We start from the raw sequence: 49,280 nt of genomic DNA on the forward strand, positions 1-49,280 counted from the left end.
CGGATGCGGCGCCGAGGCCGGCGAGCCGTGCAACCCGGACTGCCTGCCCGACCCCACGACCGACTGACACCCCCGCCGGCGGGGCGCGACGAGCGCCCCGCCCTGTGATGAAGGAGAAGCACGTGATCCGCGCCGGACGCCTGCCGTACGTCCAGACCATGTCCGACCTGGCTGACGCCCTCGGCAAGAAGCTCACCACGCTTCGAAACCAGAAGCCCTACGCGGCAGAAGGCCACCCGGCGCCCATCAGCTCGCCCGACGCCCGCAACCAGCTCTGGGACTCGGAGCAGACCAAGGCCTTCTACGCCGGCGAACCCATCCCCGAGCTGCCCCAGGTCGACGACGACGAGGACCTCCTCGACCGCCACGAGGCCGCCCAGGCGCTCGGCATCGAACCCGTCACCTGGAACACCTACAAGAAGGATCCGGCTCTGGTCGCCGGCATGGTCCTCGTGCCTGCTGGCCCCAAGGGCACCGAGCACTGGCCCCGCCGCCTGGTCACCGCGTACAAGGACAACCGACCCGGCCGCGGCGCCGGCGGCGGCCGCCGCGAGGGCAGCGGCGACATGATCCCCCGCGACCAGATCCTGCCCCGGATCGCCGAGCTCCTGGACGCCGACCCCGCCGTCACCGTCGAGACCGTCTCCGACACCCTCGGCATCACCAAGTTCCCCACCGCGCAGACCGGCCTGGCCACCCTCCGCGGCCGGCGCATCGCCGACCTCGTCGAGCAGCAGCCCGGCCTCGACCTGAAGGACGCCGCTCTCCAGCTGGGCTACCCCGCCATCACCCACCGCGCCGCCGTCACGCACGCTGAGCGCGAGCTCCACGCCCGCGGCGCCCAGCCCTACCTGCAGCACACCGCCGACGCCCTGGCCGCGGCCGGCATCGCCCAGCAGGCCCAGGTCGAGATCCGCCAGCTCGACGGCGACGCCCTGGCTACCGCCGTGATCCTCAACCCTGACCAGCCTGCCGCAGCCGTAGTGTGGGACTCCCGCTTCGGCTGGCGCACCGCCACCAGCCGCCGGCACCCCATCGGCAAGGACACCGACACCCCGCCCGAGGGCGAGGGAATCCGCTACCTGGGCAGCGGACTCCAGCCCGACCCTGACGAGCTCCTCGCCGCCCTGCGCGACGGCCGCATGGGCACCAAGCGGCCTCACCCCAAGCCCTGACGCACCAGCAGCCGAGATGTGGGCACCGACGCCCGCCCGCGCGCAGTCCGGACCGAACCCTCCACCACACCCGCGGGGGCGGGGGAGACGCAGTGTGCACCCAGCAGCCCGATTGCGACACGTACGGCCAGGGGCTGGCCCGTATCGGCCACCACCAGAGAGTGGCAGCCAGTGCGCGGTTCACCGTGTTCCGGGCTCTGGCCGGGCCTTGCCAGAGCCGGCGGACAAGATCGTGTCGAAGCTGGATGCCAAGGTCACCGAGTCGGTTCGCGGCTGGGGTACACCCACCCCGCCGACCAGGCCGTCGAGGAGACCGTGCGACTCATCGTCGACGCGGTCTCCGCTGACGAGGGTTGGCGGATCAGCATCCACCTCGCCGACCAGGACGACATGCTCCTCGTCGTCGTCCTCGGCCACGCGGCTGCCAGCGCCGACGATGCGGTCCTCGCCGGCCTCTCTGCCGTCCCCGGCACCGTCAGCTGCGGCACCGACACCTCCGACGGAGGCCGGCGGGTGTGGGTGGTGCTGTCCACCGAACCCCCGCGGACCAGGCAAGGCTGAACGGGAGTCACGCGTCACCTCCGTCCGCGCGGGGTCGTTATCAGCAGGCTGCAGCACACCCCAGGAGGTCCCATGCTCAGGAACCCGACTACGACACATTCGCCGAGATCTACAGCCGGGGCGGGAGGCAGGCGCTCGAGGGAGCGCTGGCCCACTACGCGCCGCGTGCCTCCTGGGCCAGCCTGCACGACGCGGAGAACCTGGCTGTTCAGGTCGTCGAAGGCGCGGCAGCCCGGACCGTGGCCCATGTCGACCAGCTCGAAGCCCAGGCTGCGGCACTGGCGGCGGAGATCGAACGAAAGCGAGCCCGCATCCAGGTGTACGAGCGGGAGATCGAGTCCATCAACAGCGCAGCTTTGAGCCGCTTCCTCGACGACGTGGACCCGGAAGCTGTGCCGAGGAGCTAGCCTCGGAGGCGTACCCGATCCGGATGGGGGCCGTGATGGCGCACCTGACCTTCGACGAGGCTGAACAGCGGGATCTGCGTGACGCCGCGCGCGCCGAGTTCCCCGGGAACCCGGCGCTCGCCTACGTGCTCGAGAACCTTGCCGCCGAGGGCATCGACCTCGACCGATGCCGTGACTGGGACGACATCCGGGCCGAGAAGGGCCTGCCCGAGCACGACGGCGGGGCGCAGGGTGTCGCCTAAGCACTCCCGTGGTGGCCGCCGGCCCCGGATCGTGTTCATCGAACCGGCCGAGACGCAGGTTCGCGTCCTCACCACCGAGCAGACCGCCCGCCTGGACTCGGCCCTCAACGTGATCGCGGCCGACCCCACTGACGTGAAGCCGCACGCCACCGCGTCCGCACTCCGCGACTACCAGCACGACGGCATCCGCGTCATCTTCTACGCGACCGCGCTCGGCAGCATCCTCATCGTCACCTACGTCGAAGCCGACTGACCCGCCCCGTGCTCGGCCTTGCCGGAACGTGTGCGTCAACCTGTCCGTCACCACCGGCGTGGGCGTGTAGCCCGTGCGGGCGGCGGCGAACCGATACGCCTGCCTGCAGCCGTCGCCAGACCGCTACGGTCGGGTCTGGGAGGTCGGGCCGACTGGTCAGTTGATCCGCCTCCCGTGTGCCCCCGCACCCAGTGATCCCCGGTGCGGGGGCACAGTACGTTCCCGGGCTGGCTACGGGGCGGGGGTGTAGTGGACGACGGTGGTCTCGCACGCCTCGGCGTACACCTTCAAGGCGTCGGCCTCGCCCTGGTCGACGGTGAGGCCCCAGCGGAGCTTGGTGGCGACCCACTCGGAGATGTAACGGCAGTGGACGTCAGGCAGGGGCGGCATCCAGTCCTGCGGGTCCCTGTCGCTCTTCGACCGGTTCGACCGTCCCGTCACGGCCACCAGGCTCGCGGCCGCGCCCTGGTCGTTCGCATAGGCCTCACGCCGAGCCGCAGTCCAGGCGCTCGCGCCGGAGTCCCACGCCTCCGCCAGGGGCACCATGTGGTCGATGTCCAACTTCCCCGGGTCGGTCACCTCCTGGCCGTCGTAATACGAGAGCCATGTGCCCCCGGCGAGCTTGCAGCGGGCGGACACCGTCGGCGATTCGACAGCTTCGGCAAGGAGCACCTCGTTGCGTGTGTGGCAACCGTCGCCAGGGTCCAGCCCCTTGTTCCAGTGCTTGAACTGCGACTCCCGCTCGTAGCCGGTGCGGTCCTCAAGCGCGATCGGGAGCAGTTCGACCGCGTCGGCCACGTTCAAGACCCCGGCGGCGGCTGGAGCGGCTGGTGCCGCGACGGCTGCTGAGGGCAGGGCGAGCGGGGTCAGGAGAAGAGAGAGCGCGGCAGCGCCGCGCAGCATGTTCTTGATCACGAAGGCTGGACTATCGGCAACTCTCGTCCGCCGGCCAGCGGTTTCGCCCTCGGCTCAGCCGCGCGGGTGAAGAGGTTCACCGGAGAAACGCTCCGCTCCCGCTCACGCCGTCAAGGCTCGCCGCCTTCCTCCGGCTCGTCGAAGTAGACGGTGCCGTGCTCATCCATGCGCGGGTGGAGGGCGTAGGGGGCGTGGGTGTTGATGTCGGAGGGGCGTGGGCCTTCCGGTCCGTCGGGGCCCCAGCGCAGGAGGCGGCGGGCGCGGCCGATCCGGTAGACGGTGCCGTGAGCCTCTACCTCGTTGAGCCGGCCGGCTCGGAGCCGGTCCGCGGCATCGGCGAACACCGCCAGTTCCGCGGCCGCCGGGCTGGTGTTCTCGGCCACGACGGTGTGCGCGTCGATCTCTGGCTCGGCGTCGTAGGGGATCAGACCGCGCGTGCGCGGTTCCATCCAGGTCAGGGCGAAGGCGAGGGTCCGCCGCGCGTCGTGGGCGGTGGCCTGCAGACCGCTGCCCGGTGTCCAGGACTCGGTGCCGGACCGCTCGACGATCAGGAACGCCGGCGGCATGAGGACGACGTCCGGGTGACTCTCCACCGCCCGCGCCGAGTCGTGAAGGACGGGCTCGGGGAACCGGATGCCCGAGTAGGCGAGGGAACGCAAGGACAGGCGCTCCGCCGCCTGGAGCGGGGAGAGGGGCGCGTCCGGGTCCAGGACGAGGCCGTCGTCGACCCGCGGACTGTCGGCGCCGGCGCCGGGGCTCCAGTCGGGGGCGAGGGGTTCGAAGTCGGTGGGCCGGGGCGTTTCGATACCGCCATGCTCGTCGATGGCCGCGTACTCCTCGGCCCGCACCACGCGGTAGCGGGTGCCAAGCACAGTGAGCTCGTCGACGCACTCCTTCTCCAGCCGAGCAACCGCCTCCAGGAGCACACTCCGCTCCGCCGGGGCCATTGCCTCATCCTTCGCCCGGAACCACAGCAGCGAGTTCAGCGCGTCACGCGCCCGCTGCGGACAGCCATGGGCGATTTCAAGGACCACCCGCCACTGCCGCCCGCCGCTCGCGCCTTGCGCGGCCACCCCGAACAGCGGGCCGCGTACGACCAGACCGCTGCTGCGCACCGCCGCGTCGCGGGCGTCGGCCTCCATCGCGGCCTCTACCGGCTCCACCGGAACCCTCACCACCACCGGCCACCCGTCCGCTCCCGCACCTGCTTCGCTCATGCCGCCATCCTGGCGGCCTGAGCGCAGCCACATCACGGTTTCGCCGGATCGTCCACCGTCCCAGGTGGCGGGCCTGGGCTTCAGATAAAGGGCGTGCAAGCATCGTGCTGACTCGTCAAAGACAGGCATCGGACCGACATCTGGGTGTCCATCGGGACCTGGCGGACAGCGCGCTGTGCCGCTCCCGGTGGGTCTCCGGCATCCCGTTGAGCAGGGAAACAGGACGGTGCCCCGGTCTCCGTGTTGGATGTGAGGGGACCGGGGGGCTGGGGTCAGCGGCAGTGGTGGCGGTGGCCCAAGGACTCGGTGTCGACGGTGCGGCCGCGGTCGTCGCGCAGGGTGCCCAGCTCACTCCACCAGTGGAGCGAGGAGTACAGGCAGCCCCACCCCGTCGCGATCCACATATGCCAGAGGCTTGTTCATGCACGGCTCTAGGGAAGCCTCCCAGTGCGGTGGCAGGGTGAACGGCATGCGCCCCGCCCTCACCCCCGCGGGCGCGCTGCCGGCCCTGCCCGGCGGGCCACGCCGGTTCCGTCCCGAGCCGACGACAGGCAGGGCAGCCGCCCGCCTCCCGGCTCCCCACGGGAGGCCACAGGCGCGCCCTACGATGACTCCACTCCTATGTCAGTGCCCCATGTCAGACTCAGCGGTCTGCATGTGTCGGACTGACCACAACGCGGCGATGTGTTGAGCCTCGGCCGCGATCTTCGCCGCCTCCCTGGCCGCTGCGGCCTGGTCCCGCCCACCGTTCGCCTGGAACTTGGCGCCGATGATGCTGCCGAGAAGGCCACCGAGGATGGCGATGGCGGCGACCAGGGCGGCGAAGATCTCAGGGTTGTCCTCGAAGTACTTCACCGGCACATCATGCCGAACCGGTAGACGAGTTACGACGCAGGAGACGGCGCCGCACTGGCCCCGCAGGGGCGACATCGTCCCTGGATCGCAGCATGGCACGGGTCTCATCCACCAGTTCGTTTTCAGCAACCAAGCACCTTTGTACGACTCGGCTGCGAAGCACCTCAATCTCTTCGACCGCCACGTGGCCGTAAGCAACGAGGTGGTAGATCTCCGCTGGCGCCAGCACTCCCCGCAGAGCGTCGTGCAGCGCCTGCGCATACACCTCGGGGTCTTCCCCGCGCATCGCAGCCATCACCTGTGCCACCTCGGTGGCTTGCGCTGTGCCCTCCGGCACATACCGAGCCAACTTCTTCTTCGCCTGAAGCACTTGCGCATACTTCATGGTCGTCTCCTCGAACGCCAGGGATTCCATAGCCAGAACTCCTGCGGCTGCGACAACATTCTCGGTTGCTATGAGCCGGGCTTCGGCCCAAAGCATGGCAAGCTCAGCTGATTTCGCGCCGACTTGATTGGCCTGCCCTTCGTCATGAGCGAGCCACAGGCGGTTGCATGCCTGACGTAGTTCGCTGGAAACCCGGACGAGTTGCGCGATCTGGACCTGGCGGACGGTCCACAGCGCAGCCACTCGCTGCGCTTCGGCGGTGATCGTCGCAGCCTCTCGCGCCGCTGCCGCCTGAGCCCGTCCTGCGTTCGCCTGGAGCTTCGCACCGCCGAGGGCACTGACCCCGACAAGGAGTGCCACCAGCGCGGCAAAGATCTCAGGGTTCTTTTCGAAGTACTGCAACAGTCCACTCACCGGCACATCATGCCGCCCGCCTCCGACACGCCACCCCGGAAGAGAGAAACGATGACCGAGCGCGAGCGCCTCGCCGACCTCATCCGCTCCTTCGCCGTCATGTGCACCCGTGCCGAGGCCCTCGCCGAGGTCGAGCGGTTCGAGCAGCACATCGCCCACCAGCTGGCGAGAAGCAGCGCCGACACCATCCCCGCACTACCGACGCTGAAGGATTCGAGATCATTCTGTCGTGACTCAGACAGGTTGAGTCGGCGGGAGCTGCCACCGCCCTGAGTGCCCGGGCGGCAGCTCCATGTCGCGCCGGATCGCCGTGTAGTACTTCTCCCGAGCCGTTCGCTGCTTCCCCATCTGGTCCGACCACGTGTCTGCGGTGCAGCCAGGAGTGTGTAAGGAATGCTCGACCTCCATCACGGCGAGCGCCCATCCGTGTGCAGCCTCTACGACCTCCGGAGAGCCGAGCATCAGCAGCCCTTCGCCGGCCGCAGACCGTGTGTCGGCAGCGTCGACCAGGAGGGGGGTACCTCTGTGAGCGGCTGGGGGTGGGGATAGGCGTCGTGACCGAGATGCGCTGCCACGCGGCGATGGAGAGTGACGGTCTTCTTGCTCAGCTACCCCACTCGGGATCGGCCGCCAGACCCCATCCGGTGTCGATTCGCATGTCTCGCTCCCTCCTTCCAGCGGGCCCAAGATCAGGCCTCGGACCAGCGACGCTACCTCTGCGCAGTGGACGCGGGTAAGAGGTCGCGAGATCTCCGTCAGGATGAGTTCAGCCCCGGGGCCGCCGCCCGTCGCCGCTCCCGCCAAGCTTCGTAGGCCCGTTGACGGCACGACCGCCGACAGTGGTCCCGGGGCCGGCGGGTGCCGGGCGTCTGACGCCAGGGCTCCGCTGCCGTGAGGGCCCGCTGCCGACGCCAGGCCGGGGGAGAGGCGCCCCCATGCGTATCGCGGCCAGCGGCTAACGGATATCGAATCAGTGTTCCCTATGTACTGGTTGGCGGGTTAGTGTCCCCTTCAAGCAAGATCCCGTCAGGGGGGTACACCATGCATGCTGCCGAAATCGCAGGTCGGCCCGGGCGGCCGCCCGGGACCAGTGTCAACGCGGAGGGGCTGACACCCCGGCAGGTCGCGATCATCCGGTTCATCGAGCGTGAGGTGAACCGTCAGGGCTACCCGCCGTCGATGCGGGAGATCGGTGCCGCGGTCAAGCTCAGCAGTACCTCCTCCGTCGCGCACCAGCTGATGGCGCTGGAGCGCAAGGGGGTGCTCTACCGAGACCCGCACCGGCCGCGCGCCTACCGCGTACGCACCCGCTGGACCATGGACTTTCCCGACGCGCCGACTTCGGCCGGTCCTGGCGTTGCCGCTGTCCCGCTTGTCGGCCGGATTGCGGCCGGAACCCCGATCCTCGCCGAAGAGGCGGTCGAGGACGTGCTCGCGCTGCCCCGGCAGCTGGTCGGTGAGGGGCGCCTCTTCGCGTTGAAGGTGGTCGGCGACAGCATGATCGACGCAGCGATCTGTGACGGAGATTTCGTCACCGTCCGCCAGGCCGACAGCGCGGACCACGGGGACATAGTCGCCGCCATGCTCGATGGTGAGGCCACGGTGAAGCGTCTGCGCCGCGAGGATGGCCACGTCTGGCTGATGCCGCACAATCCTGCCTACGAGCCGATCCTGGGCGACGACGCGGTCATCCTCGGCAAGGTCGTCGCTGTCCTGCGCGCCCTGTAGCGGCCGGGCCGCCACCCGGGCAGGCCTCGCCTGGCAGATCTCCGGCCAGCTCGCGCGCCGGTAGACACCGGCGGGTCCGGCAACCCGGCTGCGGACTGTCTGCACGAGGTGCCGCATATGCCACGAGCTGATTCGTGCACGTCTCTGGCGTACCCGGACAGGTCGGTGGCAGGGTGACGGCACGCGGCGCCCCCGTCCCCACCCACGCCCCCGTCCCCACCCACGCCGCCGGCCCCGCCCTCGCGCGCCCGCACAGGCGGGGCCGCGCCCGCCTCCCGGCTCCCCACGGGAGGCCAGAGGCGCGCACCGGGCCCACCCCGCCCTGGCCGTCACGCCGGTGAATGGACCGGCGCCGACCTCGCGCAGCAGGCGAAGGAGATCAGCACCGGAGCCCGGTACGAGCTCCGCGTCCACGTCACCGGGTAGCCCGCGGGGGCATGCGATCACGGGAGGCATCTGCATAGCCTGGGAGCACGCCTAAGGGGGGCCGTGGAGGAGCACCGCATGCCCCGTCCTCTCTGGTCCGGAGCCATCTCCTTCGGGCTCGTCACCGTTCCGTGCAAGTTGGAGAACGCCACTCAGCGGCACGACGTGTCGCTGAGGCAGGTGCACATGAAAGACGGCGGCCGGGTCCGATACCGCAAGACCTGCGAGATCGACGGCCAGGAACTCCGCGAGGACGAGATCGGCAAGGGCTACGAGGTCAGCAAAGACAGCCTCATCCCGATCACCGAGCAGGACCTGGCCGAGATGCCGCTCCCCACGGCGAAGGCCATCGAGATCGTGGCCTTTGTCGCCCGGTCCGCGGTCGACCCGGTCCAGTACGGCGCCGGCTCGTACTTCGTCACTCCGGACGGCGCCGTGGCGTCGAAGCCGTACGTGCTACTCCGCAAGGCACTGGAGCGCAACGAGAAGGTCGCGGTGGCGAAGTTCGCACTCCGCGGCCGCGAGCGCCTCGGCCTGCTCCGTCCCCTGGAGGACGCGTTGCTCCTGTCCGGGCTGCACTGGGGCGACGAGATCCGCTCCTCCGAGGAGATCACCCCACCCGCCATCGAGCTGACCGACGAGGAGATCGAGGGCGCGCTCACACTGATGGAGACGATGACCGTCGACTCCATCACCGACCTGGACGTGACCGACCACTACACCGAGGCGCTCCACGAGGTCATCGACGCGAAGGCCGAGCACCGGGCCCCCAAGCCCACCGAGGGCGAGGAGAAGGCAGCCGCACCGGTCGTCGACCTCATGGCCGCGCTGGAGAAGTCCGTCGCGGACGCCCGTGAACGCCGCGGCGAGAGCGGTGGGGGCGAGGCGACCGTGCACGAGATGCCCGCCAAGCCGAAGAAGAAGACCGCGGCGAAGAAGACGACCCGCAGGAAGACCGCCTGACCTTCGGATCGTGTCCTGCTTACGAACCGATCCTGGGCGACGACGCGGTCATCCTCGGCAAGGTCGTCACTGTTGTCCTGCGCACTCTGTAGAGCCGCGCAGCAGAATCCCGCCGGTCAGCTCGCGCGACGGTAGGCGCCGGCGGGCCCGGCCAGACGCCGCCCGTACTTCCGGTTGATGCGGTCCAGCACCGGCTCCAGTGAGAGCCGTTGCTCGCGTGCGAGGTCGAGGGAGATCTGTGTGCCGGGACCTTCGTCGGCGGGGCGGAGGTCTTCGGCGGTCAGGGTGATCCGGCGGATCCGCGCCCGCTGGAAAGCGAGGGAGTCCAAGATCCGGAAGGTCGCGGTGCGCAGATCCTCGGTGTGGGCGGAGGGCTGTGGGAGAGCGCGGGTGCGGTCCAGGCTGGTGCCGTCGGCGAACCGCACGGACAGGGTCACCTTGCGGATGACCTGCTCGCGGCGGCGGACCCGTTCGGCGAGGGTGACGGCCAGGTCCAGCAGCCCGGCCCGGACCAGGACGGGGTCGTAGACGTCGCGGTCGAAAGCGTGGAACGTGGAGGTGGACTGGGGCATGCGGTGAGCGGTGATCGCCCGGGGGTCGATCCCGCGGGCGCGGTCGCGCAGTGTGCGGCCCGCCTTCCCGCCCAGGATCCGGCAGACCACGCCCTCTTCCATCGCCGCGAGCGCCCCGGCCGTGTGCAGGCCGTACCGCTCCAGCGCGGCCGCCTGCGCGGGCCCGATGCCGTGCAGCGCCCGGACTGGGAGCGGACTGAGGAACGCCTCGACCGCGCGGTGGTCGGGCAGGTGCAGAACGCCGTTGGGGCCGGTGTGCGCGGAGGCCGTCGCGGCCGTCGACCAGGTATCGGCCACACCGACATGTGTGTCGATGCCGTGCTTCGCTAGCGCCTGAATCCGGAACCGGACCGCCAGCCGCTCCGGGGCCGCACCGAACAGACGGCCCGCGCCCTTGAGCTGCGCGAGCGCCGCCAGCGGCGGAAGAGGCTGCACGGTGGGGGTGAAGTCGCCAAGGAGATCCAGAATCCGGCGGTGGCTGTCGGGGGTGGTGTCAGGCCGGCACCGGACGTGCCAGACGACACTGTCCTGCTCACCGCTCATGCCGCTCCCTCCCCGTGTGTGTGCTGTGTGGCGCGGGCCTGGAGCACAAGCTCCGGGCGCCCGGATACCCGGCGGGACTGGGCCCAGTAGGGGTGGTAGTACACCGCGGCGGAGAGCCGGATCAGACGGCGCCGCAGAGCGGTGACGCTCGCGGTCCCCGGGGTGTGGGGACGGGCGAGGTCCTCGTACGTCCGCGTCCACGCCGCTTGGGCGCGGACGAGGTCGTCAGGGAAGGGGATGTGGCGCATACTTTCGATTAGAGCACGTGTTCGAATACTCGTGCCATGTGTGCCACGCGGGATCCGAGACCCCGATGTGACTGAGCGTCGTAGTTGGCCAGTGAGCGCGATAGCTGGCCGGTCTGAGCACGGCATTTGCGCAGGTCAGGGGTGCAGAACCCCCGGCTGGCGCGGTGGAGTGCACGGGCTGGAGAGCATTCCTCCCGCCAGGAGGACACATCTGCGCAGGTCAGATGGCGTGGCCAACTATGACGCTCAGACTGGCCAACTACGACGCTCAGTCACACCCGAGTTCTACCCTGACCCGGCCGCCCCGCCCGACCTGAGGATTCGCCATGACCACCCCCGCGCCGGTCAACCTCCCGCCCCAGCAGTGCCCGCCCCAGTTGCTGGGGAGATGCGCTCGCTGCCAGGCTCCCTGCCACCGCTACGGATTCGGCGGGAACCCTCTGTGCCAGGCACATAAGGCGGAGGCCGTCGCAGCACAGAAGCCCCAGCGTCCGGTCGGCTGATGTCCGAGCTGCCGCCGGACCTGCCCCGCCTGCGGACCCTGGAGACGTGGCTGACGGTCTCCCTCGAGCGCGTCCGGGCCCGCATCGCCGAGGTCGAGACCCGCGAGGCCGCGCTCCGCCCTGTCCGGCAGCGGAGGGAGGGGCCCGGGTGGGTGCTGTCCTACCTTCGCGAGCAGGGCCGCCGCGTGCCGGACAGCGTCCACATCGGCGACTGCAGCATGGCCGGGAAGAACATTGGCCCCCTCACCCGCGAAGAGGCCCGCCAGATTCTGCACGCCGGCCAGGTGCAGGCCTGCGCGATATGCCGCCCGGACTCCGACCTCGGCCTCCTCGGCTGACGCACGGCCCCGGCCGGGGAGAGAACGACCGGGTTCCCCTGCGGCGTGCCCTGAGCTAGTCGAGCTGCATGCAGACCGAGGGCTGGAGATACCGCTCGGCGACCCACCCCGTGGTGCCGCCGGGGATGCCGGACCGGGACCGCCCGTCGGTCGTCACCCGGTACCAGCCCCCCGACTTCCTGTCGACGGTGACCGAGTCCGCCCTGTGCAGATGCCCGAGCGAGGCATGCCGGGTACCCGGCCCCGACCGCAGGTTCACCGAAGCGCCCACGACGTCGTATCCGCAGGAGTTGAGCTCGGTCACGGCCCGGTCCGGGGGGCCGTCGGAGCGGTCGCAAGCGCGGGAACAGAGCCAGCCATGAGAGCGGCAGCCACGGCCACGCCGGAGATCATCATTCGCATGCCCGGCCAACCTCACCCCCGGGGCAGTGTCACGGTCCGGCTGTCGTGATCACCCCGACGAGGGACACATCACGCCGGTTCCCCGCAGCCGGCCGGCGCTGGCCTCGCGCCACTGCCAGCGGGTCCCGCAGGTTACTCGCCGGGCTTCACCGGCACGATCTCGATGTCACTGACGCCGGTCTCGGCGGCGGTGCGCTTCTTGCGTGCGTTGTAGGTCTCGGCCGCGGCCGCGCTGTAGCTGACGGCGGAGACCCGCCGCTCCTCGCGTCCATCCTTCGTCCACGTCAGCCGGTAGCTCTCCACGGTGTGCCCCGTCGAGTTGGGGTGAGAGGGGCCTGGCGGCGGCATCGGCTTCAAGGAAGGGCGCCGCCAGGCTCTGCCACCCTGCCACGAGGGGCTGACATTGCCTGTGGGAGTGGCGATTCCTGACGGCGCCAGGGTCGTTGACCGGTCATGACTCTTCACTACCTGCCGGCCGCTGCCGAACAGGGGCCCGAGCCCGTCCCGGGCGAGGTGCCGTTCTTCGTCCGAGCCGAACCCGTGGGCAACGAGCTGGAGGAACGTGAGCCGTGGCGGGGGGAGGCCGAAGCGCTCTCCGAAGCGGCAGCCGTCGGCCGACGGGCTGCGGACTGGATCCGAGCCCTGCCCCTTCCGCCCGAGGCCTGGATCTGCGCTCCGCTGGCCGACGCGGTCGAGGAGGCAATGACCAGCCTTGACCCCGCCGACTGCGACGACACCGACCGGCACGGCCCCGGGGGCATCTCGGAGTCGGCACGCACCCGACTCGACGGACTCATCTACGGCATCGCCGAGATGAAGCCCCTCTCCCCTGAACAGCGGATCGCGTTGTTCGCCGTGGTCCACTGCGTCCAGGGCATCCCGAAGAGCCTCGCGAACGACCCAGGCACGGTGATCGAGGGCGGCGATCTCCTGGCTGTCTGCGCGATCATCGACAGCGCCATCGGCGCCGCCCGGCCCCGGACGGAGTGACGGTTCGGCCGCGTGGCTCAGCCACCGCGCCGCCCCGGCCGGGCTTCGGCCGCCCGGAGGTGTGACTCCATCGAGCGACGTGACCGGCCGCACCCGCACCCGTTGATCCGATCATGAACAAGATCGTCTCCGTGCTCGCCGCCACGCTCTTCGCCGCCGGTCTCGCACCCGCCGCGACCGCCGCTGCACCTGCCCAGACCCAGGACACCCGCCTCCAGCTCACCACCGAGCGCACCATCGACGGTCAGGACACCGTCGCCTTCGTCTGGCTCGACTGCCCCGCCAGCGACCGCCCCGCCCACCCCCACCGCGCCGAGGCCTGCGCCGCACTCGACACCGCCGGCGGCGACCTCGACGCGCTCCCCGGCGACCCGGCCCGCATCTGCACCACCGAGCACTCGCCCGTCACCTTCTCCGCACAGGGCACCTACCGCGGACGCACCGTCGAATGGACCCGGACCTACGGCAACGCCTGTCTGGCCAGCGCTGCAACCGGCCCGGTCTTCTCCTTCTAATGGTCATTCCGCCGCGAACACGGACATGACGCCCCTACCCTGATCTGCGAGGCGGAGGCCGAGCCGACTGGTCCTCAGCACCCCACCCCGCCTCGCACAGCGCCCCTGCCCCCATGCAGGGGCGCTGCCACGTCCACTAAGGACCCTCCGGTCACTCGTCACGGTGGACCCGCGCCGCGTCACTACCCGCCGCCGCCTCACCTGCGGAAGCGTGGCGACCATGAAGCGCCGCACCACTCTTCTCCTCCTGGCCGCCGCCCTGACCACCGGCTGCGTAGCGGTCCCCCACATCCCCGCTCCCGCTCCACCTGCCGCGCGGCCCGCACCGCTCGCCCCCGCAGATGACAGGCCTCCGGCCCTGCTTCCATCCGAGCCCGGCCCGACGGAGGCCCCTGCACGGGAAGAACTTGCCGAAGTCGGGGACACGCCGCCCACGCCGCCCACGCCCGGCCGCACCGACGCGCAACCTCCGGCCAAGGCATCGCCGCCCGCCCAATCCCCGGCCGGGCGACCTGCCGCACGCCCCCACCCGTCCCACCGCCACGCCGCCGCCGCGAAGCCCGCGCCCAGGAAAACCCCGAAGGCGAAGACGTCGGCGAAACAGCGGAAGCAGACGCGGAAGCAACCCACGGCCCCGCGTCGCCAGCAGCCGGCGACCGGACAGACCCCCGAGATGCGCCAGCTCTGCCGCCAGGCGCAGGGCATCCAGGCACCCATGGGCGCCGCCGACCTCTGCCGCAGCGTGTATGGCCGCTGATCAGCCCCGCTGAGGCCGAGCCCGCCGCGCGCATGGGGAGCCGTTCAGACGTCTGGAGCGGCCCGGCGCTGGACGTGCCCGATCTTGACCTGTCCGGTCGTGCCGTCGGCGTACTGGACCGTGCAGAGCTCCCCCGGCGGCGCCCCGCACTTGGGGCACGTGCCCACAGGCTTGCGCGGCCCTGGCGTCCGCTTCGGAGGCGGGGCCGCGTACCTGTTCTTCGAGGTGGACCGCGGAGGACGTTCGGGCCGGGCCTTCGGGTCACACCGGCGGTGCACCGGTTTGCCCCGGGCAGACCCGGCACCCCAGCTGAACAGAACCCGCTCACCCGTGATCGGCCCCCCGCACATGCCACACACCATCGGGCCCCTGCGCGGGCGGGCGGGCGCCGTCTCCTTCGGCTTCTTCGCCGACTCGGTCACCACCGTTCCGTCCGCCCGGGTCACCGTGACGTCGGAAGCCGGCGGCACGTCATAGAGGCGCAGGTTAGGCGTGGCGGTGTGGGTCTGGCCCTTCCGTCCGCCCCGGCCGATACGTCGAGTCATGCCGCAGAGCGTAGGACAGCAGCGGACGAGACCACGACGTCGACCAACGGAGCCGGACAGCGCAGACGCGCACCTGCCAGCGCACGCCGCCCCTTGCACGACCGCCAGTTGACTCGCGCGGCCTCAGCCGTCGAAGCACGGCCGTCAGACGCCGGCGTACGCGATCGCTCGACCGCGTTCATCCCCGGACCCCGACGCCGGCGCCGACCGTGTCCTGGTTCACCGGCCAGCCGCCGGAGAGACGTACGGCCCCGCCGGGTACTCCGGGTCGCCCGGATTGTGGACCGCGCGCAGAGCGTCGTACTCCGCCCGCAGCGGATCTTCCGGCAGCCCGCCCGGCACGACCCTGCCGTACGGGAGCCCCTCGTGGTCGGTGTACTCGATGGCCCGGTACTCCCGCGCGCCGGGCGATTCGGCGGACGGCATGGTGAAGCCGATCAGCCGGTGGTCGGCGAACACCCGGAACTGGCTGCCGTCCGGGTCGACCACGCCGCCGTAGTGCACGGTCACCCCGAGCGCGGGCCAGCCGATGGCCTCCGGGCCGAGCAGGGTCCCCAGATCAATGCCGAGCACCGGACCTCGGGGATGCGACGGCGGGGTCCTCCGGGTGCGGACCGTCCTCACGGTGCCGCTGGTACCGGTCCGCACCTCCACCGTCGGCCGGACAGGGACCGAGCCGACGAGAGAGGCACTCCCGGCCGGGATGTTCGGTCCGTCAGCACTCCATTCCCGCCAGGTCCATGTGTCCTCGGTGGGGACGACGTCCAGCCGGGCGAGCGCCTCGTGTCGCGCGCTCAGGCTCGGGACGATTCCGGGCGCCGTGGCCGCGAACAAGTCGTTGTGGACCGTCGGGTTGCTCTCGGCGGCCCCGGGCGACACCCACATCCCCCACGTTCCGTCAGGGTTCTGGGTCAGATAGGCAGGAACAGGATTTTTCATTCCTCAACTACGCATTCCGGGCCGTCACATCGCGTGCCAGTCCCTCACGTTGGGTGTTTGCCGATTTGGGCAGCGTATCGGTAAACGGCGGTCCAGCGCGGGGGATTGCGAGTTCCTTGCATTCATGCCAAGTGTCTGCCTAGAGTTGGCATCAACGTAAAGTCAATCGAATGGAGTGTGCATATATGGCCACCTTCGCCTATGCCGTGCAGATCAGCCACGACCAGGGCCTCTCTTGGACCACCGGCCGCGTTGCCACCGCCGGCCCGGACTGGATCCGCAAGGACGTCGAGGCCCTCGACCCCAACCACCTGGCCTCCGACGTCTTGGACAAGGAGTACCGCGAGCGCCTCTTGGGCGACGGGACCGAGCCCGTCCCCCTGCTCCAGGTCCTCGTTTGGGACCAGCCCCTCGCCCAGGGCGCCCCCACCGCCACCTCCTCCACCGGCACCGACAGTCAGTGGCAGGCCACCGGCGACCTCATCGAGGAGATCGCCAACGACATCCGCCACTTCGAGGACGAGAAGAAGACCCACGAGGCCGCCGCCGCCAGCGCCCAGACCGCCATCACCAACGCCAAGGCCCGACTTGCCAACGTCGTCACCAGCGCCGCCCGCATGAAGATGCCCCAGGCCTCCATCGCCCACCGCGCCGGCCGCAGCCGCGAATGGGTCCGCAAGACCGTCGGCTGACCCCGCCGCGGAATCAGGAAGCGCCCGCCCTCACCCGAAGGCGGGCGCTCCGGCGTTCTCTGATCAGACGCCTGCGACCCGCCCGGTCCTACAGCGCGCGTTGGGCCCGCCTCGCACGAAAGCGGCCACCCGAGAGGCGCACCGAGAAAGGCGGCGAGAAGGCCCCGGACGTGGAGATGCGTGGACCAGGATGGCCGTATGGACTCAGTTCTGGTGACCACCCTCATATCCGCCTCCGTGGCCCTCGTTGTGGCATTCGTTGCGGGACTTGCGACCTTCACCGCCGGCCGCTCCCAGGGGCGTGGCGCATGGAGAGGACCGGTGGACGCGGTGATCCGCGAACATCAGCGCGCCGCCTACGGGGCCTTTCTCTCAGCCCTGGACGACTACGAGCGCGCCGTCCACAACACCGAGGACCGGGCGGAGGAACAGCTGATCGCCGCAGGAACCCCGTTCACCAACGAGGAGCTGACGGAGCGGACGCTAGAACTGATGGCGGCCATCTCCATCGACGACATCTTGCGTACCGCAACCCTTGTCGAGCTCCAGGGGCCGGTGACGGTATCGGATGCAGCCGATGAGGCGGTGGTCGCGTTCGCTGACCACCATTACGGAGCGCGGCCCAACTGGAGGGTGCAAGAGACCGTCTCGCAAAGAGCCCAACGAGTCTTCTCGGGCGAGGCCAAGCTGAACCGGGCTCGTCGGGCGTTCACGACGGCGGCGCGCGCAGAACTCAACCACGGCAGTTCTCGCCGACAGCGAGAGCAGGCCTGACCGCAGGCGCACGATCGGGTGGCTACTGCCCCCGACGGGGCGCGGCAGGGGCCGAGCGGGCCGCAGCCGCGAATGGGTCCGCCAGACCGTCGGCTGACCCACCACAACCACCTACGGGAAGCGCCCGCCCGCAACCCGAGGGACGGGCGCTTCGCGTATGTCGGCCCGCACGAGTCGATCAGCTCAACTGGAATGCACAGGCGTTGGAGTCCTCGAAAAGCCTTACCACCAGGTCTCTCAGCCTCATCAGGGCTCCGAGCCGGACGCTGAGGTTCTCCTCCACCCACGCCACGTCCCGCCGCTGCTCATCCTCGGCGTCGGCCGCACGCCAGCTGGCATGCTGCTCTTCGAGAAGACGAACGGCCAACGCGAACTCGGAAGTAACCGACTCCTTCGTGACCTCTCCGCCACAGAGCCGCACCTGAATGCGATTGAGTTCATCTCGTGCCTGACGAACGGCGTCGACCACCGGCGCCTCCGTGCCCCACAGGGAAGCTGCCGCGGCGCACTTCTCACTGATCCGGCCCGCGAGGGACTCCAGCTGCTCGGCCTCATAGCGGATCGCATGCAAGACACCGTTCAGAGCGGAGCTCTGTGCGAAGAACAAGGCCTCCTCGCAGTCCGAGAGACGAAGCTGGGGCTGGTTGCCGAAGGCCTTGAACGAGATGACCCATGTGACATCGCGGTCCGTCAGGTCCACACCGAACGACATCGCGACTGAGGCACCCGACGACGCCCTGCGCAGACCGGCGGACACGTCCAAAGCGGGCCCGACGGTCGCCGTGAGACTGCTCTGGTGCTGAGCGAGCAGCACATCGAGTGCCTCCTCGGCGTCGGCGCCGAACTCTCCATACACGTCACTCACCCGGCCCCGCCTCCCTCTTCAGCTTCAGAATGGTGATCAACCGTCCTCTGGCCCGCTCGTACGACTTGCGCACAGCCGCCGAACTCTTCCCCAGGAATCGGGCAGCTTCCTCGTGGGTGAAACCGTCCAGCTTCCAGGCCATTGCCTCCCGCTCCGCAGGCGACAGCTGATTGAGCGCGTCGAGGATTCGTGTCTGTTCCTCGGTGAGCAGCACCAGGTCCACCGGGCACGTCCCGCCGGGACGGTCCGGCACGGAGTCGAGCGGATGGTCCCGGCGGTCGACCTGACGCAGATAGTTCCGGTAGGCGACCGTGCGGAGCCACGCCCGGGGGTGCTCCAGCTCGCGCCACTTGTCCGGCAGCAGCGTCAGGAACGCTTCATGCGCCGCATCGGCCGCCTCGTAGACGCTGGCCCCTAGGTTCATCAAGAAGACGGTCACCGCGCGCATCTCGCTGATGTACAGGGCATCGAACACATCCTGATCCGGAGCCCGCTCGATCAGGTTCTCGGGACACAGATTCGCACGCACCAACCGCACGGTGATGGGGGAGGGAACCTCGGTCACGATCACCTCTCCCCGCCGCGCTCAGCGCCGCCGACCAGGATCTCCACAGCCTGCCCCGCAGACCGCTCCGAAAGCCGGCTGCCCGGCGGCAACAACCGCACCCGCTCCGAAAGCCCCTGCTGAGCCAGCTCCGCACGACGCACCTCAGCCCGCTCCCGGACCGCCTTATAGCCCAGCCGCGCACAGAGCCCCAGGAGTGAGAACACTCCCGTCACGATCACCGCCGCCAACGTCGGATCCACGACCTACCCCTCGACCTTCGCGGCGCTGTCGCCCGCGTCTGGGTCTTAAAGCAACGAGCGGGCCCGAGTGTGACATCTAGACGGCAAGAGTTTTCCGCCGCGTGGGATCATCACGGAGCTGCGGGGGTGCTGTCCTGGCTGGCACTGGTCTCGATCTTGTCGCCGATGGTCATGAGGCTGAGGGCGGCGGCGTCCAGGGTGGTGAGGGCGGCACGGATCGCGCTGAGGCGCCGAGCGCGCTCACCCTCCCCGCCATGGATGAGATCTGCGAACGTATCGTCGAGCAGACGCTCGAGGTCACCCAGCCGGAAACCAAGGGTGTTCATCCGCTCCGGGAACAGGGCAGCGATGATGGTCTGCCGATACGTCAGAGACAGGTGCGTCACCACCGAGCCAAGTTCTGCGGTGGAGCGGCCGAGCCCGGCCTCGGTGAGGCGGCCCCGGATGCGGTCGAGGGCCTCGTCGACGCTGCTCGTGGGCACGGTCGGGGCGGTGTCAGTCACGGGTTCCCCCTAAGGCGCGAATGATGGTCCGTCAACCGTAGACGCTCGGCAGGCGGTCAGCACGCAGACGAAGCACACCAGGACACAGCCGTACCCAACCTCGTCAGGAGCCGCGGAATCGCCCTGGACCACCGCCGTCAGCCAAGCTGGCTCGTTAGACAGACCATGACCCCCAGCATTGCTTCCGTGACAAAGCTTGCTTCCCGCCAGGACCGTGCGGCGAAGGTCCAGGCATCCATCGCGCCGGCAGTGGCCTGTCCGCTGTGCCCGGAGGTGACAGCCGAGATCGGCCTTGAGATCCTCACGAAGTCCCTCGGCCCCGAAGGAGGGCACCGATGGTGGAACGCCAGCAGCGGCACCCAGGCCCGCGCTGCCGAACTGATCGACGATCCGAAGTGGCGCGAGCAGGCACTCGGCTGGGTCGACACCTACCGAGCTGACCACGGGCACGGGCCGAGCTGGCGGACGTTCTTCCGCGCGCCCTCCTTGTGGCCGGAGGACACGACCGTCGCCCTACTGAACGAAGCCATGCGCCAGCTCACCCAGAGCGGCTTCCTGGACGGCACGAAGACTCCATACGGACTTCGCCGCCGCGCGCACCCCGAGGCCTGAACGAACAGCCCTGGGCACCGCAGCCCAGGAGGTCATGCTCCGGGAAGGTCAGTCAGCAACGGGGGCCCGTGGCACGCGGACCATGCTCTCCTTGGCCGAGCCGAACTGCTCTCGGTTAGTACTGGCGACGAAGCCGAAGCGCTCGTAGAACGCGTACAACCGGTCCAGATCCCCGCCGTACTTGCCGCTCGGGCTGAGCGTCACCGGAACACCCTGCCGGTCGGCCGCACCAAGGACGTGCTCCATCACGCGCGTGCCGATCCCGTTCCCCCGCAACTCCTTCGGAAGCAGGATCCAGAAGAGCACGAGATGTGGACCGGGGTCGAGACCGAGCTGGATACGGCACGGATATCTGGTCTCGATCTCCTCCGCCAGGTCAGCGGCCCACGACGCCGGCAGCTGGTCCATGAGCGTCCCTTCGCAAGGCATCCATCCCGTACGAGCGCACACTCACGCCTCGCACGATCGTCCTGTCGGCGTGCGGCCCCAGTGGAACCGTCCACGGGGGCCGCACGGGCAGTCAGGGGCCGATGAGCTTGTGCAGCACGGGCGCGCTCGCTCCGATGCCGGCGATGCCGGCGAGCAGGGCACCGGCGAGATTTCCCGAACTGAGGAACGCGAGGACTCCCACGATCGCCCCGATGAACGCGGCCGCCACGAGGACGAGCGTGGCGTGCGCAGTCAGCAGCGGACCGTCCGGGACGGCCGCGTGGGGCTGAGCGCACAGTGCCTCGCGGCCACGGTCGGAATGACTCGGAAAATCGGCTGCGGTACCTTCACTATCGGTTGTGGTCATTCATGCTCCATGAATTCTCTGTCTGCACGGACACGAGACCGCCACGCCCATCGGGGAGCCCCTCCGCCGCACCGCGCCCGTCAAAGCTTCGGTGCAGCATCCGGGGCTCCTCGTTTTCGTACCGGAAGCTCGCTGGAGCGAGGATAGGTGGCCTGAGCGACGCTCGCGCAATTCACAACGCGACGTTATCCACAGGGGAGTTCACCCGACCTCTCCCCACCTGCACCGTTGCGACGAGGAGCCTGTGGACGACGAATCATTCGTGCGCACTCGTCGACCGACTCCTGGCCGAACCTGGTGACAAGCCTGCGGGTCGGAACCGGTGGAGATCCACTTCCTGGACGGATCTCTTCGCCGGAACCGGCGGGGTCGAGCAGGCATCGCGGAGTTGAGGCGCCGGTGGACTGGCGGCCGCTCAAGAGGCCGCCCGCGGGTTCTCGATCCCGGCTCCGGCCCATCACCCATCACCCATCAGCTAAGTGTCGTTGGTGGTGAACGCTGTGCGCGTGTTGGTCCCGGCTGTGTGAACGGGGCATCCGGCGCGCAGCACACACCCTGATTGCGTGACGCAGGTCACATAAGAATCTGGCGAGGTGTTGTCGTAACGAGCCCATGTGAGCCCCAAGGGGAGAAGGATTTTCCAGCGACACCAGGAGGCACCCATGGCCACCGACGACCAGACGCCCAGTTACTACATGGTCGAGGATGACAACTCCATCGACATGTACATGGCCGAGCGGATCAACGATTTCAACTGGGACCGCGACACCGTAGGGATCGTCATGGCCGTGTTCCCGGCCGACTGGACCGGAAGCGGAGGCGAGCTCGTAACCCTCCGCGAAGACGGGACCGTCGCCCTCGACACCGACGGCAAGTTCGAACTGCCCGAACCATTCGATCGCGGCACTCCCAGCACCATGATCACCACCGGTACCGGCATGGCGGTGCTCAAGCCCGACCACCCGGCCAATCAGACGATCGAGTCCGGCTTCCAGGCAGTCGGCATCCCGGTGCCCGACGTGGTCCGGGCCCTGAACGCCCGTGAAGCCGCCATCACCGGGGACCAGGCCGCCATTGGCTCCTACACCTCGGAAGCGTTGGGAAGGTGGAGCGGGTGGAACGAGCCCATCTCCACCGCCCTGCTCGGCAGCTGGGCGAACCCGCTCTACGACGAAGGCCGGCTATCTCCGGGTGCCCTGGACCTGTTTCTGGCCGATGCCAGCGTCATCAACAAGCAGCTCAAGCCGATCTGGCACCGCCAGACCAACCGGGAGTACGTACGACTGCTCGACGCCCCCCTCAGCCACGGAATGACCCTCTACGACGTACTCTCTGGACAGCCGGCCACCGACCTCAGCTTCGAGGGATTCGAGGACTCGCGCCTGATCCAGATCCTGGAAGCCCTGTCCATTGACGATCGGGAAGTAGTCATGTGGCGCAGCCGCCGCGGAATCACCAGCTGGGCCGAGGCCGCTGCCGCTGCCGGGCTCCCCAAGCCAGCGGTTGCCGGAAACAACGTCCGTCGCAAGGTGCAACGGCTTGCCGATCGCATGACCAACGCCGCGGCGAAGGCTCAGGCCAGCACAAGGAACGGTCGATGAGCCCGCCCGGGCCGGTCCCGCGCCCGCCCCTCTGCCGAGCTGGCACGACAACGGCGTACGACATCGCGCTTCGGGCCGGGCCCCGTCGCAAGGAGTAACGTCAAGTGCTCGGGGCACGTCATTGCCGCTGCAGCCGGATGGCAGGCCGACGCGCCCCGAGCACCCGCCCGGACGGAGCCGCTGTCAGTGCCGTCCGAGAGCATCCAGGGATGGACTACGAGCAGCCTGCCGCGGTGTACCGCCTGTACGACGCGGACGGAGCCCTGCTGTACATCGGCATGACCCGCAACGAGGCATCCCGATGGAGAGACCACCGCAAGGAGATGTTCTGGTGGCGCGAGGTCGTCAGCAAACACCTCACCTGGTACGACACTCGCTGGCAGGCATGGGAGGCCGAACGCCACGCGATCAAGACAGAGGGGCCCCGCTACAACAAGAGCTCGTGGCCGAACATGGCCCCACAGCTGCCGGCAGGTGTGCCGCCTCAGCCGCACGGAGCGCGCATCGCCTACCAGCACCGCGAAACCCGCGGCGGCTACCGCATCCAGTGGTATCAGTGGCGGCTTACCCTCCAAGACGCGCTCGAGACGCTCCGGGAGCAGCGCGGCGACACCCGGCCTGAGTGAGCTCGGAGAGCTTCTACAACTGGGCCGGCAGCAGGGTGAGGCGGACACTGCGTCCGTCGAGGTGGAAGGGTGAACGGCGCCACGATGTCCGCGCCTACGGTCTCGACAAGCCACGAGTCGTCACCAGCCCGTCCGCAACGTACGTACAGATGCCCGTCGACCCCCACGAGCAGGGCGGCCCGTTCCAGGCGCTCACGGACATGGGGAGCGAACGCGAGCTTCCCCTGATCGCAGGCGTCGCGGACACGCTTGTGCACGGTGGGCAGCGTGCCCGAAGGTGTCGAGGAACCCGGTCCAGGAATGGACCTCGCACAACAGGTCCGGCAGGTCGATCCTGCGGAGCATCGCCTCCGTGGTGGTCTTCAGCCAGATCAGCGACTCCGGTTCGCCCACCGCGCCGAGCTTGTCCACCACCAGACGGGCCCGTCCCCCGCCCTCCGGCACGACGACCTCCACCTTCGCGTCGGCGCCGGCCTCGGCAAGCCGGTCGGCCATCTGCCTCCACGCCGCGTCCAGGGCGCCGGTGAGCTGGGCCAGGTGCTCTCCCGCGTCCTCGGTCAGGGACAGGACCGCCAGCACCTCCGGGCGCATCGCCTCCCACCGCGGGCCGTCCAGCAGCCGGGCGCGGGTCGGCCCACCGGTTCGACGGGGCGGCGAACACGTCGCGCCGATTCAGGGCACGGCGCAGCTGCTCCAGCACGCACACCACGTACGCGTCCCGGTCCCCCGCCCCCCTGGGGCAGCTTCGCGCCGGAGAACACCGCCAGGCGCCACATCGCCGGTACCAGGTCGGCGTCGACCTCGCGGGGCAGCAGCGGCCGTTCCTTGACCCGGCGGCGTGAGAGCGCGGGCAGGCGGCGCACCGCCTTCAGGATGCGCCGCCCGGCCGGCGCCGCGTCCAGGGCGTCGGACTCGCCCAGCAGGGACAGGAACGGGCGCACGGTGTTGTAGCGCAGGGCCAGCTTGGCGCGCATCGCCGCCTCCGCCGACCCGTCGTCCTCCGGCACCAATGCCTCCACCGCGGCGACCGCGCCTGCCACCGCCGTACGCGGCACCGCTTCCTCCACCGCTGCCCACAGTGCGGCCACGTCCAGGTACGCGTCGTGCTCGGCGACCAGGTCCAGCTCCTGGGTCAGGATCTTCGACGCCTTCGCCAGGATGCGTGCCGCCTTCTCCAGCTGCGGCAGCATCGCCAGCCGCAGCCCGCGTGCTAGCTGACCATGATCAATCTCGGCGACACTTCCTGTAACGCAACTACTCGCACCCGAGGTCATCGGCCCACGACGCCTGCAGCTGGTCCATGAGCGTCCCTTCGCAAGGTATCCATCCAGACGAGCACACCATGAAGACGGCCGTCACGTGAACCGCGTGCCGCGATGTGCCGGGAGCGAGAGCCGGCCCCGCGCACGTGCGAAGAGACGCGAGGCCGACTGTGGACGCCCGTCCTGCCGGGGTCATGATCACCGTACGACGCTCGCGCAACGACCGCAGGTCCTGATCCGCCGTCAGTGGCTGGCTCGCCGGCCGCCCGTGGGCGGCCGGTTCACGTCGACGGCTCGGGGCTTGCCTTCTTGTCACGGTGGAGCGGGGCCGCGGCATCCGATGCCACATCACCCCACACTGCAGTATCGGCCCCTGTTGCCCAGCACCCCTGATTCCGTTGCAGATTGGGCCGATTGGAGGGGCCTGACCAGCCCAATCGATGCATAGTGAGTGGTATAGTTGTCTTGTTGGTCGGCGGTGGCAGTCGGCCAACGAACCGAATCCACATCTCACTCTCCAGGGAGAGCTATGACCACGTCCGAAACGCAGGCCGGTACCTCCACCGCAGCGAAGAAGGAGGAAAAGGAGCCCGTAAAGCCGACCGCGCACTTTGCGGGAACCCACTCGGAGATCCTGGAAGCACTGAATTTCGCTGAGTTCGGAATTGCTCCGAAGGCTCAGCCGCCCGCTCAGCGCGGTGTCCTGATCGAGACCGAGCGCAACCGGGCCACCTTCAACGCCTACGATTTCGACACCGCCGTCTTGGTTTCGGTCCCGGCCGCGACGCCCGCCGAGAAGGGCTCCTCGCTCCTCGACTTCCCGGAGCTGAAGAAGACGCTGTCCGCCATGGTCGCCGGGGAGACCAAGTCCGGCGCCGCCCAGACCCGCGTCTCGCTCGACGGAGACCTGCTGGCCACCGAGCACCTCACGGTGCCCATCACCACGCACGACATCCACGAGTACACCCAGCCGCTGGAGGCCGTGCCCTCTGTAGTCACCGTGGACACGCAGGCCTTCCTGCACCAGCTCAACCGCGTACTGCCCGTCGCGTGCAAGGACGTCACCCTGCCCGCGCTCACCGGCGTCCAGATCGTGCTGGACGGTGAGAAGCTCACCATGGCAGCAACAGACCGCTACCGCTTCGCCGTCGCGGAACTCCACGTGACCGCCACCGTGACGCCACTGCAAAAGTCGCTGACCGCGCTGATCCCTGCCGCCACCCTGGCCGCTCTGGCCAAGCGCCTGAAGGCCCACGACGGCCCGCTGGGCATCGGCATCCTGGAAGGCGACCACGCCGACGGGACGCCCGTGGCCGACTGGCCCATCGCCCGCGCCACGCTGTCGCTGGGCGCTGTCACCGTCACCATGCGCTCGCTGGACGGAAACCTCCCCACGTACCGGACTCTGTTCCCCAAGAGCTACGCCAACGCTGTCCAGCTCGACCGCGCCACGACCGTACGGGCGACGCAGAAGTGCCAGGCGACCCTGAAGGCCAAGGGGCTCAAGAACATCCCTGTGACGTTCGTCTGGGACGCCGACGGTACCCTCACGCTCGCACCCAGGATGGAAACGGCCGAAGACCAGGCCCGCACCAAAGGCATGCCCATCCCGGCAACCCTGGCCTACGGAACCGGAAGCGCTCTTCACGGCGCCACCGCGTCCTTCAACCCGGCCTTCCTCATGGATGCCCTCAACACATTCGACAGCGAGACCGTCACCCTCCACCTCAACGAGCTCTGCGAAGGCGCCGTAATCAAGCCCGTACTGCTCACCGAAGGACCCGACGCGGCCGGGACGGACGGCTACCGCCACCTCCTGATGACCGTGCGGCTGATCTGAGCTGATCCCGGTCCGCAGGCGGGCGCCGGTGTCCGGCCCCGCCCCGACCGGGGCCCGCAGCCCCGAACGAAGCGGCGCGGCCCGCCCGCTCACAGTCGGCCCTGACTGCGACCGGCCAGGAACCGCCGGCCCCCGCCCCGCCGCCCGGCACACAAGACCGCCGACGTACGCACTGCGTACCTGAAGAGCCGCTCGATCGCCGCCCTCGCCCACGACCGCGGCGTCAGCCGCCGCAGCATCCGCCGCGGCGTTGGGGCGTGTCGTTTGACCAGGAAGGCGCCCACCAATACCGTCTCTACCCATCAGGCCAGGGACGGCCTGGAGGCGAGCGGTCCGCCCGGGCGGAGGTGCAGAGCGCCTCAAGGGTGCGATGCCCGGTCCCCCAGCAACGTTATCGGTCTCCGTGCAGGTCACTTACCTCTACGGCTGCCGCCCGGGGGCAGCCGGAGCAGGAATACCGTGCCGCACACGACCGACAAGCGGATCAGGAAAGAACTCGGGCGCCTCCTCTACCTGCCCCAGACGGTTCCGTTGCATGTAGAGGGCACCCGCATCACCCTAGATTCCACGGACCGCGGGCAACTGGCCTTTCAGGCGCTGCTCTTCGAGTGCCTGATGAGCACCCGCAACAGCCCGCATTCGCTCGAACAACCCGGTAAAGCCGCGATGGCCAGCATCAACAGCTACCTCAACTCCATCTGCCTCCGGCCGGACCGCCTGGAGATCCACACCAACACGGCATGCCGCGTCGCCAGCCGTCTCCTGCCCTTCCATCATGACGACCACGGAGTGTGTGGCATCCCGGGCCTGCGGCCCACCAAGGTCAACCGTCGACGGGTACGGCTGGTCCACGAGCCCACGGGAGCCCACCTCGATCTCATCGACTCTGACCGATGGCACGACAGCCGCCTCATGCACGAGCTCATGCGACGGGAGACCAGCTGGCACCAGGACGATGGACGTTCACCCCTGTGGCAGCAGCGCACCCTCACTGAGGAGGAAGCCGCGCACCGTGAAAGCTGGGTGTACACCCCCACCACGCCCCTGCGCAGCGCCCTGCTGATGCGCTCCATGCCACTCTGGTGTCGCTTCGACCTGACACCCGTGTGGGTCGCAGGCCACGCGACGCGCCTGGACAGGCTGACCTGGGCGTCCAACTCTGAGACCGAGCACAGCCACGTCGTTGACCTGTTGACCCGATCCGAGGCACGTATCCCGGGAGCCCGGTACCACCAGCGAACACCCCACTCAGGAGTCCTCGAAGCCGGCGCCGCCCGCGCGCTGCTCATCAGTACCTGACCCGCGGCCGAAGCCGGTCAGGCTCGTGAGGTCTGACCGGCCCAACCCAGCTTGGACGCCCTGCTGAGAGTCAGGAGCGTGGCGGATGGCCGCGCTTCAGTACAGCACGGATGCCGGCGGTGATTGCGAGGAGCAGCAGGCCGGCGCCGGCGCCGCCGAGGAACTCTGGTACGGCTTCACGCACGATCGTCACGCCTGCCTCTCCTCGCGGTCCGCAAGGCAGCGCTTGGTGGCGGTGCGCGCGGCGTGCCGCCTGTCCTGCTCGGCGACCAGCCGTCTGATCTTGCGGCGGACACGTTCACCCGTCGCCTGAGGGTGGTTCGCCCCTGCCACCGCTGCGGCATCGACCCACGTGGCGACTCCCCGGTGCGTCCAGGCGAGAACGACTGCCTTGTCCTTGGAATCCAGCGCCTGGAGCAACGAGATCAGCCGCGGGTTGTCGGTCTCGAAGGTGCCGTCCATGATCGCCTCGGCGACCGAGCTCTCCGCGATGAGGTCGTGCAGGGTGACGTCATTGCCCAGGGGCGTGTCGAGCAGCAGGACGCGGGACCGGTTGGCCCGCCTGCGCCAGATGGGGGTGAGCTGACGATGGATCTCCTGCGCTTCGGCCCGGATGCTCTGGACAGCCGTGATGTCGAGGGCCCTGCCGTCCAAGGCGGGGGCGATTCAGTCGCTGAGGAGCGCGGTGGAAACGGCCTCGCGCCAGCGTCCTCCCTGTCGGAGCACCAGCAGTCGGGAAGCGGCCGAGGTGACGGCCAACGGTGGCGGGTGGTTGTCGGAGTCACGCACGGCTGTCCACAACAGGCCCGCGACGCGCTGAACTCCCTGCTCTGGTTTCGAGCGAAGGACGAGGCTAAGAGCCGGCATGAGCGGCGTGCTCTGCCGGCGGCTGTCGCCCGGCTGGAGAAGGAGTACGTCGACGAGCTCACCGTGCTCGACACTCGCTACCGCGTGGTGCGGGCCGAGGAGTACGCGGCCATCAACGCGCACGGAGCCATCGAATCGCCACGACCGACCGACCCCGAACCTCTCACCCCTGACTGGAGCCCCGGCGCCAGCGCCCGTAGCCGGCAGATCGACGACGACTCAGTCAGCCCTCCACGGAAAGCGCTCGACAAGCCAGACCCCGCGCAAGGCCCGAGAGGCTCACTGGGAGACTGCAACGAGTTAAGGTCTCTTGGGTGGGGGCGGGATATGAACCGAAGACTGTTCGGTCTGGCATGCACGCTGATCCTGGCAGCATCGGCGAGTGTGACCGGCTGCGGCCGATACTCCCCATGCCCGGGGGCGGGCCAGCGGCCGGAGGGACTCAGCACGAAGGACCTGGTCGGCGCCTATCAAAGCGCTGTCGGAAGCTTGACTCTCAGCGACGACGGGACGTTCACCACACTCGGGTGGCCCGCAAGTCTTGAAGAAGCCACCGGTGACCCGCAGAGCAGAACCGGAAGCGGAACTTGGAAGCTGATTCCCGCCGGCGGCTCCGACTGGCCTGTCTCCTTTACCTTCCACAAGATCAGCGGCTACTGGGACAGCGACGTCAACGGTGGGTACTACGGAGACGGTCTTTACGTCAGTGGCAGTCGCAAGAACCCACACCTCTACGGATACGTCGGCGACCCCGACAGCTGTGAACTCGACACCTTCACGCTCAACCGCTGAGACACGCTTCCCACGACCTCTGCCGATGCCCCTGGGCGTCGTTCGCACGTGAGTTAGTCGACGCTCCACAACAGCCAACCTGTGTCGTCCTGCGACGTGTTGCGGCAGGATGGCGGACATGGGACGAGCCTCTCGCCGACGTGCGGAACGCCGATCTGCGGCCCCTGCTGCGCGCCGGGGCGGTCCGGTCGAGCAGCAGTACCTCATCCGTTCGGCCCGCCCAGACGACGACCTCGACGTAGTGCGTGCGCTCCTCGATCCGGTGGGCTTTCTCGACCCCCGCATGCCCGGCGAGATCGTCGACCGGATGCGCACCGGCTTCCGGCTGCCCGAGCAGTTCGGCACCGCCATGCTGCTCGTCGCGCAGGAGGTGCCGGCCGGACCGGTCGTCGCTCTCGCGCATGCCACACCGCCGGTGGAGTGGCTGATGGGGCTCGAGGCGGCCGGTGCCGGGCGGCCTCTCTGCCTGAGGCTGGCGCGGACGCTGGTGGACCTGGAGGCGGTGTCCGTGAGCGACAGCGCCCGCGGCCAGGGCGTGGGGCACCTCCTCGTCGACGAACTGGTCCGTGCCTACACCCGCAAGGGCTACGAGGCGATGCTGGGCGGCATCCACACCCACAAACCGCACCTCGCGCCGTACTACGAAGCCGACGGGTTCAGCGTGCTGCCCCCAGGGGCGCCACTCGACCTGGAGATCCCTATCGGGCGGATCAGGTACCCGGCAGAGCCGTCGATGCGGCACCTGGTGCGCCCGCTCACGCCGCGGGTGTCCTACCGAAATGGCGTCCTTCACGGCTTGCTCACCGGCCGCTGACGGTCCTGGCGCCCCTGCGCTCGGGACCGCCCGGGCATCCTGGTCAGCGTCGTGCGGTGACGAGGTCTCGCCAGCGGGCAGGCACCGCCTCCGCGTCACCAGCCCATTGGACTGACGTCGGCGTGTGGAGGGGGAGGCCGGCCATGTGGTGGGCGATGTCCAGGTAGTAGGCATGGTCACCACCGGCAGTGAGTTCGGCCAGACGGTGGAGCGCCTCGTGGACTTCGGTTTCGTCGCCGCGGACAGCGTGGTGGAACGTGACGGCGAGTTCGAGTAGGAGCGCGGCTGTGGTGATACCGCTGGCGCCGATCTGCGTCCGGAGGTGGTCGGCGTGGCCGGTGAACTCGTCGCCGGCACGGCCGGCGGTGCGGGCGAGGTCGGCGATCTGCGAGGTGAACAGAGTGGCGCGCTGGTCGAGGCTGGCCAGGAGCTGCTCGGCGTACGCCGTCTCGCCTTCTGCGCGAGCGGGGTCGGTGAACGCGAGAGTGAGGGCGAGGTGGGCCTGGGCGATCGCCTGCTCGCCCTTGTTGCCGTGCTGCTCGGCCTCGGTGCGGGCTGCGGTGTACGCGATGGCAGCTGCCGTCATGTTGCCGTGGGCGAAGTGGATGTCGCCGAAGACGCGGTTGCCGCGGCCGGGCCAGCCGAGGGTGTGGGCTGTGGTGAGTGCGGTGGGGAAGTCGCCGGCAGCGCGGGCGAGGTGGGCCAGTCCGCGGGCGGCGTCGGGGGCGTAGCGTCCCCCGGCGGCGGCAACCTGCTGCATGCCGTCGCGCGAGGCGGCGGTGCTTCCGAGGTCGCGGTGCGCCTTGGCCTGGAAGTACCGGGCCATCTCGGTGAGCTCGGCGGGCAGCAGGCCGGTTGCGAGAACGGCGGTGAGGCGTTCGACGGTTCGGGAGCGGTGCTCGTGCTGGCGGCGGGCAAGCGTAGCGAGGAGCTCGGCGAGCGCGTCCGCGGCGGTGGTCGGCCCGTCGACCTCGGGGAGGGGAAGGGGTTCCCAGACATAGTCGTCGGTGTACGCCTGCGCGGCGTCGGTGATCCAGCCGAGGTCGAGGCGGTGGTCACGGGCGAGAGCGAGGCCTTGGCGCAGGCAGCCGACGAGGAGACGCCGGTCGGGGCCGGCTGTCCCTCGCCACTGTTCGCCGAGCGCGTCCAGGGCCCGGGTGGCGGCCGCGCGCCAGTCGGCGTCGGTCCACCGGTCGTCGGTGGCGTCGTCTGCGGTACGCAGCGTGGATCGGATGAGGGCGTGCAGGTTGTATGACCACAGCGCGAAGGGGTCGTGCTGGATGAAGGGGCGCTCGATGAGGCGGGCGGCGGCGGCCTGGTGGGTGAGGCCGGCCGTGCGAGTGGCGAGCTCGAGGTCGAAGGCGTCGAAGAGGCTGACCGAGCGCAGGATGTGCCGCTCGTCGGGTGTCAGGTCGGCGACCGTGCGGGTGATGAGCGCGGGGAAGTCGGCGTCGAAGTCCTCTGGGGCGGGGGTGCGCCCGGCGCGGCGCAGTTCGAGGAAGCGCAGGACGGAGAGGTCGAGGTAGAGGGGCAGGCCGTGGGAGCGGGCGGTGATGATGGCCCGCAGCTCGGGCCCGATCAGGGGCTGGCCGTCCTTGACGAGGCGGCGGGCGAGGTAGTCGTCGCAGTCGTCCGCGCTGAAGTCGCCGATGAGGACCTGCCGCCCACCGGTGGCGGTGCTGGCGGTGCGCGGGGCGGGGACGGCTTGCTCGGCAAGTCCGGGCCAGGCGGAAGGACCGGTGAAGTCGAGCTGCCCTTCGAGGGCGGGGTCGGCCCACTGAAGACGGCCGCGGCCGGTGACGATGAAGAAGGCGCCCGGCATGAGCCACACCAGCCGCTGCAGAAGGCGCTCCAGGTCGCGGTGGGTGCGGGTCCCGGTGTCCTCGAACGTATCGAGAAGGATCACCGGTACCACCTGCTTGTCGGCGGGCATCTGGGCGAGCTCCCAGGCGAGCAGGTGCGGGTAGTACGACAGGGCGTCGACGTCCGGCTCGGCCTCCAGGAGGTCGGCGAGCCGGGCGCAGCCGGCCAGGGCCCGTACGGTCTGACGCCGCTCTCGCAGGGCCTGGGTGAGCGCGCTGGTGAGCTGGCCGACGGCGCCGCCGATGCTGCCGGGCAGCATGAGCGCCTGGGCGACGTCGCCGAGCGCGGCCTGCACTTGCTGCGGCAGCGCCTTGCCGAACCGGCCGGCGAGCCCGCCGCGGGCGAGGTACTCCTCCAGGCTCTCGCCGGGGTGCTGGTGTTCCCAATAGCGGCGCAGCGCGATGTCGAAGGCGGGAAGGGGCCGGCCGTGGTGTGCGGCGAGCGCGAGGCGGATGGTGAGCAGGACGCGCTCGAAGTCGGTGCCGGCGGCGCGGGCGAGGTCGATCCGTACGGGCAGCAGTGCGGGCCGGGCTGGCCAGGCAGGCTCGCCCCACCTCGCGGGACGTCCGTCGGCACCGGCGAGCGCCGCCTCCAGGGTCCGCGACAGCGTTGACTTGCCGATCCCGCCGACTCCGTAGAAGGCGATCACGTTCGTACGGGGAGCCTCCAGGTCCTCCACGTCGAAGCCAGGCGCGGTGACGCGGGCCAGGTGTTCGGCGAGCGCGGTCTGGACGAATTGCCACTGCCCGTGCCGGTCGGTGAACGCCTCGCCGGCCTCCATCTGCCGGTCGTTGGTGCTGAACAGCGCGCGCAGATCCCGCCCCGCCATGACAAACCCCCTGGTGATCGACTTGTGCTCAACCTATGCCCGGTCGCGAGCGGGTGAAGCCGCGTCACCGACAATGGCCGGTCCAGCACTTCAGCACGACTCGAAGGTGGTACCCCGCCATGACCAGCCCCCTCACCCCAGAAGACTCCCAGCCGCTCCACCAGCCCGGCGGCGACGCCACGCAGGCCGAGAACACGGTGAGGAAAGTGATCGCCTGGTACAACGCCCGCCTCGCCGACACCCACCGCTCCGGCGCAGGGGAACCTGAGCAGGTGGCCGCGTGGCGCACCGCCCGGGACCAGGCCGCGGACGATCTTGACCGACTGGAGGACGCCGACGAGGACGAAACCGTGCAGATCGCCCTCGCCTACGCCGCGCGGCTCAAGGAACTCACGGAGTCCTGAACAGGTCGGCGAGGAGGAGCCGGTGGTCCCGCGCGTGCGGCCGAACGCTGCAGCGGGACAAGCTTGGCGGTGAAGGGTCCACAGCTGGGCTCCTGTTGCGCGTGAAGGTCCCCCGCATCTGCAGGGGACCTTCACGATAGGGAGATGACTCAGGCGGGGGACGCCGTGGCCTTCCTCGGGCGGCCCGGGCCGCGCTTGCGGGCCATCAGGCCGATCTCGGTGAACGTGGCGTCGCTGGCGATCTCCTTGAGTTCCGAGTGCTCGGCCGCGATGTGCCGGAGCACGCGGCTGATCGCGGCCTCGTAGCCGGCGCGGGTCGCTCCGGAGGCGCTGGCCCGCCATCGCAGTCCGCGCTCGTCCCACACGGTCTTGGCGAGGGTGCCCTCGAAGAAGACGTGGGAGGAGAACTCGGGGGTGCCCTTCTCCTCGTCGGCCTCGGTGGTTTGCAGGGCATCGCGCTGCCAGGGGAGCTCGGCGAGGGCGTCCACCGTCTTGCGCGGGCAGACCCCAGCCATCCGGGCCGCCGCGATCGTGTTCGCGATGACGTGGAGGCCGGCCGTCGCCGAGTGCAGGTAGCGCGTGCGGAACTCCGAGACGGTCAGGGTGTCGGCGGCAATCTCCCGCCAGCCCGGGATGCGCTCGAAGGCGTAGTCCAGCAGTTCCACGACCTCCGCGCCGACGGCGATGAGAACCAGCTCGCCGGAGATCCCAGTCTCCGTGGCGCGCTTCTTGAAGACGGCGTTCAGGTTAGATTCCCGCGCGTCCGGCGTGCGGTCGCGAACACCGACGCCGGCGATGGCCGCAGCAGCCGAGCGGACCCCCGCAGCCTTGTAGAGGCTGGCGAACTTTGTGTCGCGCCGCTTGTGGGCGGAGTCCGGGAGGTATCCGACCCGTCCCTGGCACAGACGGGAGGTTTTGATCACGTACTGGCCGAGGCGGTTCTGCGCGTTGGCCTTGTCCATCACCGCGACCAGCGACGGGTCGATGGGCTTGGTAGACGCCATCTTGATGAACAGCGTCGACAGGATGTCCGGGTCGCCCTCGAGGAGCATGGTCATCTCCGTGGCGGACCGCTCGATGTATCGGCGCACCACCAGCTCGTCGCCCTCATCGGCGTCCTTCACCAAGGCCCAGACTCGGCCCAGGGCGAACTCGCGGTGCTGACCGTCGACCGACCAGATGGGCGGCGCTCCCTCACGCACGGTCACCTTGACCAGGAACACGCCGGGCATCACCTCGTCGATCTTCTCGATCTCGACGAAGGTCGGGTCCGGGTCCATGCCGATGACGAGCGTGCCCAGGTAGGGACGGTCGGACGAACGGATGCCTTCCGCGATGGCCTTGACCTGCTGCTCGTAGATGCCTCGCTGGCCGGGGCGGCTGTCGTCGTCCAGGTCGTAGTCCTCCCGGCTGAGCAGGTTCTCGAAGTTCCACTGCTCCGCGAGCGAGCGCATGGGCTCAACCCACGTGATCTTGTCGAGCTTGCCGGCTTTCGACATGAACCCGTAGCGCTCGACCTTCACAGGCGGCTTCTCGCCCTTCAGCCTGGCGCGCAACCGCTCGCTGCTCGTCTGGGGGGTCGACTTCGTCAAGGCGATAGCCTCATTCCTGCGGACCTGCGGGTCTGCGTACCGGTCGGCCCGGCGGCATCGAGCTCTGGACAAGCACGCCGCCGGGCCGAACTGCTTTCTGACCTGACCCCCTCACGCTACGTACCGACATCATCACGCGTGGACCTTTTTCAGAAAATGGCCTGGCCTATTTCTCTTTCGGCCCCGCCACAGCACCGACCCCGACGGGTCAGCGCGCGGGCCCCGGGGCGACGAGGGTCCTGACTGGCAGCGGCAGAGTGGCGGTCGCTGGCGGCCAGGGCGCAATGCGCAGCGGCTGCATCCGCGCGGGCATGAGCGGTTGGGCCTGTTCGGCGAGGCTGGCGAGCTCCTCGCGCATCCGCGGCAGCACCCCGCGCAGGGCCCGCTGGACGGTGTGAAAGCGGGCGGCCTCCCGCTCGGTGTAGGGGCGCAGGCTCTCGGCGGTCAGCGCCCACGGCGCCGCGTGGTCGCGTCCGAGGGCCCGGAGGTCGGTGTCGAGCACGGTGACGGCGGCGATGTCCGGGTCGGCGGCCGCGGCTGCCACGATCTCGGCGGCCACCCGAAGGGAACGGGCGTGCGCGGCCTGGGTCGGCAGCGTGGTCATCACGTCGAGCTCCAGGGCGCGGGCATGGCCGATGAACGTGCTCTGCCTGCTGTCGGCCGCCCGGCTGGCGAGGGCGACAACCTCGATCCGGTAGCGGGCACGCGCGAAGCGGGCCGCGCTGAAACGGAAGTCGTCGACCGTGAGGTAGTCGGCCTCAATGGTGGCGTCGCTGCGCTGCTCGCGGACGTACGCCTCGGCCTCGGCCTGCCACTCGTCCGCGTCGGGGCGGACCAGTTCGTCGGCGATGCGGGGGCTGTCGTTGACGAGCTGGAAGTAATCCGGGTGCGCGCCGCGCAAGCTGTCCGGCTCGATGCGCACGGGACGGGGGCGCATCGCCCGGCGTACCATCCGGCCTGCCATCAGCTGCCCGGCCCCGTACTCCCCGACCAGGTAGACGACGAACGGATCCGGACGGAACACGGTACGCCGCAGGGAGGTCGGGGCGATGAGCTCGTCGAACGCCCACCGGTGCTCCTCCGCGCCAAGGCGGTGGTAGCCGGTTCCGGGCGGGCCCGGCAGCGGGTGGGCGATCCGCCGCACCGACTCGGCGGCCGCAGCGGCGCGTTCCGCGTCCCGCGACACCGCGAGCCGAGCGTCGACCGGCAACCGCTCGTCGTGGACGAGCGCCTCGGCGCGCGTCAGTTCCCGGCGGAACACCCGGCTCTGCGGCGCGTCCCACGGGCGTAACTGTTCGGTCCTCGCGACCTCGGCCGCAGCTACTGGCCGGGCCCAGCCGCCCTCGCGGGTGAGCTCGTTGTCGTACAACGGATCCATGCCCCGCCGTACGACGGCCACCCGGTCCGCCAGCTGCTCCGCCTCGATCACGGCCAGCGTCCGCAGTATCCCCACTGTGCACGCGTCCTGGGTCTCCCACGACACGTAACGGAACTCGCCGCTGAGGAAGCGGTCCAGGACGCCGAGCTGGGCCACGGCCTCGGCGGTTGCGACCGACACGACCTCGACCCGGTGGCCCGAGCTCCGGTACGCGACCGACAGGGCGCGGAACTCGGCCTCAGAGGCGAGCGCGGACTCGACGACGGCGTCGAATCCGTGCGCCCGGACATACTCCTCGACCTCGGCCTGCCAGCCGATGCTGTCCGGGCGCACCCTCACTCCGGCGGTGCGGACGTCCGTCTCCAGCAGGGCGGAGTAGTGGCGGTGGACAGCTTTGTAGAGGTCACGGCCGATCCGAACGGCGCCGCCCCGGTGGTCGAGCGCCGCCTGGACCAGATCGGCGACCCCGGTCTTCCCCGCTCCGGGCGGGCCGCTAACCACTACAACGACCGGACGCTGCTGCGTCACAGCGTTCTTCGTGGCCGCCGGGAGGATCAGCCGGTGCAGTGCGTCCTGGTGCTCTTCCTCGCTCAGCACCGCCGCCTCCGTGATCCCGCTCAACGAGCCCTCCCACTTGTTCGTTGCCAGTAGATCTCGCTGCTCTCGATCCGTCGCCCCACGACCAAGGATAGCATTCGTACGCGATTCGTACGCGATTCGTACGCGATTCGTACGCTAAATGTGCGCGCTGTGTGCGCTTCATCGGGTAGGGTCTCCCGCAGGAGGTGTTGCATGTCCGAGTTGTTCGATGCGGTTGACGCCCTGCTCGCGTCCCGCGCTGTCCTGCCGCCGCCGACGGAGCGCAAGCGGCTGCGTGCCGCGCACGGCCTGACGATCGATGAAGTGGCCACCGCACTCGAGGTGCGCCGGGCCACGGTGTCGGGCTGGGAGTCCGGCAAGACGGAGCCCCGCCCGCCCGAGCGCGACGCCTACGCCCGGCTGCTGAGCAAGCTCGCGGAGCTCTACCCTGTGGCCCCGGCCGCGCCCGCCGCCGACGCCAGGATGTCGGCCACGTTCACCGCCGCGCCCGCCCCGGCCGACTCGTCGGCTCTGCCCGCAGGCCCGGCTCCCGAGGCAGCCGCCACGACTGCGCACGAGAACACCGAGGCCCCCGCGCCCGACGCCGCCGCTACCGCACCCCGTCCGGCGCGTACCGCCAGGCCGTCGTCGACGTCGCGTCGTCCCGGTGCACAGAAGGCGGCCCCGGCCGGGACGCCGGCGGGCGGTACCGATCCGCGGTTCGAGAACGGGCCGCTGGCGGTCGTCGATGTCGAGGACGGGCGGGTGATGGCGTACTGCACCGGCGGCCTGGTTCTGGACGTGCCAGCCAAGTCCATCCCGGCCCTGGTCGACTGGACGCTGCGCGAGGCCAGGCTCGGTGCTCCGAAGCTGTCGGGACCGGGCAAGGACGCCGACCCGCTGATCGTGCTCACCGAGGCCGCGTGCGAGCGCTACGGCCTGCCCACCACGCTCACGGAGGAGGAGCGGACCGCCGGGCGGATCCCGGAGGGCCACAAGGTCATCAAGCAGCTTGCGCGCGCGGAGTGGCAGCTGACCAAGCGCGGATTCGGCCCCTGGGCGCGGATCTACCGTCCCGCGACCGGGTCGGAGCGGGCCTGCGTGCAGCTGTGCATCCCGTCGTGGAACGCGCTGGACACCCGATTCTGGGGCACCGCCGGGCAGCTTCCGCCAGCGGAGCTCGCCCGCGTCCTGGGTGTGTACGCCTCGCGGGTGATGACGCCGCGCGGCTCGACCGCAGTGACCGGTCTGGAGCTGATGACAGCCCTGCACCCGCCGACCCGGGCCTCCGCGCCGGACGCCGATGGCAAGCGGCACTCTGAGCACAACCCCGGCAGCCTGGGCAAGGACGCCATCGACCCGCTGAACTTCCCGCCCTGCGAGGTCCCCGACGGCCATCCCGCCCTCAAGGACCTCCCGCGGTTCCACGTCCGCGGCCCGGCGGAGAAGCTGTTCGAGGAGGCGTACGACTGGGCACGTCCGATGACCGATGCGGAGTGCACCCTGCGCCACCTCGTCGGCATTGACGTCAACATGGCCTTCGCCGCCGGCGCCAACGGACTGACCGTCGGCCTCGGCGAGGCGACGCACGTCAAGGCCCCTATGTTCGACCCGAAGCTGCCCGGCTCCTGGCTGGTCGACCTCTCCCACGTCGACCTGTCCCGCGTGAAGGTGGGCAAGGAGTGGGTGAACCTGGACGGTTCGCTGCTGCCCTCCCCGTTCACGCCTAAGGGCGAGCGGCCCGAGGGCCCGGCCTGGTACTCAACGCCCACCGTCGCCTACGCGGCGGAGCTCGGCTACGAGGTGCGCCCCCTCGAGGCGTGGGTTCGGTACGAGACCGGCCGCTACCTGGACGGCTGGTACACCCGGCTCCGTGACGCTTACCTCGCCACGATGGCCGACCTCGGCGTCGACGCCGACCTCGCCCCCGAAGACTTCCTCGCGGCGATGGACGGCTACAAAGACCGTGACCCGGAGCTGGCGATCGTCGTCTCCGCGGTCAAGGCCACAGTCAAGGGCGGTCTGGGCAAGCTCCGCGAGCGCCCCCGGGCCGAGGGCTGGCGGCCGGGCGAACCGTGGCGCGCCCTGTCCCGCCCGACCTGGCGGCCGGACATCCGGGCGGCGGTCATCTCCCGCACCCGCATCAACCTCCACAGGAAGATCGTCAAGCACGCCGCGTTCACCGGCCAGTACCCGATCGCGGTCCTGTCCGACTGCGTCGTCTACGCCGCAAACGGCGAGTCGCCGCTGGACTTCCTGCCCTACCGGGAGGGCAAGCCGCTACCCGGCGGGTTCAAGCTCGGCATCAACCCCGGCCTGGTCAAGCACGAGGGCACCCAGTCCGTCCTGTGGGGCGAGGAAGTCCGCGAGCGGTTCAACGCCCCGGAACTCAACCTCGCCCGCTACATCAAGGACGGCACCGTCACCGACGCCGACAACGGAGAGTAGGAGAGGGCCACGATGAGCCTGTTCGGGGACGGCCTGGAGAAGGCGGTGCAGAAGGCGTTCACCCGCCCGGCGCCCAAGAACGCGGGGCCGCAGATGCGGTACCTCGTCAAGCAGCTCGGCGGCACGAAGGCGGTCGCGCAGATGCTGCGGGTCTCCCAGCGCACCGTCGAGCGGTACGTGAAGGACCAGATCAAGAAGCCCCGCGCCGACCTGGCCGCGCGCCTGGAGCGTGAGGTGAAAGCCCGCTGGCAGCCGCAGATCCGGGCCAAGGCCAGGGCGAGGGCCGCCTCCACAGGCGGCATCGTCATCGACACCCGCGCCCGTATGGGCTACACCGCGCCGATCGGGTCCACGGACCAGGACCGCATCCGGCACCTGACCGTCGCCCTGCCCCCGACCTACGCCGCTCGCCTCTTCGAAGCCCAGGAAGCCGGCGCAAGCGACCAGCAGCTCCAGGAGATCGCCGCGGAAGCCCTGAAGGAGGTGTACTTCCAGGACGGCGGCCGCCGCGCCGGGAGTCTGGAGGAGGTCCGGTTCACGGACATCGAGCACCTCGAGTTCGACCTGTAGGACCCCGGACGCCGAGCGGGCCCGGCCCGTTTGGTGTGACTGAGCGCTTCACTTGGCGAGTGAGCGGTTGAGTTGGCGGACTGAGCGCTCAGCCCTCTACTGGTCGCGGGCCGCGAGACCACGCCGGCGATGTCGAGGCCGTGTGGCCGTCGACGGGTGCGAGGGCAACCCCACTCTCGTCGCAGGTGGCCCGCCCTAGGATTGGGGCCTACCTCCGTCATTGATCGTCATCCAGTCACACCATGCGACCAATGCAGTGAGCGTGCTCGTGCAGTACGCCGTCCTCACAGCCGACGGGTTGGCTAGGGCCCTCGGCTTCGCCGAGCCGTTCAGGTGGATCAAGCCCATCGCAGACGCCGACTGGCCGGCCTTCTTGGTGGCACACCGGCTGGAACCCTTGTGTCGACGACCTGGAAGGGCGCCCCCACTCCATAACTGGGTGAGTGACTGCCGCGCTGCGGACTGACTGCCGCCTGGCAACTACGCGCCGCAGACGGCACCTTAAGCACCTGCGAGTTGAAGCGCCTGGATGCGGATGTGATAATGTCACATTGACGATAACCTTGGTGCCAGGCCTTTGGGATTACAAGGAGCAGCAGTGCGCGCGTTCGTTTCCCACAACCACAAGGACAAGCCTGCCGTTCGCTCCTTCGCCACGAAGCTGCGGTTGGGCGGCGTGGAGATCTGGCTCGATGAGTGGGAACTGCGCCCCGGTGACTCCATTCCTGGCAAAGTCGGAGTCGCCCTGGAGACGGTCGACACCGTGCTCGTCTGCTGGTCCCAGCACGCCAGTACGTCGGAGTGGGTCAAGTCCGAGTTGGAGACTGCGATCATCCGGCGACTGAATGACGGACTCAGGATCGTCCCGGTCCGGCTGGATGACACGCCACTCCCGGCGCTCCTCCGCCCTCTGTACTGCGTCTCCGTGACCGAAGACGACAACCAAACCGCCGTCAACAAGATCTTGGGCGTCGATACCACCGGATTCCTTCAGGGCGTCCAACAGCTCCTGGGCGAGGCGACCATCGAGGCCGTGTCGTTTCACGGAGCCGGCGTATACGTGATCTGCCCCAACTGCGGCGCACCGCCAGCCAAGCTCGAACAGTGGGGTGCGACCGACTACGACCGCGGAGACCACTACGCCGGGGTGCGCTGCACCGAGTGCCGCTGGGAGGAGGGCGGCGAGGTGTAGCAGGTTCGTGCTTGCCGCGACCTAAGGCGCTTCCTTGCTCAACCCGCCAACTGAAGCGCTCAGTCACATTTGGTCCGGGCCCGCTCGGTTTCTGCGGTCAGGGTACGGAAGCGGGCTCCGACTCGTCCGGCGCCGTGATGGTCCGCAGGTACTCGTCCTTCTGCCCGGCCGTGATTTGCTCGATCTTGTACTTCTCCGGCAGCTTCTCGGCGTCCAGGCCCCAGGCGAGCGCTCGCGCCCTCATGCCGTTGTCGCCCGTCAGGACCGTGACCTGGACCGGTGCGATGGACTGCTGGAGTTCGCAGGCCCGGGCCACGATCTCGTCGTCGTTGTTCGGCAGCCGCACGTGCTGGGGCTCGTCGAGGAGCACCTCGATCCGTACCCCGCCGGCGGTCGCCTGGCCCTGGCGCTGCTCCGTGAGGGTCTGCTCCAGCAGGGCGAAGACGCCCCGGGCTCGCCGCCGGATGGTGTCGCTCGTGGCATAGGACTTCTTGTCGATCTCCTCGACGACCACGTGGGGGATGACCACGACCGTGTTCTTGCCGTAGAGCTTGGCCCAGGGGATTTTGTCGTACCGGGAGTGGTGCAGCAGGTCGTTGGTGTCCAGAACCACGGTCCGGCCCTGGTGATGGGCGTGCGCGGCCTTCATCCGGTACAGCTCGTTGCCCAGGTCCATGAAGTACGTGCGCAGCTCGTTGAGCTCGAAGTTCAGCAGCTGGGCGAGCCGGTTCGCTGTGTGGTCGCCGAAGACGACACTGGCGTAGCGCTCGCCGCGCAGCCGGGTCGCTATGGACCGGTCGGCGAAGACCTCCAGCAGTTTCTTGGTCGCCTGGAGCGTCCACTGGTCGTACTGGTTCACCACATGGCGCAGGAGCTGGATCTTCTCGGTGCGTCGTGAAGCGTCTTCTTCGCCTCCGGACGGGAAGAAGTGCGGCACGGAGTTCTGCACGTCGTTCAGGCCCTGATCTGTCACGTTCTTCAGGAGTTCGAGCGCCTCATCACAAGTCCTGCCGGGTCGCAGCAGCATCTGGGTCCTCCTGCCATCAGGGCCGTCGGCGAGCCGTCGGCCAGTTCTGCCCCGCATCGTGCCAGACCGGTCCGACAACCCAGCGAGCCGTCCGCTCGCCCACCTCACAAGGGCCTGGTCACGTAAGCGCGTTCGTGTCGGAAGCCGCTCGCGGACCGGGCACCCCAGCACCGGGGCGCCCGGCCGCGAGCGCCTGGTCGACGAAGACACGGACCAGCTCAAGAGCCTTGGCTGCCGGCACTTCCTCCCTCCACTTCTTGGTCCAGTGCCGGTCGCAGTACAGGTCGAAGACGTGCCCGCTCGAGGTGGTGTCCCAGTGCCGGACATGCGGCTGCACGGGGCAGCTGGCGTGCCGGGCCTCGGCTTCCAGGTGGAGCCCGGCTACCGCGGCGTGGAACCGCGGGGGAAGGACTCGCTCCTCGCGGCAGCGGCTGCATTCCAGCAGGTGCGCCACGACCTCCTCCCGCCGCAGCAGGAGCTCCGGGAGGCCCTTGCCCTCGAAGGTGTTGCAGCTGGCGCAGACCGGGCCGCGGACCAGGTCGTGCCCGTGGCAGTGGTCCCACACCGAGGCCCTGCTCGACTGACACAGTCGGCACAGGTAGTCGTCGGCCCGCAGCTTCCGGGCCCGCATCCGCCCGTACGGCACTCCGCGCAGGTGTCCGGTGTACGCGGTGAACTCCGCCCCCGAGCACGGCGGGCACATCGTCACGTACCCGGTCTTGGTCGGCGTCCTCCAGTCGCTCCAGCGCGGCCCCCGCGCCCGGCACCGCGAGCACACCCGCGCCCGTTCGAGGAGCTTCTCCTCGAGCGCCTCCCACCGGTCCAGAAGGTCGGCGTAGGTGCGGGGCAGCCACCAGCGGCCCTCGCTCCGGGTGAACAGCTCCAGGGGGTAGGTGCCGGCGATCGTAGAAGCGCTTCCAGAGCCGTTTCGCACGGAGACCAACTCCTCCCACGTCAGCTCGCCCGGCAGGCCGTTCTCCCCGATTCGCGCCCAGTCGCTGCGCTCGGTGTACGGCCTGTCCCGGGCCAGCTCCTTGTCCAGGGCCTCGTGGTACATCCAGCCGGCGATCTGGCCACGCCAGTTCGCATGGTTCCAGGCGTCCTCATCCTTGCCGCGGCCCTCGTCGCGCCACCGCTGCCCGGGAAGCACGACCTCGACCAAGTCGTCGTGATCGACGGTCACGGCGGACAGGTCCCGGGCGGCCTGGCGCACGTCGCGTTCGTCGTACCGCCACGGCCCCTTGTTCTTGTATGCGCGCAGGGCGACGTCGCCGACGACGACGTGTCCGTGCCAGCGCAGATGGTGCGACATCGTCTTCAGCAGGGCCTCGGGGCGCAGGGGCAGCGAGGCGTCGCGGGTCTCTTCCGTGAAGATGACGCACGCCAGTTTCGGGCTGATCATGGGCATGCGCGGGAGCGTTGCAGACCCCTCTGACAACACCCCCCACCAATTCGTACACGGCCGCGAAAGACCGATCACACACTCGGACGCGTCCTTGCGGTTGTCCCGGGCGCCGGCATCTCGGCCGAAGCCTCACCACCGGCGCCGTACCCTCCCGCTGCTCCCCGCGGCCCAGGGCTGCCGGCTTATGCCGGCGAAGCCGTCCGGAGGCATCGTCGGCGCCCCTACGATGCGGTGGTGCGGAACACGAAGGCGTTCAAGGAAGCCGTTGCCCAGACGCTCGCGGAGCTGGCCCGCCGGGGGGTGACCCTCGCGCCGGCGACCGTGGAGGACACGATCGAGAAGCAGATCACCACCGTGGCGGAGCGGCTCGGGATCCAGGTGCGCTCCGCCTGGCGGTACTTCGACGCCTCCGTCATGGCCGACCGGCTCGCGCAGAGCGTGGCGTCGTACGAGGAGAGCAGCAGCGAGAAGGACGTCGGGCAGGCCCCGATGCCGCCGCTCGACAACCCGGAGCTCGCCCTGGTCCTGTCCGGGGTGCCGGACTCCCTGGCGCAGACCGGGGGCGACCTGTACGCGGTCATCATCAACGTCGCCGTCAACGCCTGGATGGCCGGCCACATCCACGGCGAGGACGGCTGCACCGGCTGTGACGGCAGCCGCGGCCCGGCCGGACACGACTGGGAAGCGCGGATGCGCACCATCACCGAGCTGCAGCCGAACATCACCAAGTGGTTCGACCGCGACGTGTGGACCCGCGCCGTCAACGACGCGGGCTACACCGTCACCCGCCGCTGACGTCAGCGCGCACGAACCGGCAGGACACCCCCGGCGCGCAGCTGCCGCCCGTGCGGGGTGGCTCGGGCGGGGCTCAGGCCGCTGTCAACAGGCGGCCCTTGTTCCCTAGGCATGAGCGATTACGAGCAGCAGCAGCCAGCCCCGCGCCGCGGCAAGGTCCGGGAGCCCTCGCGCGGGCGGAGCGGCAGGTGTTCACCCGGCCCGCGCCAAAACCCGCAAAGGCTCAGGTGAAATTCCTCCTCACGCGGACGAAGGGCTCGACCAAGGCCCTGGCGGAGCGCCTGGGCGTCTCGCGCCGAACGGTGGAGCGCTACCGCGCCGGGACCCTGACGACCCCGCAGAAGCGCCTGCAAGCCGCCCTGGTGGAGGAGACGGAATCCGAGTGGCAACCCCAGGTCAGAGCACAGGTACGTGAGGCGGCGGTCACCTCCAGAGGGATGATGGTGGACGTGACGGCCTTCTTCGGATTCACGTGCAAGGGCAGCTCGGACGACGGTTGCGAGCGCCAGGTCACCACGGCAATCTCGCCCGCCTACGCGAAGCAGATCCTGGAGCTCCAGGAGGCCAGCGCGACGGAGGAGGACCTGCATCCGATCGTCGCGGAGGCCATCACGGAGTGGTATTTCACCGACTGGGGCACCCGTGCCCATGGTCTGCACGCAGATTTCACACAGGTCTTAAAAATAGAATTCCGATTCTGACCCGGACGAATTCACGACCCGTTAGAACATATCCGACGGGCCGCCGCACAGCGCTCTGGCGGCGGCCCGCTCCCCGAATCCGCACCACGAAGACGAGAGCCGACAATGACCACGCCCTGGCCGCCCCGGCGTACCGCCGGCAGCCCGCTCGCCCCGCGCCCCGCGAGCCGGTCGACCCGGCCCGCATCGGCCGCCGCGCCGTACGGCGCCGGGCGATGGGCATGGATGCCGCCGCCGTCGCGGCGGCCCCCGACGACGCCCGCTTCGACGCGCGCCAAGACTCCCGCCACGAGGACCTAGCCGAGGCGTCCGCGGCCGGGCGGAGCTCGCGGAGTGGGAGCGCCTCGACCAGCTGCTCGCGGCCGCGCCGGCAGGCACCGTCTACGTCCCGGACGCCGACGATGTCGTCCGGGACGAGCTCGCCGCCGAAGCCGCGGCCGCCGCCGACCGCGAGGCCGAGCTACGCGAAGCCGCCCGGGTCGGGGCCCGCGTCGACGAGCTCCAGGCGCTGCGCGCGCTGAACGCCCTGGAGCAGACCGAGCCCCGTGACGGGGACGGAGCCGGGCGCGACGAGCTGACCCGGCGAGCTGACCCGGCGAGCCGGCGGGTACGTCCAGGCCGACGTCGACACCTGGCTCGCCCACGCCCTGGCCGCGCACCGCGGGCACTACCGCGCCCCGGCAGCCCGTGAAGCCGCCGCCGGCCTTCTCGCCCCGCCGGTCCTCGCCCACGCCGCGCTGCTCGCCGAACTTGCCCGCCTGGTCCCCGGCGCCGCCGTCGACGAGCTGGCGTTCGCGGCCCGGCTCGCCACCACCGAGCCCGAAGCCGCCGGTGACCTCGCCGCGTTCCTTCCCCGCTGTCCGGTGACAGCTGACCTGGACGGTGGCGGACGAGTCGGGTCGGCCTGATGCTGTATGCGTGGTCGAAGCAAAGGGGCAAGGCGGGCAGGTCACCTTCGACGGCGAGTACGTGACGATCACCCGTAAGGGGCTCTTGGCCCGTGCGGGTGTGGGCAAGGGTGAGAAACGCATCCACATCTCGCAGATCAGCGCAGTTCAGTGGAAACAGCCTGGCTCACTGGTCAACGGGTTCATCCAGTTCACCCTCCCCGGAGGCAATGAGCGACGCTCCCGCTTCGGCAGCCAGAGCGCCGACGCGGCCAATGACGAGAACAGCGTGATGGTCACCAAGCGGCAGGCCCCGGCTTTCGAGGAACTCCGCGCAGCGATCAACGAAGCAATCGCACAGCGGCATCAGCCAGCCGCTTCCACGGCCTCATCTGTAGCGGATGAACTCTTGAAACTGCACCAGCTCCTCGGGGCCGGCGCTATCAGCATCGCCGACTACGAAGCGGCCAAGGCCAAGCTGCTCAACCCCTAAGACGCCGTCGGAGTAGAAGCACCAGGTGAGCTTCCTTGGCGGCCAGGCCCAGCAGGAGGCGCAGAAGCGAACGCTGGCCATGCCCCCACACTGCTCGCCCATCGCCACTCTGGCGTATGCCCGCGGTCCAGTCTCAGCGGCAATCGATCCATATCCGCTGTCACCGGCCACCCCGCCCCGAGGACTGCTGCCGAGTGGGCGCGCCCCGTACGGAACGTAACCGTTGCGATCCGTCCCGGGCGGGCCGACGGGTGCGGAAGAATCCCCAAGGTGACGAAGCATGAGTACGAGGTCGTGGCACGGTGCACCGACCCGTCCCACCCCGGCTCCACCAGCCTGACCTACACCACCCACGCCGCCTCGATCGTGGAGGCCACGGCGAAGGTCCAGAAGCTGCGCATCGACAAGATGACCCCGGGCCTCTACCGCATCACGCAGGTCACGGAGCGCGAGCCGGAGTGCACCTGCGCGGTTCCCGGCCGCGGAGGGAAGTGTGCCGGCGAACCCTGGTGCGCCAAGGTCGAAGGAGCCGCGGCCGCGAGCCCAGTGCCCGACTGAGCTGAGCGGTCCCACGGCCGCCGTGCGGCCGATACCGCGGTGACACACGTCCGTTCGCGCCCTGGAGGCCCCTCGATGCCGGTTTACCTGGTGCTACCACCCCGCGTCGCCGTACGCCGCTGACCTGCTCTTTTCTCTTGGAGGGGAGGTGTACTGCTCCGGGCGCGAGAACGGCGCTGCACCTGGGGTGCAGCGCCGTGTTGCACGGCCGGGCGGGCGGCCGGGTCAGTGGACGCGCTTGAGGCGGGTCGTCTTGGTGATGGGCGTGACGTTGCCCTTGGCCTTGGCTTCGGCCTTGCGGGCCTTCTCGTCCAGGTGGAGTTGGAAGCGGCGCTCGTACTCGTCTTCGAAGTCGCCGGTGTCCAGTCGCATGTCCTGGGGCAGCGCCTTGACGGCTCGCTGCTGCTCGCGGGGGTCGTTGAACGCGGCGATCATCGGGTGGAGCTGAAAGCGCCCACGGCGGACCACGGTGACGAGCCGGGCGGCGACCAGGTGCGGCATGGCGCGGCTGATCATGCCGCGCTCCATCGCGAGGCCGGCCGCGAGTTCGTCGTGGGTGGCGGCGACCAGGCCGCCGTGCTCCTGCTCGGTCATCATGTGCAGCAGCAGGGTGTAGGCGGTGGGAGGCAGCCGCGGCACGTACGCGAGACCGTTGAAGCTGCCCCACAGCACGTTGCGGCGCGGAACCCATTCCTCGGCAGCGGACGTCATGATGTGGCCTTCCCTTCCCCATCCGACTCCTTGCGCACTTCCAGTTTCGCGCCGGGAGCGGCCATCGCCCGGAACGCTTCGGGTGCGTCCGGGTCCTCCATGATCTCGCGCAGCAGGTCCAGCTGCTCCACCCTGTCGCTGATACCCGTCTTGGAGCGCTTCTTCTCGCCCTTCTGCGGCTCCCTGAGCCCGCCCCTGAGCGACGCGGCCGGGTTGAGCTGGTAGAGGCCCCGCTGGAGCCTGCGCAGTGCGCCGTCGGCCTCCAGGACGCTGAAGACGCGGCTGATGTGAGACCGGCTGTACCCGAGGGCCTCGGCAACGTCATCGTGCTTGGCCTCGATCAGCCCGCCGGGCTTCTGCGAGCCCATCAGGTGGAACAGCACCACGAGTACGAACCGGTCGGCGTCGTAACGGACCGCAGCCCAGCGCATGAACTCCAGGCTGTCCATCGAGAACGCCTCGCCGATGAACCCCGTGCTGGAGCCGACGGGGAAGACCTGGGCAGCGTGGCCGGCGGGCAGCTCGATGGTGGAGCCGGAGGACCGGTTGTAGGCGGTGGGCGGCGGCTTCGGGCGCCGCCGACGACGGGACGGGGCACCGGGCAGCTTCGGCGCTGCGCTGCCGTCCAGGGGCCCTGAGCTCATAGGGTCGCTGCCTCCTTGATCGTCGTGGTGTCAGAACCATAGCGGGGAACCGTGGCAGTAGTGCCACCAAAACGCGGCAGCGCCGACACGAAAGTCACCCGTACGTCAGCCCTGGACTGACCTCCGCTCCGGGATCGAGTCCGAGCCTCCCGCCGACGCACCCCAGATCGTTTCGTGGCAGTAATGCCACGAAACGATGTTGTTCGGTCAGGACCAGCTGACGTCGCGACCGAGATATGTCAGTCCAGGGCTGACATATCTTCCTCAACTCGACTCGCTGACCTGCGGAAACGCGCGGCTCTTGCCTCTAGAGCGTGCGCGCGCGTGATACCGGGTCTCCCCACCGTTATCAAGCACCGACACGCCGTGGGGTCGACCCCATCAGCAGCAGCATCGGACTCCCGCCGACCGCACCCCGTCGTGGCGCGCGTGGCTTCGCGTGCGGCTCCGTCGGCCCGCTGCGGGTCGTGGACGGCAGCAGCGGCTCTGAGTCTCGGGTGGTACCGGCCGTGACGCTCAAAGGCACGGAAGCACGGCTGATGCCGGGGGCGGTTTCGCCGCCCGGCCCTGGCGGGCCATTCGGCTCCGGTACCTCCGCACGCCGGAGTTCAGGCTTTCCACTATCTGAGGTACCGTTCTGTGGCTCGGGTCCGCAGTTTCCCAATTCCTTATTCCTCGCGCAAGTAGGGGAACCGAATTCGAGCGCTGACCTTGCATCAAAAGCCGCGCCCCCTCCGGGTGGTGGGGGGTGTCCCGCGTTTCCGCCAACGGTACATGCTGCATCAGACTGATGGCGCGCGGTACACTGGAATCCACACGAACGAGCGACCCCCACCCCCTCGTAGTCAGCCCGGCCCGCGCCAGCGGGCCCAACGGTTCTGGAGGCGCAGCCGGAAGGACCGTCAGGCGGGGGAGCGCAGCGGACCCGCCGGGAGCGCCCCGCGCTCCCTCCAACTCCCATACTGGAGGCCCCACTAGCCGCACCGTCAGACCCCGAGCGGCCCGGCCGCGCATCGCGCGGCCCGCCGGGCGCGCAGCGGCCGGCCCCACTGCCTCCTGGAGCGCAGCGGAGGGAGGCGCCCGTGCTCCGCACGGGCCAGCGGGAGCGCAGCGACCGCTTCGCTTGCACATCGCGCAGCGATGTGGTACCCGCTCCGCGGG

At 69.6% G+C, this 49,280-nt stretch carries 55 protein-coding genes and 1 pseudogene (1 of these 56 only partly in view); 29 read left to right on the forward strand and 27 right to left on the reverse strand.

The window, feature by feature from the left end; all coding sequences use genetic code 11:
• From ACIP84_RS35425 to ACIP84_RS35450, 6 genes are all read left to right on the forward strand, one after another.
• A protein-coding gene (locus tag ACIP84_RS35425) for a hypothetical protein (protein ID WP_401803783.1) crosses the window boundary here: on the forward strand, window positions 1-67 show its 3' portion. It extends 338 nt beyond the left edge of the window; the window shows 67 of its 405 coding nt (coding positions 339-405); its start codon lies off the left edge, out of view; the stop codon is at window positions 65-67.
• A 55-nt stretch (window positions 68-122) separates the two neighbouring features.
• Window positions 123-1,175: a DUF6292 family protein gene (locus tag ACIP84_RS35430; RefSeq protein WP_401803785.1), complete on the forward strand. Its 1,053-nt coding sequence runs from the start codon at window positions 123-125 to the stop codon at window positions 1,173-1,175.
• A gap of 315 nt (window positions 1,176-1,490) precedes the next feature.
• Window positions 1,491-1,736, forward strand: a complete 246-nt coding sequence (locus ACIP84_RS35435) for a hypothetical protein (RefSeq protein WP_401803788.1) — start codon at window positions 1,491-1,493, stop codon at window positions 1,734-1,736.
• 239 nt (window positions 1,737-1,975) lie between these two features.
• A complete protein-coding gene (locus ACIP84_RS35440; RefSeq protein WP_401803790.1) occupies window positions 1,976-2,143 on the forward strand; it encodes a hypothetical protein in 168 nt (55 codons plus the stop codon).
• A gap of 35 nt (window positions 2,144-2,178) precedes the next feature.
• The gene (locus ACIP84_RS35445) at window positions 2,179-2,385 is read left to right on the forward strand and encodes a hypothetical protein (RefSeq protein WP_401803793.1); all 207 of its coding nucleotides are present in this window, start codon (window positions 2,179-2,181) and stop codon (window positions 2,383-2,385) included.
• Window positions 2,386-2,416: 31 nt separating this feature from the next.
• Window positions 2,417-2,638 (forward strand): hypothetical protein, encoded by a 222-nt coding sequence (locus tag ACIP84_RS35450; RefSeq protein WP_401803795.1) that lies wholly within the window; start codon window positions 2,417-2,419, stop codon window positions 2,636-2,638.
• Window positions 2,639-2,869: 231 nt separating this feature from the next.
• On the opposite strand, the gene ACIP84_RS35455 is transcribed toward ACIP84_RS35450, so the two are convergent.
• The 5 genes from ACIP84_RS35455 to ACIP84_RS35475 form a co-directional block, all read right to left on the reverse strand.
• Window positions 2,870-3,553, reverse strand: coding sequence for an HNH endonuclease family protein (locus ACIP84_RS35455; RefSeq protein WP_401803798.1), 684 nt, complete (start codon window positions 3,551-3,553; stop codon window positions 2,870-2,872).
• Between the two features lie 110 nt (window positions 3,554-3,663).
• Window positions 3,664-4,770 (reverse strand): DUF5954 family protein, encoded by a 1,107-nt coding sequence (locus tag ACIP84_RS35460; protein WP_401803801.1) that lies wholly within the window; start codon window positions 4,768-4,770, stop codon window positions 3,664-3,666.
• A 272-nt stretch (window positions 4,771-5,042) separates the two neighbouring features.
• Window positions 5,043-5,174, reverse strand: a complete 132-nt coding sequence (locus ACIP84_RS35465) for a hypothetical protein (RefSeq protein ID WP_401803803.1) — start codon at window positions 5,172-5,174, stop codon at window positions 5,043-5,045.
• A gap of 220 nt (window positions 5,175-5,394) precedes the next feature.
• The gene (locus ACIP84_RS35470; RefSeq protein ID WP_401803805.1) at window positions 5,395-5,625 is read right to left on the reverse strand and encodes a hypothetical protein; all 231 of its coding nucleotides are present in this window, start codon (window positions 5,623-5,625) and stop codon (window positions 5,395-5,397) included.
• A gap of 7 nt (window positions 5,626-5,632) precedes the next feature.
• Window positions 5,633-6,574, reverse strand: coding sequence for a hypothetical protein (locus ACIP84_RS35475; protein WP_401803808.1), 942 nt, complete (start codon window positions 6,572-6,574; stop codon window positions 5,633-5,635).
• An 891-nt stretch (window positions 6,575-7,465) separates the two neighbouring features.
• Here ACIP84_RS35475 and lexA point away from each other — a divergent pair.
• Together lexA and ACIP84_RS35485 are read left to right on the forward strand one after the other, a co-directional pair.
• Entirely contained in the window at window positions 7,466-8,152 is a 687-nt protein-coding gene (gene lexA, locus ACIP84_RS35480) for a transcriptional repressor LexA (RefSeq protein ID WP_401803810.1), read from the forward strand.
• A gap of 504 nt (window positions 8,153-8,656) precedes the next feature.
• On the forward strand, window positions 8,657-9,541 hold the full coding sequence (locus ACIP84_RS35485; RefSeq protein WP_401803812.1) for a Ku protein: 885 nt from the start codon (window positions 8,657-8,659) through the stop codon (window positions 9,539-9,541).
• 116 nt (window positions 9,542-9,657) lie between these two features.
• On the opposite strand, the gene ACIP84_RS35490 is transcribed toward ACIP84_RS35485, so the two are convergent.
• Window positions 9,658-10,656, reverse strand: coding sequence for a hypothetical protein (locus ACIP84_RS35490; protein ID WP_401803813.1), 999 nt, complete (start codon window positions 10,654-10,656; stop codon window positions 9,658-9,660).
• Window positions 10,653-10,904 (reverse strand): hypothetical protein, encoded by a 252-nt coding sequence (locus tag ACIP84_RS35495; protein ID WP_401803816.1) that lies wholly within the window; start codon window positions 10,902-10,904, stop codon window positions 10,653-10,655. Before ACIP84_RS35495 ends, ACIP84_RS35490 begins: the two co-directional genes overlap by 4 nt.
• 502 nt (window positions 10,905-11,406) lie before the next feature.
• Between ACIP84_RS35495 and ACIP84_RS35500 the strand changes: the two genes are divergently transcribed.
• Complete coding sequence (locus ACIP84_RS35500; RefSeq protein ID WP_401803819.1) at window positions 11,407-11,745, forward strand: DUF6233 domain-containing protein; 339 nt, start codon at window positions 11,407-11,409, stop codon at window positions 11,743-11,745.
• Between the two features lie 55 nt (window positions 11,746-11,800).
• Here ACIP84_RS35500 and ACIP84_RS35505 read toward each other — a convergent pair whose 3' ends face one another.
• Together ACIP84_RS35505 and ACIP84_RS35510 are read right to left on the reverse strand one after the other, a co-directional pair.
• Complete coding sequence (locus ACIP84_RS35505) at window positions 11,801-12,049, reverse strand: SH3 domain-containing protein (RefSeq protein WP_401803821.1); 249 nt, start codon at window positions 12,047-12,049, stop codon at window positions 11,801-11,803.
• Window positions 12,050-12,279: 230 nt separating this feature from the next.
• Window positions 12,280-12,495, reverse strand: a complete 216-nt coding sequence (locus tag ACIP84_RS35510) for a hypothetical protein (RefSeq protein ID WP_401803824.1) — start codon at window positions 12,493-12,495, stop codon at window positions 12,280-12,282.
• A gap of 105 nt (window positions 12,496-12,600) precedes the next feature.
• Between ACIP84_RS35510 and ACIP84_RS35515 the strand changes: the two genes are divergently transcribed.
• From ACIP84_RS35515 to ACIP84_RS35525, 3 genes are all read left to right on the forward strand, one after another.
• The gene (locus ACIP84_RS35515) at window positions 12,601-13,137 is read left to right on the forward strand and encodes a hypothetical protein (protein ID WP_401803827.1); all 537 of its coding nucleotides are present in this window, start codon (window positions 12,601-12,603) and stop codon (window positions 13,135-13,137) included.
• Window positions 13,138-13,250: 113 nt separating this feature from the next.
• On the forward strand, window positions 13,251-13,652 hold the full coding sequence (locus ACIP84_RS35520) for an SSI family serine proteinase inhibitor (protein WP_401803829.1): 402 nt from the start codon (window positions 13,251-13,253) through the stop codon (window positions 13,650-13,652).
• A 1,105-nt stretch (window positions 13,653-14,757) separates the two neighbouring features.
• The gene (locus ACIP84_RS35525; RefSeq protein WP_401803832.1) at window positions 14,758-14,886 is read left to right on the forward strand and encodes a hypothetical protein; all 129 of its coding nucleotides are present in this window, start codon (window positions 14,758-14,760) and stop codon (window positions 14,884-14,886) included.
• A 287-nt stretch (window positions 14,887-15,173) separates the two neighbouring features.
• On the opposite strand, the gene ACIP84_RS35530 is transcribed toward ACIP84_RS35525, so the two are convergent.
• Complete coding sequence (locus tag ACIP84_RS35530) at window positions 15,174-15,839, reverse strand: hypothetical protein (RefSeq protein WP_401803835.1); 666 nt, start codon at window positions 15,837-15,839, stop codon at window positions 15,174-15,176.
• A gap of 224 nt (window positions 15,840-16,063) precedes the next feature.
• Between ACIP84_RS35530 and ACIP84_RS35535 the strand changes: the two genes are divergently transcribed.
• Together ACIP84_RS35535 and ACIP84_RS35540 are read left to right on the forward strand one after the other, a co-directional pair.
• A complete protein-coding gene (locus tag ACIP84_RS35535; RefSeq protein WP_401803837.1) occupies window positions 16,064-16,585 on the forward strand; it encodes a hypothetical protein in 522 nt (173 codons plus the stop codon).
• A gap of 321 nt (window positions 16,586-16,906) precedes the next feature.
• Window positions 16,907-17,359: a hypothetical protein gene (locus tag ACIP84_RS35540; protein ID WP_401803838.1), complete on the forward strand. Its 453-nt coding sequence runs from the start codon at window positions 16,907-16,909 to the stop codon at window positions 17,357-17,359.
• Window positions 17,360-17,537: 178 nt separating this feature from the next.
• On the opposite strand, the gene ACIP84_RS35545 is transcribed toward ACIP84_RS35540, so the two are convergent.
• The 4 genes from ACIP84_RS35545 to ACIP84_RS35560 all read right to left on the reverse strand — a co-directional run bounded on the left by ACIP84_RS35545 (window position 17,538) and on the right by ACIP84_RS35560 (window position 19,534).
• Complete coding sequence (locus ACIP84_RS35545) at window positions 17,538-18,224, reverse strand: hypothetical protein (protein WP_401803840.1); 687 nt, start codon at window positions 18,222-18,224, stop codon at window positions 17,538-17,540.
• On the reverse strand, window positions 18,217-18,789 hold the full coding sequence (locus ACIP84_RS35550) for an RNA polymerase sigma factor (protein ID WP_401803843.1): 573 nt from the start codon (window positions 18,787-18,789) through the stop codon (window positions 18,217-18,219). The genes ACIP84_RS35545 and ACIP84_RS35550 overlap by 8 nt, the downstream gene beginning before the upstream one ends.
• A 2-nt stretch (window positions 18,790-18,791) precedes the next feature.
• Entirely contained in the window at window positions 18,792-19,031 is a 240-nt protein-coding gene (locus tag ACIP84_RS35555) for a hypothetical protein (protein WP_401803844.1), read from the reverse strand.
• Between the two features lie 110 nt (window positions 19,032-19,141).
• The gene (locus ACIP84_RS35560) at window positions 19,142-19,534 is read right to left on the reverse strand and encodes a hypothetical protein (RefSeq protein ID WP_401803847.1); all 393 of its coding nucleotides are present in this window, start codon (window positions 19,532-19,534) and stop codon (window positions 19,142-19,144) included.
• A 186-nt stretch (window positions 19,535-19,720) separates the two neighbouring features.
• On the opposite strand from ACIP84_RS35560, the gene ACIP84_RS35565 reads away from it, so the two are divergent.
• Window positions 19,721-20,146 (forward strand): hypothetical protein, encoded by a 426-nt coding sequence (locus ACIP84_RS35565; RefSeq protein ID WP_401803849.1) that lies wholly within the window; start codon window positions 19,721-19,723, stop codon window positions 20,144-20,146.
• A 48-nt stretch (window positions 20,147-20,194) separates the two neighbouring features.
• On the opposite strand, the gene ACIP84_RS35570 is transcribed toward ACIP84_RS35565, so the two are convergent.
• Together ACIP84_RS35570 and ACIP84_RS35575 are read right to left on the reverse strand one after the other, a co-directional pair.
• Window positions 20,195-20,554 carry a GNAT family N-acetyltransferase gene (locus tag ACIP84_RS35570; protein ID WP_401803851.1) on the reverse strand — a complete coding sequence of 120 codons (360 nt, stop codon included), beginning with the start codon at window positions 20,552-20,554 and terminating at the stop codon, window positions 20,195-20,197.
• Between the two features lie 112 nt (window positions 20,555-20,666).
• Window positions 20,667-20,804: a hypothetical protein gene (locus tag ACIP84_RS35575; protein ID WP_401803853.1), complete on the reverse strand. Its 138-nt coding sequence runs from the start codon at window positions 20,802-20,804 to the stop codon at window positions 20,667-20,669.
• An 800-nt stretch (window positions 20,805-21,604) separates the two neighbouring features.
• On the opposite strand from ACIP84_RS35575, the gene ACIP84_RS35580 reads away from it, so the two are divergent.
• Window positions 21,605-22,543 (forward strand): hypothetical protein, encoded by a 939-nt coding sequence (locus ACIP84_RS35580; protein ID WP_401803855.1) that lies wholly within the window; start codon window positions 21,605-21,607, stop codon window positions 22,541-22,543.
• A gap of 209 nt (window positions 22,544-22,752) precedes the next feature.
• On the forward strand, window positions 22,753-23,169 hold the full coding sequence (locus ACIP84_RS35585) for a GIY-YIG nuclease family protein (protein ID WP_401803856.1): 417 nt from the start codon (window positions 22,753-22,755) through the stop codon (window positions 23,167-23,169).
• Between the two features lie 267 nt (window positions 23,170-23,436).
• On the opposite strand, the pseudogene ACIP84_RS35590 reads toward ACIP84_RS35585, so the two are convergent.
• A pseudogene (locus ACIP84_RS35590) lies at window positions 23,437-24,368 on the reverse strand (Tn3 family transposase); the annotation flags it as partial.
• Between the two features lie 592 nt (window positions 24,369-24,960).
• Here ACIP84_RS35590 and ACIP84_RS35595 point away from each other — a divergent pair.
• Together ACIP84_RS35595 and ACIP84_RS35600 are read left to right on the forward strand one after the other, a co-directional pair.
• The gene (locus tag ACIP84_RS35595) at window positions 24,961-26,271 is read left to right on the forward strand and encodes a hypothetical protein (RefSeq protein ID WP_401803859.1); all 1,311 of its coding nucleotides are present in this window, start codon (window positions 24,961-24,963) and stop codon (window positions 26,269-26,271) included.
• Window positions 26,272-26,730: 459 nt separating this feature from the next.
• Complete coding sequence (locus tag ACIP84_RS35600; protein ID WP_401803861.1) at window positions 26,731-27,570, forward strand: hypothetical protein; 840 nt, start codon at window positions 26,731-26,733, stop codon at window positions 27,568-27,570.
• 70 nt (window positions 27,571-27,640) lie between these two features.
• Here the strand turns inward: ACIP84_RS35600 and ACIP84_RS35605 are convergent, their stop codons facing one another.
• On the reverse strand, window positions 27,641-27,763 hold the full coding sequence (locus ACIP84_RS35605; RefSeq protein WP_401803864.1) for a hypothetical protein: 123 nt from the start codon (window positions 27,761-27,763) through the stop codon (window positions 27,641-27,643).
• Window positions 27,760-28,224 (reverse strand): hypothetical protein, encoded by a 465-nt coding sequence (locus ACIP84_RS35610; RefSeq protein ID WP_401803867.1) that lies wholly within the window; start codon window positions 28,222-28,224, stop codon window positions 27,760-27,762. Before ACIP84_RS35610 ends, ACIP84_RS35605 begins: the two co-directional genes overlap by 4 nt.
• Window positions 28,225-28,338: 114 nt before the next feature.
• On the opposite strand from ACIP84_RS35610, the gene ACIP84_RS35615 reads away from it, so the two are divergent.
• Both ACIP84_RS35615 and ACIP84_RS35620 read left to right on the forward strand, forming a co-directional pair.
• Window positions 28,339-29,229: a DUF5954 family protein gene (locus ACIP84_RS35615; RefSeq protein WP_401803869.1), complete on the forward strand. Its 891-nt coding sequence runs from the start codon at window positions 28,339-28,341 to the stop codon at window positions 29,227-29,229.
• A 241-nt stretch (window positions 29,230-29,470) separates the two neighbouring features.
• On the forward strand, window positions 29,471-30,043 hold the full coding sequence (locus ACIP84_RS35620; protein ID WP_401803871.1) for a GNAT family N-acetyltransferase: 573 nt from the start codon (window positions 29,471-29,473) through the stop codon (window positions 30,041-30,043).
• Between the two features lie 43 nt (window positions 30,044-30,086).
• On the opposite strand, the gene ACIP84_RS35625 is transcribed toward ACIP84_RS35620, so the two are convergent.
• Window positions 30,087-32,735: an ATP/GTP-binding protein gene (locus tag ACIP84_RS35625; RefSeq protein WP_401803872.1), complete on the reverse strand. Its 2,649-nt coding sequence runs from the start codon at window positions 32,733-32,735 to the stop codon at window positions 30,087-30,089.
• 119 nt (window positions 32,736-32,854) lie between these two features.
• Between ACIP84_RS35625 and ACIP84_RS35630 the strand changes: the two genes are divergently transcribed.
• The gene (locus tag ACIP84_RS35630; protein ID WP_401803874.1) at window positions 32,855-33,139 is read left to right on the forward strand and encodes a hypothetical protein; all 285 of its coding nucleotides are present in this window, start codon (window positions 32,855-32,857) and stop codon (window positions 33,137-33,139) included.
• 149 nt (window positions 33,140-33,288) lie between these two features.
• Here ACIP84_RS35630 and ACIP84_RS35635 read toward each other — a convergent pair whose 3' ends face one another.
• On the reverse strand, window positions 33,289-34,731 hold the full coding sequence (locus tag ACIP84_RS35635) for a DNA sulfur modification protein DndB (RefSeq protein WP_401803877.1): 1,443 nt from the start codon (window positions 34,729-34,731) through the stop codon (window positions 33,289-33,291).
• A 208-nt stretch (window positions 34,732-34,939) separates the two neighbouring features.
• A complete protein-coding gene (locus ACIP84_RS35640) occupies window positions 34,940-36,730 on the reverse strand; it encodes a zeta toxin family protein (protein ID WP_401803880.1) in 1,791 nt (596 codons plus the stop codon).
• 171 nt (window positions 36,731-36,901) lie between these two features.
• On the opposite strand from ACIP84_RS35640, the gene tap reads away from it, so the two are divergent.
• The 3 genes from tap (at window position 36,902) to ACIP84_RS35655 (ending at window position 40,898) form a co-directional block, all read left to right on the forward strand.
• Window positions 36,902-39,136 (forward strand): telomere-associated protein Tap, encoded by a 2,235-nt coding sequence (gene tap / locus ACIP84_RS35645; RefSeq protein ID WP_401803883.1) that lies wholly within the window; start codon window positions 36,902-36,904, stop codon window positions 39,134-39,136.
• Window positions 39,137-39,148: 12 nt separating this feature from the next.
• Window positions 39,149-39,706 carry a telomere-protecting terminal protein Tpg gene (gene tpg / locus ACIP84_RS35650; protein WP_401803885.1) on the forward strand — a complete coding sequence of 186 codons (558 nt, stop codon included), beginning with the start codon at window positions 39,149-39,151 and terminating at the stop codon, window positions 39,704-39,706.
• A gap of 598 nt (window positions 39,707-40,304) precedes the next feature.
• Window positions 40,305-40,898, forward strand: coding sequence for a toll/interleukin-1 receptor domain-containing protein (locus tag ACIP84_RS35655; protein WP_401803887.1), 594 nt, complete (start codon window positions 40,305-40,307; stop codon window positions 40,896-40,898).
• A gap of 97 nt (window positions 40,899-40,995) precedes the next feature.
• Here the strand turns inward: ACIP84_RS35655 and ACIP84_RS35660 are convergent, their stop codons facing one another.
• Together ACIP84_RS35660 and ACIP84_RS35665 are read right to left on the reverse strand one after the other, a co-directional pair.
• Window positions 40,996-41,925, reverse strand: coding sequence for a PIN domain-containing protein (locus ACIP84_RS35660; RefSeq protein ID WP_401803890.1), 930 nt, complete (start codon window positions 41,923-41,925; stop codon window positions 40,996-40,998).
• A 118-nt stretch (window positions 41,926-42,043) separates the two neighbouring features.
• Window positions 42,044-43,333, reverse strand: a complete 1,290-nt coding sequence (locus ACIP84_RS35665; RefSeq protein WP_401803891.1) for an endonuclease domain-containing protein — start codon at window positions 43,331-43,333, stop codon at window positions 42,044-42,046.
• Between the two features lie 231 nt (window positions 43,334-43,564).
• Here ACIP84_RS35665 and ACIP84_RS35670 point away from each other — a divergent pair, with 231 nt between their 5' ends.
• Window positions 43,565-44,125, forward strand: coding sequence for a hypothetical protein (locus ACIP84_RS35670; RefSeq protein ID WP_401803893.1), 561 nt, complete (start codon window positions 43,565-43,567; stop codon window positions 44,123-44,125).
• A gap of 188 nt (window positions 44,126-44,313) precedes the next feature.
• A complete protein-coding gene (gene tpg, locus ACIP84_RS35675) occupies window positions 44,314-44,826 on the forward strand; it encodes a telomere-protecting terminal protein Tpg (protein WP_401803895.1) in 513 nt (170 codons plus the stop codon).
• A gap of 460 nt (window positions 44,827-45,286) precedes the next feature.
• On the opposite strand, the gene ACIP84_RS35680 is transcribed toward tpg (ACIP84_RS35675), so the two are convergent.
• Window positions 45,287-45,457 carry a hypothetical protein gene (locus ACIP84_RS35680; RefSeq protein ID WP_401803897.1) on the reverse strand — a complete coding sequence of 57 codons (171 nt, stop codon included), beginning with the start codon at window positions 45,455-45,457 and terminating at the stop codon, window positions 45,287-45,289.
• Window positions 45,458-45,744: 287 nt separating this feature from the next.
• Between ACIP84_RS35680 and ACIP84_RS35685 the strand changes: the two genes are divergently transcribed.
• Window positions 45,745-46,206, forward strand: coding sequence for a DUF4429 domain-containing protein (locus ACIP84_RS35685; protein ID WP_401803899.1), 462 nt, complete (start codon window positions 45,745-45,747; stop codon window positions 46,204-46,206).
• A 270-nt stretch (window positions 46,207-46,476) separates the two neighbouring features.
• Entirely contained in the window at window positions 46,477-46,764 is a 288-nt protein-coding gene (locus ACIP84_RS35690; RefSeq protein ID WP_401803902.1) for a hypothetical protein, read from the forward strand.
• Between the two features lie 225 nt (window positions 46,765-46,989).
• Here ACIP84_RS35690 and ACIP84_RS35695 read toward each other — a convergent pair whose 3' ends face one another.
• A complete protein-coding gene (locus ACIP84_RS35695) occupies window positions 46,990-47,475 on the reverse strand; it encodes a hypothetical protein (RefSeq protein ID WP_401803905.1) in 486 nt (161 codons plus the stop codon).
• Window positions 47,472-48,119, reverse strand: coding sequence for a type IV toxin-antitoxin system AbiEi family antitoxin domain-containing protein (locus tag ACIP84_RS35700; RefSeq protein ID WP_401803907.1), 648 nt, complete (start codon window positions 48,117-48,119; stop codon window positions 47,472-47,474). Before ACIP84_RS35700 ends, ACIP84_RS35695 begins: the two co-directional genes overlap by 4 nt.
• Window positions 48,120-49,280: the final 1,161 nt, after the last annotated feature.

The sequence above is a fragment of the Streptomyces sp. NPDC088707 genome (assembly GCF_044752725.1).
Classification (GTDB): domain Bacteria; phylum Actinomycetota; class Actinomycetes; order Streptomycetales; family Streptomycetaceae; genus Streptomyces.

Bases quoted from the DNA above. Each gene is read 5' to 3' on its own strand.
- ACIP84_RS35500 (WP_401803819.1), top strand. From the start codon at position 11,407: ATGTCCGAGCTGCCGCCGGACCTGCCCCGCCTGCGGACCCTGGAGACG.
- tap (WP_401803883.1), top strand. From the start codon at position 36,902: ATGTCCGAGTTGTTCGATGCGGTTGACGCCCTGCTCGCGTCCCGCGCT.
- ACIP84_RS35495 (WP_401803816.1), bottom strand. From the start codon at position 10,904: ATGCGCCACATCCCCTTCCCTGACGACCTCGTCCGCGCCCAAGCGGCG.
- ACIP84_RS35525 (WP_401803832.1), top strand. From the start codon at position 14,758: ATGCCACACACCATCGGGCCCCTGCGCGGGCGGGCGGGCGCCGTCTCC.
- ACIP84_RS35585 (WP_401803856.1), top strand. From the start codon at position 22,753: ATGGACTACGAGCAGCCTGCCGCGGTGTACCGCCTGTACGACGCGGAC.
- ACIP84_RS35530 (WP_401803835.1), bottom strand. From the start codon at position 15,839: ATGTGGGTGTCGCCCGGGGCCGCCGAGAGCAACCCGACGGTCCACAAC.
- ACIP84_RS35595 (WP_401803859.1), top strand. From the start codon at position 24,961: ATGACCACGTCCGAAACGCAGGCCGGTACCTCCACCGCAGCGAAGAAG.
- ACIP84_RS35510 (WP_401803824.1), bottom strand. From the start codon at position 12,495: ATGCCGCCGCCAGGCCCCTCTCACCCCAACTCGACGGGGCACACCGTG.
- ACIP84_RS35490 (WP_401803813.1), bottom strand. From the start codon at position 10,656: ATGAGCGGTGAGCAGGACAGTGTCGTCTGGCACGTCCGGTGCCGGCCT.
- ACIP84_RS35465 (WP_401803803.1), bottom strand. From the start codon at position 5,174: ATGTGGATCGCGACGGGGTGGGGCTGCCTGTACTCCTCGCTCCACTGG.
- ACIP84_RS35445 (WP_401803793.1), top strand. From the start codon at position 2,179: ATGGCGCACCTGACCTTCGACGAGGCTGAACAGCGGGATCTGCGTGAC.
- ACIP84_RS35570 (WP_401803851.1), bottom strand. From the start codon at position 20,554: ATGGACCAGCTGCCGGCGTCGTGGGCCGCTGACCTGGCGGAGGAGATC.
- ACIP84_RS35695 (WP_401803905.1), bottom strand. From the start codon at position 47,475: ATGACGTCCGCTGCCGAGGAATGGGTTCCGCGCCGCAACGTGCTGTGG.
- ACIP84_RS35520 (WP_401803829.1), top strand. From the start codon at position 13,251: ATGAACAAGATCGTCTCCGTGCTCGCCGCCACGCTCTTCGCCGCCGGT.
- ACIP84_RS35630 (WP_401803874.1), top strand. From the start codon at position 32,855: ATGACCAGCCCCCTCACCCCAGAAGACTCCCAGCCGCTCCACCAGCCC.
- ACIP84_RS35625 (WP_401803872.1), bottom strand. From the start codon at position 32,735: ATGGCGGGGCGGGATCTGCGCGCGCTGTTCAGCACCAACGACCGGCAG.
- ACIP84_RS35665 (WP_401803891.1), bottom strand. From the start codon at position 43,333: ATGCCCATGATCAGCCCGAAACTGGCGTGCGTCATCTTCACGGAAGAG.
- ACIP84_RS35700 (WP_401803907.1), bottom strand. From the start codon at position 48,119: ATGAGCTCAGGGCCCCTGGACGGCAGCGCAGCGCCGAAGCTGCCCGGT.
- tpg (WP_401803885.1), top strand. From the start codon at position 39,149: ATGAGCCTGTTCGGGGACGGCCTGGAGAAGGCGGTGCAGAAGGCGTTC.
- ACIP84_RS35460 (WP_401803801.1), bottom strand. From the start codon at position 4,770: ATGAGCGAAGCAGGTGCGGGAGCGGACGGGTGGCCGGTGGTGGTGAGG.
- ACIP84_RS35660 (WP_401803890.1), bottom strand. From the start codon at position 41,925: ATGCTGCTGCGACCCGGCAGGACTTGTGATGAGGCGCTCGAACTCCTG.
- ACIP84_RS35485 (WP_401803812.1), top strand. From the start codon at position 8,657: ATGCCCCGTCCTCTCTGGTCCGGAGCCATCTCCTTCGGGCTCGTCACC.
- ACIP84_RS35515 (WP_401803827.1), top strand. From the start codon at position 12,601: ATGACTCTTCACTACCTGCCGGCCGCTGCCGAACAGGGGCCCGAGCCC.
- lexA (WP_401803810.1), top strand. From the start codon at position 7,466: ATGCATGCTGCCGAAATCGCAGGTCGGCCCGGGCGGCCGCCCGGGACC.
- ACIP84_RS35535 (WP_401803837.1), top strand. From the start codon at position 16,064: ATGGAGTGTGCATATATGGCCACCTTCGCCTATGCCGTGCAGATCAGC.
- ACIP84_RS35580 (WP_401803855.1), top strand. From the start codon at position 21,605: ATGGCCACCGACGACCAGACGCCCAGTTACTACATGGTCGAGGATGAC.